Origin of the sequence: Streptomyces sp. NBC_01176 (genome assembly GCF_045039825.1) — a bacterium.
Classification (GTDB): Bacteria; Actinomycetota; Actinomycetes; order Streptomycetales; family Streptomycetaceae; genus Streptomyces.
On sequence record NZ_CP108601.1, the window covers coordinates 57672 to 114958 of the forward strand.

Below are 57287 nucleotides of genomic sequence, written 5' to 3' on the forward strand. Positions count from 1 at the left end.
GACGCAGCCGGCCTGCTGACCAATCCCGCCAGTCACAGTGAGTCCCAACTGCTCTCGTACGAGGAACTGCTCACATCGCTCGCCGATCAGGCCACCCAGACTGCGGCGACCTGGCAGGACCTGGAACGCGCCGTTGTCAGCACCGACGCCTCGAACGGCTCATCCGTGGGCACGGGCGAGGGAGAGAGGGCTTCCGCGGAGACGTCGCTGCTGCCACTGGAGGCGTTGTCCGAGGCGACCAGCGTGCTTTGCGAGCTGGCCACCGCGCAGAAGTACGCCGCTGCCCGCCTCATGGCCCTGAGCGTTCAGACCATCACGCAGCCGGAGGATCAGATGCCGTAGCGCTCTGGTTTGGGAGTGCGGGACATGAGCTGGCTCGCAGCGTCCTGGACTGTGATCTGGCCGTCGATGACTGTGGCGACGACTTCGGTGATGGGCATCTCGACATCGTTACGGCGGGCCAGGTCGAGGATGGCTCTGCAGGACTTGACGCCTTCGGCGGTTTGACGGGTGGCGGACGTGGCCTGGGCGACAGTCATGCCTCTGCCGAGGTGCTCGCCGAACGTGCGGTTGCGGGAGAGCGGCGAGGCACATGTGGCGTGGAGGTCGCCGACGCCGGAGAGGCCGGAAAAGGTGAGCGGGTCGGCGCCGAGGCACTCGCCGAGGCGGGCGGTCTCCGCGAGGCCGCGGGTGATGAGGAGGGATTTGGCGTTGTCGCCCAGGCCCATGCCGGTGGCGAGGCCGACGGCGAGCGCGATGACGTTCTTTACGGCGCCACCGAGTTCGCAGCCCGTGACGTCGGTGGCGGTGTAGGGGCGGAAGTACGGGGTGAGACAGACGGCCTGGAGTGTCTTGGCGGCGGTCTCGTCGGTGCAGGCGATAACGGAGGCTGCGGGCTGGCGGGCGGCGATCTCGCGGGCGAGGTTGGGGCCGGAGATGACTGCGACGCGCTCTGCGGGGATGCCAGTGACCTCCGTGATGACCTCGCTCATCCTCAGGCCGGAATGGGTTTCGATGCCCTTCATCAGGCTGACCACCACGGCGGTCGTGGGGATGCTGGGCGCCCAGGCGGTCAGGTTGGTACGCAGTGTCTGGGCGGGGATCGACGCGACGACGTGGTCAGCGCTGTCGAGGGCTTCGCGCGGGTCGGTGGTGGCGCGCAGCGCTGCGGGCAGCGCGATGCCGGGCAGGTAGCGAGGGTTCCGATGGGCGGTATTGATCGCGTCGGCGATCTCGGGTCGACGGGCGTGCAGTGTGACGTCGTTGCCCGCGTCGGCCATCACCATCGCCATGGTCGTGCCCCACGATCCTGCGGAAAGCACCGCAACCCGGTTCATCCTGTTCCTTCGCTTTCGGTGGTGTTCGGCGACCCTAGCGGCCGGTCGGAGGGGGTGGCGGACAGGGGACGGCGCAGCGTGACGACGACGGCGCGCCGACGGTCGAGGCGGGGCAGCATGCGGTGGGCCTCGGCCAGCATGCGGTCTGTCTGGTCGTTGCCGAGTTCGCGGCGCAGGTCGTCTTCGTGGGCGCTCCAGAGCCGGTACACGCGGCGCCACAGGGCCGGTTCGTCGGGCCGGTTATCGATGTGCTCGACGATGAGTCCGCCCGAGCGTGCCTGTGAGCCGATGGCGTGGCGGACGCCGTCGGGCAGAACGCGGGTGATGACGGCACGGCCGCCGGGGGTGAGGATGCGGTGGAATTCGGTGAGCGCCGCGACGCGATCGCCGGCATTGAAGAGGGCGTCGACGCAGACCAGACCGTGCACGTGTTCGTCGGGCAGTCCGGTGGTTTCCAGGCTGCCCACGGTGAACCGGGCGCGGTCGGCCGGGACGAAGTCGTTCTGGCGCTCGGTGGCGAGTCGGACGGCAGTGGCGGAGACGTCGATGCCGACGAGGTTCACGTTCAGGGCGCGGGCCAGCCACAGGCCGGCGCCGCCGGTGCCGCATCCGATGTCGGCGAGGACCTGTCCGGGGCGAAGCTGCAGGCGGCCTACCAGAGCACCCAGGAGCGTCCAGTCGCACGAGCTGCTGGGGGCGACTTCGGCCGGATAGGCGTCGCCCATCGCCTGCGCGTACAGCCGGGAGACGAGGGGGCTGGCAGCGCGGGCGGCGTGGAACTCGCCATAGTGCGCCGCCTGTTCGCGTTCGCGGTCGGAGAAGGTGGTCATCGCGGGATCGCCCTCCGCGTACGGGAGCCGGCCCCGGGCGCGACGACCTTCACGGCGGCGATCGGCTCGTCCGTGCCCGACAAGGCGACGGCGATCGGCTCATGGCCGGAAACGGTCTGGATGCGCGTGGCGATGTCCTGGGCCTGGTCAGCGAAGGCGCCCTCGGCGCCGGGCCCGTATGCCACGTGGCGCCAGGGATGAAAAGCCTTCGCGGGCTGAGGTGAGGGAGGGCTGGTGTCGAAGACCTCATCGCGGGAGACGAGGTCGTCGCGGGTGCCCGCGATGCAGGTGAGGCGGGACTGCGCGGCCTCGGTGATGGCCCGAGCCAGCGCGATGCCCGGGTCTGCGTGGCAGCCGGAGCCCGCAAACCAGGCCGGATAGGCCTCGGACCACAGGTACGCCAGACACACCGGGATCCCGTACTGACTTTCCAGGAGGGCCAGTTCAAGCAGGACGTGCTGGTCCTGCAGGCGGTCGATGAGGGTGCGGGCGTACGGGTCGTCGACGGTGGCCGGGTCGACGAGGCGGCGCAGGGCTCCATCGCGGTTCTCGTCGGTGAACAGCACATCGCGCTCGATGACCTCGTACATCGCGTGCAGCAGCGCCTCGTCTCGTGTGTTGCCGCAGGCGAGGCCGGTGCTCGTGGCGCGCATGGGGTCGGGAGTCCACATGGTGCGGGGTGCCCGGGAGATAAGGCTCGTGGGGATCAGGGTGGGACGGCCGGTGGTGAGCCCGGTGCCGCTCGTCCACTCCAGCGGGAGGCGCTCCAGGTCGGCGTGCGGTACACGTACCGGCAGTGAGAGCAGCGGGTAGGGCAGACCGATGTCCCGCGCGGTGCCGAGCTGGTCGACGGTCAAGGGCTGTTCGGCGTGCCACAGCTCGATCGCTTCCATGACGGCGGAGATCGCGGCGAGCCGGTCGGTGGCGCCTTTGCCCTGGGAGGCGGCGAGCGTGTGCCCGTTGGGGCGAATCGCGGTCCACACAGGTAAGCCGAGGTGGTCAAGGCCTGTCAGGTCGGCGACGCGGGTGATGCCGTAGCGGGGCAGGTGGGGGGCGAGGGCGGTCCAGGTGCCGTCCGGAGTGCGCGCGCGGACGGTGCCGTTGAGCCGGATCGTGTCAGTGGGCATCGGTGGCCGCCTCCGTCGCGGGCTCGAACTGCTGGGGCTGGTCGTTCAGGAAGCCGGCCATGAAGGCCTTCACGGTATCGGTGGCCTGCGCCGCGCTGCGGAAACCGCGGGCGGCGGCCGCGTACTCCAACTCGACAGGCCGGCACCGCCACAGCTGCTCGAGGGTGTACTGGGCCTCGGTGTCCTTGATGGTTTCGGGCATGAAGCCGGGGATCGTGCGGCTGGCCTTGTCGTTCGCGGCGAGGTAGCGGGCCACGGCCCTACGGTCAGGGGCACTTTCGTTCACCAGCAGCCGCTTCACGGCTGCCTCGTCACCAACGTCGACGGGGATACGGAAGACGGCGTGGACGGGCAGCGGGTCGCGTTCTTCGCTGGTCAGTCGGATCATGCGCTCGGCCAGCGGCATCCCTGTCCCGCCGTCGTCGGGGTGGCGCGAAAGGTGATCGAGGTGGTCGTGCCACACGTGGGGGAAATCGGGGTCGAAGATCTGCTGGTAGCCGACACGCAACGCGGTGGGCAGCTCGATGCCGTCCACGCGCTCGGTCGCGAAGTACGCGCGCCAGCGCCGGAAGTACGGCGTATCCCAGTGCAGGCCGCCCGCCCGAACCTGGAGCGCCGGCTGAATGCCGGATAGCGCGGCGCGAAGGGCCTTGAGGGCGTCGAGGCGCTTGAGGTCGCCGAAGTACGGGTCCACAGTGCGCCGTTCATGGATCCATGTGGTGAGGGCGGTGGCGTAGTGGCGGTGGCAGACGGCTCGGAGCGCGGGCGTCGTGCGCTGCGGGTAGTAGAGGGTGCGGAACTCGTCGAGCAGCATCGTGGCCGTGGCCGCGGAGACCACGCCGTCCTGTGTGGCGAGGTCGAGGATGTAGCGGAGGTTGACGAGCGGCCACGTCAGCGCGTGCTGGTCGTCGTCCGGGTCCTGGCCGACGGCGACCTCGTCGTCGGCGGTGAGTTCGCCGGTCAGGTAGCGGCGAAAGATGGCGCCCACCCCGCGCATGCCGAAGCGGTGCAGTTCGGCGGCGCGCAGGGCGCCGATACTCGCGGCTCCCAGGACGTGTACGCCGCGGGCGAGGGTGGCGAGGATTTCCTTGTGCCGCAGGGCGGCCGTCTGGTGGTAGAGGCCGTCGATGATGACCACCGTGTCGGTGTCGGCGATCGCTTCGTCGAACAGGTCGCCGTGGCGTATCGCGGGCAGAAGGCGTACGGACGGGTCGCTGAGCAGCGGTTCGTCTCGGGGCAGGGTGGGCCCGACGTACACGTGGATCATGTCGCACTCTCTCGTAGTCCTGGGCCTTCAACGGGTGGAGGTGCCCTCGCCGTGCTGCGTGGCCGAGGGCACCTCCGTGGTGCTTGGGTCGCGGTGCGGGAGGCGGTCCTCATTTCCATGCCGCTCCGCGCGCCGGGACCAGGTGCTAGATCACCGATCCCTCGGCCGGGTCAGGGACCCTCGTCCTCCACGTCCTCGATGCGGACGACGCTGGAGGGGGCGATGATTGCGGCGACGCCGGGCGCTTCGGCCCACACGGGCCTGCCCTGGGCGGCGGCCTCAGACTTGGACTTCTCCACGGGGCTTCTCCTTTCTGTGCGGTGAGAACAGCGCGGGCGGGATGCCCATGCCGGTGGCGCGACCCTCGCCGCTCGCTGCGGCGGGGGTGGTACTGCGGGCCCGGTGGCTGGATGCTCACCAGGTCCGCTTCCCGCCCTGGTCAGGACGGGAAGTGCGGAAGCTGTGACCCGGCACCGGGGCGTGCCCACCGGGGGAATGAGCGCCGCCCCGGTGCCGGGCTTCTGGGACCCGCCATCCCCGAGACCTCATGTATCGGGGAAGGGGCGGGAGTTGATGTCAGCCGCCGTATCCGCGCAGCACGATCGCGCGGTGCCGACGGCTGAGGCTGTACATCTCGCAGTGGGCCCATCCGTAGCCGAGGGGCTCGATCTGTTCCTCGGTGAGCCGGCGGTGGAACGGATCCGGAGCGGCGTCCTGCTCGGTGTCCGCGGCCTGGCCCTCGTCGGCGTCCTGGCGGTCGACACGGACGAGCGCGTAGAAGGTGCCCGAGTCTGGGTCGAGCCAGCGCCCCACGTCAGTCAGCAGCCGCGCGTATGCGAGGTAGGGGAGCGCAAAGCGGCAGGTGACCAGGTTGAGACTGCCCGGCAGCAGGTCCCGCAGGATGGCTTCGCCGTCGATGTCCCATCGGGCATACGTCAGCCGGTCGCGCAGGCCCGCGGCGTTGGCCTGCCGCAGCGCCTCGGCGGAGAAGTCGTAGCCGGTCACGGTCAGTCCCCAGGCGGCGAGTTGCCGGGTCCACTGGCCGCTGCCGCAGGCGAGGTCGACAGCGGTCATACCCGGACGTGGGGCGACGCGCCCGTAGAAGCGGTCGCACTCTTTGTGGCTGACCACGCTGGGGTGGCCGGTCCTGTACCAGCGGTCCCAGTCGGCGGGCGACAGCCGAAGTTCGTCGGTCATCATGCGGTGAGCTCCAGGGGGTCGTCGACGACGCGGACGCGACGCAGCCGGGCGATGCGGAAACGGCGGTCGACGACCTCGCCAGCGGGCACGCCGAAAGGGTTCACGGGCTGGGGCTCGACGGGCTGCTCGGGGACAAGCTCGCTCAGCGCCGCATACGGCTCGCGGATCGGCAGCCGCAGCGGACGGCTGTCAGGGAAGGCCTCGATCGTCATTAGTCACTTCCGAACAGGACGACGGGGACGATGAACGCGGCGACGGTCACGACGATCAGGACCTGCAGGGTCCACTGGCGCCAGCCCCAGCGGCGCTCGTCCATCCAGCGGATCTGGCGCCTCATCGGGACTCCGGGATGATGAGACCGAGGAAGGAGAACTGGTCGCCGATCCAACGCAGTTCACGCTCGTACAAGGCGTCGTCGGGGCTGATCACGTCGCGGGAGATGGCGATCACACCGTCTGCGAAGCCCTCGTGCAGCAGGCGGCGGGCCATCAGCCACCCGTTGCGCTGCTGCGGCGGACGCGCGTCGTCGGGGGCCTCGTCGTGGATCTCGTACTTCACCCGCCACGTGCCCTCGGCGTACGAACGGAGCCGGGCATAGTCCGGGCCGGGGTCGCCATTGGGCTGGGGCTGTGCGTAGGCGATCACGCGCAGCGTGCGAGCGCGGCCAGGGTGCTCCACCGCGGCCCGCATGAGGTTCTTGCGTAACTGCAGCAGCCGGAGCCGAGGGTCGGGCTGGGCGCGGTCCTGGGCCTGGTTCAGCCACCGGGTCATTTCGTTGTCCCTGTCCATCCAGTCCAGGGCGTCGCCGGTCGATGTGGCGCCGAGCGGCGGGACGTGGGTCATGCGGGCACCTCCCCCGGCAGCAGGTGGGCCCGGACCGTCTTGCCGCGGCCGTTCTCGGAGAGAATCCAGGTCACATCCGCCCCGAGCCGGCGGACGTCCCACAGGCCGCGCCCCTTCTCGCCGCGGATGGCGGCCGCGCAGTCGGGGAACTCGGGGCTCGGATCGCTGACGTCGATGAGAAGCTCGTCCTTCTCGGTGACGGCCAGACGCACCTGCATCTGCGCGCTCGTCCCGGTGACGGGGGCGGCGTGGACGACGGCGTTTTTCGCAAGCCTTGCCAGGACCTCGACCGCGGCCGCCTGGTTCCCTGTCCAATTCAGCATGGTCAGATACGTGTAGGCGTCCGTGCGCACCTGCCGCAGACTTTCCGGGCGCAGCGTGTACGAGCGGGCCCAATGTCGGTCGACGGGTGCGTTGATGGGAACAGGGACCGCGGCGGCCCGACCGCCGACATCGCTGCGCATGCGCGGGCTGCTGTGCCGCCCGGCCTGGGGATACGCGGCGAATGCCGGTACGCCGAGGAGCCACACCCGCAGCGCGGTCCGGTCTCCGGGGTGCCAGGCGATCTCCTGCTCGGCGGGGGCAACGAGGCCAGCGGCTTCGCCATTGGTGAGGATCTGCTCGACCGTGCGCCAGCCGGTGCGGCGGCGGCGCGGTACGTCGAGCGGCGCCAGGTCGTACAGCTCCTGGACGACCGTCCAGCCCTTCCGGACGGCGAAGTCGCTCAGCACTGTCAGCGTGCTGACCGCGATCGTCGAGTCGCAGCTGCTGGTGTAGAGCACCACGTGAGCCCGGTCAGAGGTAGGGACCGCGCCCACGATTTCCCGCTGCAGGCAGCCCTCGGGCGGTGTGCCGGGAGGCCAGCACGCAACTGGGTTCGCTGCGGGCCGCATCACGCCGCTGGGTGATAAGTCCCGCGCACGGGCTCGCCCGCTGGCAGCCGTCAGTCTCTTCGTGGACATCGCGCCCACTCCCCTTGATCAACTCAATGCCACTAGGTCACTACATCCCGTGATGCAATCCCAATTAGAGTCCCCCATGCAATCCCATGAGACAAGCCCATGCATCGAATTGGCCCCTGACGGGGCACCTTTGAAGAAGGGGTGATGGGGCATGCCTAACGGCCCGTCGCGCAATGAGGCAGACTTGCAGCAGGCAAACCCACGACGACAACGCAGGCGGGGAGGGCGACGGGTGAGCGATCCGAACGGGCCGACGGTCCGCCGTCGGCGCCTTGGCGGTGAGCTGCGCCGACTGCGCGAGCACGCAGGGAACGACCAAGCCGCGGCAGCCGCCCATCTGGAGTGCTCCACATCCAAGATCTCGCGGCTGGAGACAGGGCAGGGCCTCGCAAAGGCCATGGAGATCCGAAGCCTGCTGGACCTCTACGGTGTCACCGACGAGAGCGAGCGGGCCAAGATCCTCAAGCTGCACAAGAACGCGGCCGAGGTCGGCTGGTGGGAACAGGCAGAGTTCGAAGAGATCTTGCCCAGCGGGCTCGGCGTGTACGTAGGACTTGAGTACGACGCTCGAGCCGTCCAGGAGTGGGGGCTCGGGTTCGTGCCCGGCCTGCTCCAGACAGAGGACTACGCGCGAGCGGTCTTCGCCTCGTTGCCACTGCGCCCACAGGATGAGATCGAACGGCTCGTGAAAGTCCGAATGCAGCGGCAGAAGCGGCTCCCTCAGGCCAATGGCCCGCTGGAACTGTGGGCCGTCATCGACGAGCCCGTGCTCCGTCGGCCGATCGGCGGCCCGGCGGTGATGCGTGCGCAGCTCAAAGCGCTGGCGGAATCGGCCGCCCAGCAGAACATCACGGTGCAGGTGTATCCGGCGAACAAGGACGTGCACCCCGGGCTCCGGGGCTCGTTCAGCCTGTTGGAGTTCGGCCCGGCAGACCCCCGTATCGGCTACGTGGACAGCCCGAGCGGGAACGCCTTCCTCGAGAAGGACAAGCAAGTCCGCGCTCTCGTCGCCACGTTCGATCGCCTGCGAGCGGGCGCGCTCGACCCTGAGGAGTCAGCGACGCTCCTGAACACCCTGGCCGCAGAGGAGAACTAGTCATGAACCGCCCCACCCCGCCCCAGTGCAACCCGGACGAACTCGCCTGGCGGAAGGCCTCGGCCAGTAGCGAGAACGGTGCGTGCGTGGAGGTCGCACGGGCTCTCAAAGGCTGGGTGGCCGTGCGGGACTCCAAAGACCCCGGCCTCGGGCCGACCATGGTCACTGGCCCTGCGTGGGCCTCATTCATCGCGACTGTGGCCACTGGCGAACTCTGATCAGTCGCGCTCGAGCCGAGCACAGGAAAAGGGGCTGCCCCAACGGTCAGCCCCTTTTGTATCTGCGGCCTCGATGGACCGAGCGCCGAGCCGGTCCTCTCGGATCTGAGCGTAGTGGCTCTGCACGGATGGTTGACCAGGTACCGGTAGTTCGTTAAATCCGGAGGTAGAGGTCAATGCCGAGTCCGGTGGTGACCGCGTCGACCAGGGCCTGGAGCTCGGAGGGTGGGTCCGTGTCAGTCCAGGCTCGCCACCATCGGGTGAGGGTGATGGCTAGGGTGAGCCAGGACCGGATGGCGCGTAAGGCCTTGGGCCAGCAGGGCGGTTGGTGCTGGTGGGGTATGGCTGGGCCCCCTCTCTGTCCCCTGGTTGGGGCAGGGGTCCGGCGCGGTGGCATCCAGGGGTCCGGGTGGGGCGAACCACTGGTCCCAGCAGAAGGAGAAGGCGCAGTTGACCAGGGTCTGGTGTCGGCGGATGGCGCGGTCGGATCGGACTTGGAAGTCGGCCCAGCCGAGTTCGTCCTTGATCTGTTTGTAGCTCTGCTCGATCCACGGCCGCAGTCCGTAGAGGCGGGCGACCTCGGCGAGGTCGGCCGGCGGGTGCGGGCTGGTGGTGGCGTGGGGTGCGTCGGGGTGGGGCAGGTTGGTGGCCAGGTACCAGGTGGCCTTCGGTGGCAGAGTGGCCGGGTCGGTGGTGGCCACGATCAGGCGGCAGGGTGAGTCGGGGCCGTAGCCGCCCAGGCGGGCATCGGCGGCCCACCAGGTTTCGGTGTGCCCGTCGCGGAAGTGACGCTCCACGGGCGTCCAGTCGCCGGGACGCTTGGCATCCTTCCAGGTCAGGGCATGGGCGGCTTCGATAGGGGTGTGCGGCTGGTGGGCCGGGGCCCAGGTCCCGCGGTGCGGCTTGAGCGCGACCACGTAGGCCAGGCCGGCCTCACGCAGCGCGAGGTACCAGTCGTCACTGACGGAGTAGGCGCAGTCGGCGACCACCGCCCGGCAGCCGAAGCCCGCCTCCTTCCCGCGGGCCGCGAGGGCTGCGGCCAGCTGCGGTTTCGTGCGGAAGGCCGGATCGGACCGGCCGCGGGCGAAGAGATGCGCGGGGGTGTAGGGAGTCGCGTGCAGCGGGTAGTACACGCGGCCGTCGGTCCACACCGTGGTCACCGTGACGATGCCGTTGTCCGTCTTGCCCAGCCGGCCCAGCCACTGCCGGCCGACGTGTGCGGTGGCTGTGCCGTCCTTGCGGTCACCGGAGTCGTCGATCACGATGACGCCGTCGTCGTGCGGAGCCGTTGCCGGCTCCTCACACAGCAGCTCGAGCCGCCGGTCGTTGACCAGCTCGGCCTCCCAGGGCGACTCGGACAGGAAGAACTGCAGCCGCTGCACCCCCGGCACCCCCGCACCTGCCACCGGTTCCGCCCCTGCCAGGCAGGTGATCGTCTTGTTCCGCTCCCGCGGCGCCAGGAGCCCGGTCAGGTACTCGCGAAACCCTCGCCGCTGGGCCAGGCTGAAGAAGAGGTCGTCGAACCGGGCCGCGTACTCCTCCAACGGACCCGGCGCAGGCGGACACGGACGGCGAGCGGTCATCTTCAGTCCCAGCAAGGCAGTTGACTCCTACCACCGGCCTACGACCAACCCGACCTGCCGTCAACCCGTGCCACCACCGGATTTAACGAACTACCGGTACTGACCTCTTCGGGGTGTTGTCGGGTGGTGGGTGAGGCTGAAGCCGGTGCCGGCGAGGCACCCGTCGATGAGTTCGGGATGACGCTGGATGCGACGCAGTCCGCGGCGTAAGACGCGTTCGAGATGCGCGTCGTCCGTGAAGGCGACGTTGGCCAACGGACCGCGTCGCAGCAGTGACCACACGCCTTCCACCGGGTTCAGATCCGGTGCATAGGAGGGAAGTTGCACGATGGTGAGCCAGTCGTGTTCGGCAGCGTACTGCCGCATTCCGGCGGCCCGGTGGGTGTTGAGATTGTCCCAGATCAAGACGATCGGGGCGCCGAGTTGCAGGTGAGCACGCACGACCAGGTCGCGGTAGTCGCTCCAGGCGAAGCTCTTGCGCCCTGAACCGGGATGCTTGCGGTGACGATAGGGCCGGAAGATCAGACGCGATGTCTCGCCGGGCTTATAGCAGCACAGGGCCGCGATCGAGAAGCGGCGCCAAGAGCGTCCTCGCACCCGCACCACCGGCGTGTGCCCCCGCCGGCTCCAGGTGCGGGCGAGGGACGGTGTCATCGAGAACCCTGCCTCGTCCTCGAACACCACGTACGCCCCGAGCGCCGCCGCAGTCGTTCCACGTGCGGCCACACGTCCTTCTTCCACAACCCCACCGCGTCGTCCCCCCGCTCCACAGCCCGCCGGGCAGGCGACTGCCAGGACCAGCCGTGACGGTGCAGCAGCCGCCACACCGCCGCTGACGAGCAGTCCACCCCGAACTTCCACCAGATCAACGCCCGGATCCGTCCCAGCGTCCAGTGCTGGTCCTCCCAGCCATGCACGGCCGGCCCCCGCGCCAACTCCCGCTCCAGTTCGGCGAACTGCTCATCAGATACCTTCGGCACCTTCGCAGGCCCCGACGTCGCCAGAGCCTCCATACCGCCCGCCCGCCAGACGCGCCGCCACCGCTCCACCGACCGCGCACTGACCCGCAGATCCTTCGCGATCACCGCGTTCTTCTCGCCCCGCACGAACCGCTCACCAGCCTCGAAACGGACCCGCTCCCGAGCCTGCTGCCCCTCGGCGGTCAACCCGCCACCCTGCGCATACCGCATATCACCGGCCTACCGCAGGGATCACCACCCGTCACCCCCTCCGACAACACCTCGAAGAGGTCAGTAATCGGTTGAGCCGCGGAGTCTTCGCTGGCTACGCTTCCTGGCATGAATCCCGTGATCGACGTCCTGGCTCCTTCCGAGGTGGACTGCCTGGAGCGCCTGTGGGGGCAGCTCCTGGTCCACCACAGTCGGGAAGCGGCACACTTGGCGGCTCTCGGCGCGGTTCGTTCACCCGAGGACTCGTGGCGTCTGCGGCGGGGACAGTACCTCGAATGGCTGCAGGAGCCGCTCGCCGCGGTACTGGTTGCTCGGGACGGGAATCACCTGCTCGGCTATGCGGTCGTGCGCATCCTGGACGCCCCGGGGTCATGGCAGTGGGGGGACCAAGTCGGCGTGCTGGAAACTCTCGTGGTCGATGACGAGGCTCGCGGCGCCGGAGTCGGGCAGGCCCTTGTCAGGGCCGTGCGCGAACGTCTCGCCGAGTCGGGTGTCCAGGTCATGAAGATCTCCGTCATCGCGGGCAATGATGGCGCCCTGCGCTTCTACCAACGGGAAGGGGCCGTCGACTTCGTGAAGACGCTGGTCATGCCCGTCTCGGGGTGACGGCGCAGACCAGAGCAGTGCCCGCAACGATGATGTCGCTGTATCCGCCGGGGCAGAGCCCCGGCTGACCCCTCATGCGGCCTTGGCTGGGTATTGAGTCCACGTGCGGATGGGTGAGTCGAGGGCGAAGTTGGTCTTGGGTTCGGCGCGTGCGTTGCGCCAGCGGACATAGGCGGCGATGGCTGCGTTCTGCTCGGCGTGGGTGCGGTGGTCGGTGCCGTTGAGGGCGAAGTAGCGCAGGGCGGCGCACTCCGATTCGATCCAGTTCAGCCAGGATCCGTAGGTCGGCAGGAAGACCAGCTCCATGTCGTTGGCGGCGGCCCAGGTGCGGACCTCGGTGTGCTTGTGCGGGGAGAAGTTGTCCAGCACCAGGTACAGCTTCTCTCCGGGCCAGCGGGCGCGCAGGGTTTTGAGCAGGCCGAGGAACTCGCGCCACCGCTTGCGTTTGCGGATCCGGTAGTAGATCTTCCCGGTGGCCAGGTCGAGAGCGGCGAGCATGTGCATCACGCCGCCGTAGCGGTTGTAAGTGGCCCGCAGCCGACGGGGCCTGCCGGCCGGACGCCATGCTTTGCCCTTTCGGGGCATCAGGTTGAGGGGCCCGAACTCGTCGACACAGATCACCCGCCCGTCGGTCGGTGGGGTGTCGTACAGGGCCAGGACCTGGTGCATCTTGGCGATGAAGTCCGGATCGGTGGACGCCTTCCAGGTGGTCGTGGTCTGCCAGGAGACCTTGCCGTCGCGCAGGATGCGGCGCAGGGTCTCCCGGCTGATCGTCGCAACCACGTGCCGTTCGACCAGGTGGGCTGCGAGTTTGGCCAGGCTCCAGGCGGAGAAGGCGGCGATGTTCCAGTCGGCGGGGGACGTCCGGGCGATCAGTCGGATGTGCTCGCGCACCCGCTCACTGATCGTCTGGGGGCGTCCCCCGCTCCATTTTGGGTCCAGCGCGTCGAACCCCCGCTCGTTGAAGGCGTGGATGACGTCGCGGACGTAGTCCTCGCTGACCTGCATCAGCGAGGTGATGTCCTTGGTCGTCTGGCCCTGGGCGGACATCAGCACCACGATCGCCCGCCGCAGCCGGACCGGGTCCTTCGCGGTTCGGCTGATCCGCTGCAGCCGACGCCCCTCGTCCATGCTGACCCGCCGGACGAAAACACTCGGTCGACGTCCCACGACCACCTCCAAGATCGAGTCCTGGAGACAGTCTGCTGACCACCGGGCAGCACGTCGATTACCTGGTCAACGATGCGAGTCGAGCCACTAGTCAACGACCGGACCCGCTAGACCAACCGGCTGCGAGCCCAACTTCTGGAGCCCTTCCCCGCGTTGGAGCGGGAACTGAACTTGAGCAAGAAGGGCCGGTCGTCCTGCTGACCGGCTACCAGACGCCGGCCGCGATCCGCGGCAGCGGGACCAACCGGATCGAAACCTGGCTGAAGAACCGCCGGGTCTTCGAGCCGGGTGGCCGTCTTGGACCGGCCGTGACGGTTTTGGTGCGCGGGCCGGGCAGGCCAGGTTCGGGCGGAGTTGATCTGCAGTACGGAGAGGAGCCTTTCGGAGCAGTGTCCCGTGACACCACCACCCCGAAAGGCCGGCCGTGGGGAGGCGACGCGGGTCAGTGGTGCAGGAGCCAGGTGGCCAATGCCTCGGTGGCGCCGGCGACAACGGCCAGGATGAGGCCGCGCAGGAATCCGATCAGGATGCGCTTGATGCGGGTGCGGGAAGAGGGCGGGGCGGCGGCCATGGCGATCTCCTGGTGAGACGTGCCGGATGCGTGGTGCAGCCGGGCGGTGGCGCCATGGGGCAGGTTCCGGGGGGTTTCCGGCGAAGTAGCCGCCGTGCGGCCGGATGTTAATTAGCCTGGTCGGCTTAGGGCATCGCGGCTATTCCAGAGGGTCTGGTGCCCGGAAGTCACGGGCAACGGGGGAACTGATGGGGGAGCAGATAGACCGGTTCCGGGCCGAGTTGGTCGCGGTGTACGACGCGGCGGGGCGTCCGAAGCTGCATCGATTGGTCCGCCTCGGCCAGGAGCAGCGCCCGCCGCTAAAGGTCGCCGATTCGACCATTAGCGGCTGGCTGACCGGACCCACCGTGCCAGGCAAGGCCCATACCCGCTACTTCCTGGTCCTGGCCTCCTTTCTGCAGCACACGGCGGAGTTATCGGGAAGTGGGTACGCCGCGCGACCGGAGGCGTCGTGGCAGCAACTTCTGCTGCGCGCTCGCCAGGAGAGGAACGCCGCCCGGGGCGGGCGACCCCGCAGGAACGTCCCTTCGGCCGGGCTGCCCCCGGGGCCCGTGACGCTTCCGCCGGCCTCCGCCGGGTTCACCGGCCGCACGCGGGAGCTGGAACAGATAATGCGGTGGCTGGACCCCGAGTGCGAGCAGGCCGTCGACAAAGCGGCGGCAGTGGTGGTGTCGGCGGTGGCCGGTATGGGTGGGGTCGGCAAGACTGCACTGGCCGTTCACGCCGCCCACCAGGCCTGCGTACGAGGGTGGTTTCCCGGCGGGATCCTCTTCGCCGACCTGTACGGCTACAGCAACGATCCCGTCGGGGCGGGTAAGACTGCCGACCGGTTCCTGCGGGCGCTCGGAATGAAGGCCAAGGATCTGCCCGACACAGTTGGGGCGAAGTTCGACGCCTGGCGCCTGATACTCAACCAACTGGCCGCACAGGGTCGGCCGCTCCTAACGGTCCTGGACAACGTCCGCGCCCCCTAGCAGATCACCGCGCTGCTTCCGGGCCCACCGCACCGGGTCCTGGTCACCACACGCCACACCCTTTCTGTCCTTCCCGCCCACCGCATCGACCTTGACCCGCTCACCGCCCGCGACGCCCTCGATCTCCTTGACCAGACACTGCGCGCCGGAGGCACGGGTGACAGGCGCGCCACCGACCAGCCGGCAGACGCGCTGCGGCTGGTGCAACTGTGCGGATACCTGCCGTTGGCGCTGCAGATCATTACCGCGTTGCTGCGGGACGAACGGAACCGGCCGCTGGCCGACCAAGCCGCGGAACTGGAGGACGAACGGGCTCGATTGGACGCGATGGAGTACGAGGGAAGCGACGAACAGGGCCGCCCACTGGCAGTGCGGGCATCGTTCGAGCTGTCCTACCGGCACCTGACCGGCCCACAGCAACGCGCCTTCCGGCTGTTGTCCGCAGCCCCCGGCCTGGACATCTCCACCACCTCGGCCGCTTCCCTGCTGGATCAAACCCCCGTCGAGGTCAGGCGCCTGCTGGCCAGCCTGGCCCGCGCCCACCTGCTGCACTCCACTACCAGAGCGGGCACACTCCCGGCAGGAGAGCACGACCGGTGGGCGATGCACGACCTCATCCGTCTCTTCGCCGACTACTTGGGCCACGCCCATGGCAGCGAGGACAGCCGGGACACCGCAGAGGTGCGCTTGCTCGACCACTACCTTGCTACCGCCCAAGCGGCCGACACGCACCTGATAGCCCGCCCGGAACAGCCCCTCTCCAACGTGTTCACCAGCCGTGACCAGGCTTTGGACTGGCTGGACACGGAGCGCATCAACCTGGTCGCCGCTGCCACTGCGCCGTCTGCGCTCAGCCACCCCGCTGGCACACTCCTCTCCTATGCCCTGGCCAAGTTCCTGAACGACCAGCGGCACTTCGAGGACTGCATCACCCTCACCGCCCAGGCCGCCGCCATCTTCCGGATGACCGGTTTCCAGCACGGCGAAGCCGGAGCGCTGAACCACCTGGGCCTGGCGCTCACCACAGCGCGGCGATTCGACGCGGCGATCGAGGTACTCACCCAGGCCGCCGTCATCCTCCGGGAGACCGGCCAGGGCACCGACGAAGCCGGAGCGCTGAACAACCTGGGGCTCGTGCTGGGTGAGGTGCGGCGGTTCGACGAGGCAGTTGCTACTCACGAGCAGGCTGCCACCATCTACCGGAATACCGAAGACCGTCACGGCGAAGCCGTAGCTCTGACCAACCGCGGTCTGGCTCTCCTCGGGCTGCGGCGGTTCGATGAGGCGATCGATGCGCACAAGAGTGCCGCCACGATCTTCCAGGAAACCGGCGACCGCTACCACGAAGCCGTGGCACTGAATGCCCTCGGATCAACTTTCCTCGAGTTGCGGCGGTTCGGTGAGGCGATCGATGCGCACAAGAGTGCCGCCACGATCTTCCAGGAAACCGGCGACCTTCACAGTGAAGGCAGGGTGCTGAACAACCTCGGGACTGTTCTACGTGAGGTGCGGCGGTTCGACGAGGCAATTGCTACTCACGACCAGGCCGCCACCATCTACCGGAATACCGAAGACCGTCACGGCGAAGCCGTAGCTCTGACCAACCGCGGTCTGGCTCTCTTCGAGTTGCGGCGGTTCGATGAGGCGATCGATGCGCACAAGAGTGCCGCCACGATCTTCCAGGAAACCGGCGACCTTCACAGTGAAGGCATGGTGCTGAACAACCTCGGGGCTGCCCTGTGCAGCACGGGCCGGCTCGACGAGGCGATTGCGTTGCACGACCAGGCCGCTGGCATCTTCCAGGAAACCGGCGACCACCACCGTGAAGGAACTGCGCTGTGCAACCGCGGAGTGGCACTCACCGAGTTGTGTCGGCCCGACGAGGCGATCGCGGCCTACGACAAGGCCATTGATATCTGCCGACAGACCGGCGACCGCCACGCCGAAGGCACCGTATTGATCAACTACGGACTGGCACTCACCACGGTGCTCCGGTTCGACGAGGCCATCGAGGCATACGACCGGGCCGTCGACATCTTCCGGGTGACCGGCGACCGTCGTGGTGAAGGCATGGCGCTGCACGATCAGGGACTTGTCCTGCAGGCAGCACGCCGCTTCGACGAGGCTATCAAGATTCTTCAGCAAGCCATCGACATCTTCCAGGAGACCGGTGAGCGACATATCGAAGGTACGGCGCTGAACACCCTCGGAGTTGTCCTGAGTACAGCACGCCGTTTCGACGAGGCGATCGACTCCCACGTCCGGGCTGCAGCCAACTTCCGCCAGATGAGCGGCTGCCGCTGCGAAGGCACGGCACTCAGCAACGCTGCCGTGGCTCATCGCGAGCGCCTGCGCCAAGCCCGAAACCTGTGACCACCGAGCTCAAGAAGTAGGCGGCAGCGGGCCTCTTGCGGATCAGATGCTGCTCTACTGCTATCCGGCGCCGCCGTATCCGCCTGGATCCGTGATCTCGATCCGTTCCTCGCCGTCGTGGAGGACGTCCACGCTTACGCACCATCCGCGTGATCACCGACCTCCAGGCCGTATCCGCTGACTTTAGGGGCGGCCAGGCAGAAGAAATCTTGCTGCGGTCGGTCACGTTCGGCGGCGTACGGCTCCTTGCGGTGAGTGAGCGGGCGGCAGCGGGTCGCCCTGATCTTCGAGGAGCCACAGATGGGTTCGTCGTATGTCGGGCCGGAGCGCAGCCGCCGGGATGCGGCGCTGGACGTCGTGGTGAATTGGTGCGGGTGGCTGGTCGCGGTGGTGTTCGTGCTGGGGTGCCTGCGCGGCTGGTGGTGGGGCGGTGACCTGCACAACCTGGACCACCTGCCGCTCATAGGGGAATCGGTGGCCAAAGCGGCTGTCGAGCGGCGAGGTTGGCCGATGGTGCCGCTGCTGGCCATGGCCTGCGGCGCGGTCCTTGTACGGCGGGTCTGGATTGTTCTGGCGGACGTGGCGCGCGGGGAAAAGTCGCATGCACGGCGCCGCCGCCCGGCCCGGTTCCCGGCAGCTAGGGGCTGCTGATGCTGGGCTTCTCCTCGCTGATAGACCGGATCGCCACGGCTCCGGGGAGTCTGGTCGGCTGGGCGCATGCGTACACCTGGTGGCTGGCCGCGGCCGCGGCCGGCGGCACCGGGGGGTGGGCGGCCGGCTGGGCATGGTGGCACGGCCGTGCCCGAACGGTCCTGCGCCGGCGGGCGGTTGTCGAGTTGGTTCCCTCGGCCGGATTCGACCCGTCGGAGGAGGCCATCGAGCGCCACGCGGCGCGGCTGGCCAGGGTTCCGGCCGCGGCTGGGTGGGTTCCCGCACGGGCGAGCGGGGTGCGGATCCGTCACCTGTGTGTGGACGGCAAGCTGGCCTGCCGTCTGGAAGGTCCGGCGCACGCGACGGCGTTGTTGAGGCTGCCAGCCTTCCCGGACGTCGACGTGATGGACGCCGTACCTGGTGACCACGGTGACATCCGCATCCGCTTCGAAGGCATTCCGCCGCTCGGCGAGCAGGCCCACGGAGACGACGAACCTGGGGCGGAGCCTGTGCCCGGCCCCGGGCGGGAAGGGGCGTAATGGGGCGGGTACGGCTGGAGAAGTCCGCGCCGTCGTTGGCAGACGACGCCGCAGTCGAGCAGGAGCCGGGGGGACGGTATGTAGCGCGGGCCGAGTTGGTGCTCTCGCGCGCGGACCATCGTCGGCTGCGGGCGGCGAGCCTGGATCCGGATCCGCTGCAGTTGATGGCCGCGGCGTGTGCGCACGTGGACGGTGCGCGGGGCGAGAGCGCCGAGCTGATCGTGGACCTGGTGCCGGTGTCGGGGCGCAGGGTGGCGCGGTGGCGTCGGCGGTTGATGCGGCGTGCGCAGCAGCGTGGCCCGTCCGCGTACGGCGAGCAGATCGGCCCCTCGGGCAGCGGCAGCCGAGGTGGGGCCTGGGGGGCGTCGGTCTGGGAGGCACTCAACGGCCAGAATGGCAGGTCGAGTTCTGGCGGACGCTCTGCGGCGCGAACGGTGCGGCAGACGGACTTGGCGGACGGCGTCGGCAAGTTCCTTCCGGGCTCGGACACGCAGGTGTTCGCGGTGCAGGTCCTGGTGCGGGTGAGTGCGGCGCGTCCGGCCGACGCTCAGGCCCGGCTGCACCAGGTGATGGCGGTGCTGGACGCGTGGAGCGGGGAGAACTGGTGGCGGCCGGTCGGACCGCGGCGCACCGGCTGGCGCCCGTACAGCAATGTCTGGTGGCGGCGCCGCAGCTTCGACCGGCGGTACGCGTCCGGAGAGTTCGCCCCGTCACGCCGACAGTGGGTGACCTCCAGGGAGATCGCTGCTCTGCTCAAGCCCGCCACGGTGCACTGCCCGGCCGCCAACGTGGTCCGTACCGGCGGTGTGGTGCCGCCCGCCCCGACCAAGCTGCCGGAATGGAAGGGACAGCCCGGTGTAGTGCCGCTAGGCCGGGTCGTCGGCGCGGACGGGAAGTCCCGGCTCGCCGCCGTACCGCAGGCCGACGTGTTGTTCGGGGCGAGCTTCGGCAAATCCGGCTTCGGCAAGAGCGAGCTCGCCCTGCTCCAGGCCCTCACCCTCGCGTACAGCGGGTTCGGGATCTGGTTCCTGGATCCGCACGGCGCCGCGGTCGCGCGGGCGCTGCCGTATCTGACGCACCCGGCGGTCGCCGACCGGGTGTGGGTGATCGACCTGAGCGCGAAGGACCCGAACGCGCCGGTCGCGTCGTGGAATCCGCTGAGCATGGAGGGCCGGGACGCCTCCCAGATCCAGGATGTGATCGGCGCCGTGGTGGGCGGGCTCGCCTCCGCGCAGGGCTGGGGTGACCGGGCACCGCGCGCCAGGGCGATCCTCTCGCACGCCGTGCAGGTTCTCACCCATCTCGCCCTGCACGTGTACGAACGGGGCCGTCCCGACCTGCAGCCCACCTTGTTCTCCATTCCACGGCTGCTGACGGACGAGGAGTGGCGGATGGGAGTACTGGAGCTTCTGCCACCGCGGCTGCGGAGGTTTTGGCACACCACCTTCCCCCGGTACGCGGGCGAGGCCGTGCCGGTGGTCACGCAGACCCTGGAGCAGCTGGAGACCTCCGACAGCCTGCGCGCGTTCCTCGGTCAGCCCCGCTCCAGTTACGACGTGCGGCGGGCGATGGACGATTCGAAGATCGTGTTGCTGAGGTGTTCAGGAACCGGCGGCGGCGACCAGGTCATCTCCTCTCTGCTGCTGTTCGATCTGTTCCTGGCCGGCCTGTCCCGCGAGGGCATCGACCCGGCCGAGCTGGCGACCATGTTCGCGTTCGCCGACGAGCTGCGGGCGATCGACGGGGCCTCACGCGGCTACGTCGCGGCGATCCTGGAGCAGCTGCGCAAGTACGAGACGCGGCTTATGGGAATGACCCAGATGGCCATGCGGCTGTCGGAGGAGACCCGGCTCGCGCTGATGCAGAACCAGTCCCTGCTGAGCGCGGCTGCGGCCGACAGCGACGAGGCGAACTACATCGCCCGGCGCATGCCCGGCATCGACGGCCCCACCATCGAAGGCCAGCCGAAGTGGCGGTACGTCATGTCGACGATGCTGCACGGCGAGCGCACCACCCCCTTCCGCGTTCACGGCGTACCGATCCACCAGGTGCTCGCCGACTACCACCACCCCGAGCGGGTGCCCGGCCTCCAGACGACGATCGACGCCACCCTGGGGCGCCGCCCGGTCGGCGAGATCCTCACCGCTCTCGACGGCGCCGACGACGGCAGCACCTGCGGCTTGGACGACGAGCTCCTGGCCTTTGTCCAACAGCACTCCCCCACACCGCCACGCCGTACAGGCCGCCCCGCGCAGTCGGGCGAGACCGGCGGCTGGACCGCAACCGGAAAGAGTGAGGTCGCGTAACACAATGTCCAGCACCCTGGCGATCGCACGCATGCCGCGGGCCGGCCTTCCGCGCGTGGCCCAGCAGGCCCTGCCGCTGCTCTACCAACACAGGCTGATGGCCACGAGCCAGCTCCACCAGCTGCTCACCCCTCACACCCGCCGCCCCGTCTACCTGCTGCGTCAGCTCGGTCTGCTGCGCACGCTCCAGCTCGTCGATGCAACGTCGCACCGCAATGGCCGCATGGGGCGAGGCGAGCAGCTGTGGTACATCACCCCGCGTGGCGCCGAAGTCGTCGAACGGGCCGGTGAAGTGACGGCTCGGGCGTATCGGATGAGTCCTGAGGCGGCGGTCTCCCAGCTCCAAGATCACACCCTCGCTGTGGTCGACACGGGCGTGGCCTTCACGCGGTGGGCTCGCGTGCTCGGCGACGAGTGCGGCCCCCTCGACTGGGAGCCCGAGCTTGCCCACCGCGTCCGCGACGGCGCGGGTGACGACGCCTTCCTCATCTCGGACGCCGTCCTGCGCTATACCCGCACCACCGAGGACGATCGGCGTCAGCTGCTGACGTACTTCGTGGAGGTCGACCGGGCCACCATGCACGTCAGCCGGCTCGGCAAGAAACTCACCGCTTACGCCCGCTACGCCTCCTACGTTCCCCAGTCTCTGCCCGGCCGACCTGCCAGATCCGGGACCGGGCGGGAGGCCTGGCGGGACCGGTACCCTGCGTTCCCCCGCCTGCTCATCGTGTTCGCCGGCGTCGCTCAGCGAGCCCTGCAGGGCCGCGTCAGCGATCTGCGCGCGCTCGCAGACGCCGACTCTCGGCTGCGCCGTACGACCGGGCTCGCCGCAGGGGTGACCACACTCGAACTCCTGCGGGCGCACGGGCCGTGGGCTCCCATCGTCACGCCGATCCTGGGCGAGCCCGTACCCACTGACGTACTCCTTCAGTCCAGCAGGGGATCCGCCAAATGACGGCCTCAGCGCTTCGGCTCTCGACCCTCGTGAGGCTGCAATCCGCGACAGCTGGCGCCGGACCGCCACGGCCTTCTGATGCAATGTCGAGACTGGGAAGTCGCGTGTGCATAGAGATACTTATCGACTTCGGTATTGGCTTGTGACCGGATACGTACCGAGTTGTGAATGGGAACTTCCTTTTATGGCTGGGATGTTGGCAGGCATATGCGTAGCCTCATGACTACAGAAGCGAATCACCGCAGCTCGAACGCGCTGCTCACGGGGGTGGTTGGACCTGGCGCACCTCCGTCAGCGGCTCACTCGAAGCACGCCGCACGGGGAGGAAAAGTGGCAGGCGCCGCACGACCGACTGTTCATTCCGTAGTTCGCTTCCGGAATCGCCACCGGACCGCGGCACTACTGCTGGCGCTGTCAGCGCTCACAGCCACGGCTAGCTGTTCCTCAGGGGGCGACTCGGCCGGCCCAACGAAGTCCTCCAGCCCGTCGCCCACGAAGTCAGCCGATCCCGATGCGGCACAGAAAGCGAAGGTCCTTGAGGCGTACCGCGGCATGGTCGCGGCCGAATCGCGTACGTATAAGAACGCCAAGCTGGACCCAGACGTAGAGAAGTACGCAGGGAACAAGGTCCTGGCCGACATCAAGGCCACGCTTTTCTACTACCAGCAGCAGGGCGTCGTAATGCAGGGTGAGATGACCCATGACCCGAAGATCACGGGAATCGACACCACGGCCAAGCCTATGAAAGCCACGCTCACCGACTGCGTGGATTCCAGCAAGTACGACAAAACGGACGCGAAGACCGGCAAGGTCATCCCGGTCAAGGCTTCAGGTCCGCGTCGCCACGTCAATAACGCGACCGCGATTTACACCGGCGGGCAGTGGGTCATCTGGACCGCGGACATCGACCGGGAGCGGACATGCTGACCGCTCGCGGTCCCGCTGCGGCCGTCGTCCTGGCCGTTGTGCTTGCTGGCACGTCAGCCAACTCTGCGCTGGCCAAGGGCGGCCCGGGCGGCGGAGTGGTGTGCCCACCCCGAGAGCAGGACTGCGATGTCACTGCCCAGGACCCCGGCCAGTCAGGCGACAACAAGCCGGGCGACTCCGGCAAGCCCGGGAGCGGAGGAGGCGGTGGGAAACAGGTCTGCGCAATCGACGGCAAGACCGTCCCGTGCTCCACTCCGGAGCTCGGTACGTTCAACTCGGCCGATGCCTGCTACTGGATGGTGAAGGATCCGCAGCCCGACGCCGAGACGGCGCGGCTGGCGACCGGCGTTCCCGACGACTGGAAGCCCGGTGACAAAGGCAAGTTCTATAATGTCACGTGCCCCGGCGAGCCGTTGAAGGGCGGTCTGACGTACTCGGCGACCGGTCCCAACGCGGCCGCAGTGGACCCTGCGCAGTTGGCGCAGGAGGCCGTCGAGAAGATGACTCTGTTGGGCCCGGAGATCGGCATAACCCCCAAACCGGGTGGCAAAGGCGTTGTCGGCATGCCGGTCTACCTATGGGACACGAAGTCAGCGGAGACGTACGGCCCACAGAGCAAGAGCGCCTCTGCGGGCGCTGTCACCGTCACCGCAACCGCCCACGTCACGAAGATCGTGTGGACGATGGGCGACGGCAACACCGTCACCTGCACCACCGCCGGAACCCCGTACAAGGCGGCATACGGAAAACAGCCCTCCCCGGACTGCGGCCACCGCTACGAACAGCCGTCCTCCACCCAGTCCTCGGGCAAGTACCACGTCACCGCGACTTCCACCTGGACGATCGACTGGCAGGGCGGCGGGCAGACCGGCCAGCTCACCGAGATCCGTAACAACGCCGCGGACATCACGGTGGCCGAGGTCCAGGTCCTCAACAACTGACTGGCCACGCGTCCCTCGAACCCCTGGAAGGCCCCACCGTCATGGAAACCCCCGCCGCGCCGACAGTGCCACGTCCGCAAGGCACGGCAGCCCGCCCCGAGATCCCGATCACCACGACCCCACCGGTCAAGCGGGAGCGCCGTTGGTCGGTAGCCGCCCTGTGCATTGTGCTTGCGGCAGTCGCAGCGCTGGGCGCGGCGGCGGCCGTCAACTCGGCGAGTGACCGTACGAAGGTGCTGGCCGTCGCCCGTGACGTGCCAGCCGGACAGGCCCTGACAGCGGCGGATGTGACCGTGGCCGAGGTCTCCACTGACTCCGCCCTGTCCCCGTTGCAGGCATCCGACAAGGCCTCCGTGCTCGGCAAGCGGACGGCCGTCGACCTGCGCAAGGGCGGACTGCTTCTCGCCTCGCAGCTTGCAGCGGGCACCGGTCTGGGTGACACCAGGCAGCAGGTGGGCGTACTGGTCAAACGCGGCCAGGCCCCGGCCGGAACCCTGGCCCCTGGCGACAAGGTCCTCGCCGTCACCACTCCGGCTCAGGGCGATAACACCAGCACGAAGGACGACGCGGCAACTCCGTCCTCGATCAATGCGGTTGTCGTGTCGCTGTCCCGTCCGGACGCCACCGGGTCCGTCGTCGTGAACCTTGCCGTCGCCACCACCGACGGCCCCGTCCTGGCCACCCGCGCCTCCCAGGGGCGCATCGCGCTGGTCCGCGAACCGCGGAGTAACTGACATGCCCGTCACCTGCATCGTCTCCGCGAAGTCGTGCGGCGTCACCACCGCGGCGCTCGCCCTCACCCTGGCCTCCACCCGCTCGTCCCTGCTCGCCGAGTGCGATCCGGCCGGCGGCACCATCCGCGCCGGGCTCCTACACGGCCAAGTCAGCGCCGGATACGGCCTGTATCACCTGGCGGCCGCCGACCGCGTCGGACCGGTCGAACTAGCCAACGCGTTCGCCTCGCACTTGTGGCCGCTGGACGGCACCACCGGCCACCGCAAGGTGCTGCCCGGGCTGACCGATCCGGCCCAGGCCGCCGCCCTGAGCCGGACCTGGCCCGCCCTCGCCGACGTCCTGCACGTCATGGCCGAATCCGCCGGCCATGACGTGTTCATCGACGCCGGGCGCCTGGCCCTGGAATCCGGTCACCTGCACCCCACCCTCACCCCGGCGCCACTCCTGCACAGAGCCGACCTGGTCCTGCTCGCCGTCCGCGGCACCGAGCAGGGCCTCACGCTGGCGCGCCACCTGATGCGTCCACTGCGCGCCGAACTCGAGGAGCACGGCTCGGGATCCGACGCGCTTGGCCTGCTCCTCATCGAGGACGGCCCGTTCCGCTCGCATCAGGTCGCCGAGGCCCTGGAGGCGCCGGTGCTGGCTTCGCTGCCGTGGGACGTGGAGACCGCCGCTTACCTCACCGCCGGCGGGAAGCCGCCGCGCGGGTTCGCCCGCAGCCCGCTTCTGCGCTACGCCCGCACCGCCACCGAGCAGTTCGAGGCGCTCGCCGCACGCCGTCAGATTCAGCAGCACTACCCCAGCGCACCGGCCCACCCGCAGCTCGCGGGCCTCCTGGACCGGCTGGCCCAGCGAGGAGGTAGCCGTGGCTGACACCCACCTGCGGGCCGGCGTCAACGGACAGATCCCCCCGCCGATGGGCCGCGACGACATCGCCCATCTGCTCACCGGGAAGCTCGGCGAGCGGCAGTCGGCCCCGCCTGCCGCCCCGCCGGCGGTCGCGCCCCCGGTGGTGCCCGGCGGCGCTGTCAGTCCGACGGCCGTTCCCCGGCTGGCCGGACTGCCGACGGAACTCCTGCCGGTCGGCTGGGAGGTCATCGAAGCCCTGCAGGCCGATGTGTCCGCCGAGTTGAGCAAGAAGGACCCCGAGCGCACCATGGCCGAGCCGGACCGGCGTGCCCTGGCTCGCTCGCTCGCCAGCACCGCCGTTGCCGACTGGGCCACCAAGTACGCACAGGGCAACACCCCGCTGACGCAGAACGAGGAAGGCCGTATCGCGACCGCGGTCTACGACGCGATGTTCCGCGGCGGACGCTTGCAGTCCCTCCTCGACGAGGAGGCTGTCGAGGATGTGATGGTCGACGGGCTGACCGCGTACGTGGAGTACTACGACCGGCCGCGTCGCACCATCGACAAGGTCGCCGACTCCCACGACGAGCTCATCACGTGGGTCAACCGGATGGCCCGCCAGTCCGGCCAGGGTGAGCGTGCCCTGACGCAGGCGACGCCGATGGTCGGCTTCCGGATGCCCGACGGCTCCCGCGTCACCGCGAGCCTGCTCACCAGCCGCCCCTCGGTCGTTATCCGCAAGCACCGCATCCGCCAGCACGGCATCGGCGAGCTCGTGCAGTGGCGGTCGATCAACCCGCTGCTGGAGCGGTTCCTCACGGCGTGCGTTCAGGCGCGGATGAACGTCCTCGTGGTCGGCGACATGGGCGCCGGCAAGACGAGCCTGCTGCGCGCCCTGGGCCGGGAAATCCCGCCCGCCGAACGGCTGGTGACCCTCGAATCCGACCGCGAGCTGTACCTGGACGAGCCCGGCCCGAAGCCCGGCCCGGTGACTTTCGCCTTCGAAGCGCGCCAGTCCAATGGTGAACGCAGCACGGGTGACCGGCTCGCCGGGGAGGTCAGCATCGCGGACATGTTCGCGACGGCGCTGCGCTACAACGCCACCCGCGTCATCGTCGGCGAGGTCCGCTCCACCGAGATCGTGCCCATGCTGCAGGCGATGTCCGCCGGCGGTTCCGGGTCGATGTGCACCATGCACGTGCGCCGTCCGCATGCCATCGTCTCCCGCCTGGTGCAGCTGTGCACCGAGGCCGGCATGGCCACCGAGGCCGCCCACCACCTCATCGCCTCCGCGATCGACGTCGTCGTCTACCTCACCTACCTCGACGAAACCGGCGTCGGCGGCCGAAAGCACCGCTTCGTCTCCCACATCTACGAGGTCCACGATGTCGTCGGCGAGGCCGGACGGCCCACCACCACCGAACTGTTCGCCCCGGGCGGTGGCGACCCGCGCGCGATCTACCAGAACATGCCGTCCTTCATCGACGAACTGGAGCGCACCGGCCTGATCGCCCGCTCGTGGCTGGCCGAGAACCCGCACGGTTGGTGGGGAGAGCCCCTGCAGACGGTGGGCCGACGATGACCGACCGCCACCCCGCCCCGTACCGGATCACGCCGCCCCGGAGGGACCAGTGACCACGTCTCAGCTCGCTCTGGTCGCGGCCTGCTGCGCCGTGCTGGCAGTCATCGCCGCGGTCGCCACCGCCCGCGAACTCCGCGGCCGCATCCCCGACCCCGTCAAACCGCCCTCCCGCATCGCCGCCCGGATGCGCCGCGCCAAGGCCGAACTGCCCGAGAGCTGGCAGCGTCGCTGGCGTCACCTGGTCATCACGGCCATCGTCGTCGCCCTGCTGGTGTGGGCGTATACGGGCTGGCCCGTGCATGGCCTGCTCGCCGGCGCTGCCGTCCTGGGCCTGCCTTTCGTGCTGCACCCTGGAGGCGCCGCGCAGGCCCGGATCGAACGCCTCGAAGCGCTCGCCCAGTGGCTCAACCACCTCGCCGGCGTGCACACTGCGGGTATCTCGCTGACCCAGACCGTGCGGGCCTCCGCGAAGAACGCACCCGGCCCGATCGCGGGCAACGTGCAACGGCTCGCTGACCGGTTGCGCACCGGCATGGACGCCCATCTGGCGTTCGCGATGGTCGCGGACGAGCTCGCCGACGGCGTCTCCGACCACGTGGTCCTCCTCTTCCAGAGCCACGCCGTCTACAAGGGTCCCGGCCTGGCCGACGCGCTCGAAGCGCTCGCGGTGACCATCCACCAGCAGGCCGCCGACGCCCGTGACGTCGAAGCCGACCGCGCCTCCGTCCGCAAGTCCTCCCGCCAGGTCTCGCTCGTCATCTGCATCGTGGTCATGGGCTGCATGCTGAACAACGCCTGGTCCGGCTGGTATGCCAGCCCGGTCGGGCAGGTCGCGCTGATTGTTCTGGGCGGCCTGTTCGCGTGGACGCTGTCGTGGCTGCGCCGCATCGCCCGCACGAAGCCCGACCCGCGCCTGCTCGACCCGCTGCCATCCCACCTGGCTGTCTTGGAAGGGGAGACCCGATGATCCCCATGAACGCGGTGCTGCCCGCGGCCGCGGCCGGCGTGATGATCGGCCTCGCCGTACGCGCCGCCCTGCCCACCAAGCCGGACCTGGCCAGCGTCCTGGACCGCCTCGACGCCGCCCACTTCACCAACGCGATGCCCGTCGCCGTGCCGCCCGGCGCGCGCGGCGTGCCGGAGCGGGTCGGCGCCCGGCTGCTCGACGAGTTCGGCGTCCGTGTCCGCCTGCCGATCAGCGACCTCAGACTGCTGCGGATCTCCCCGGCCGAACACCTGGGCAAGCGCGTCCTGTTCGCCCTGTACGGGCTGCTCGCCCCCCAGCTGCTGCAGGCGATGCTCGCCTTCGCCGGTACTCCGTTCCCGTTCGCCATTCCGGCCGGCGTCTCGCTCCTGCTCGGTGCGCTGTTCTGGTTCAGCCCCGGGCAGGACGTCAAGCGCGACGCGGCTGCCGCCCGCGTCATCGTGCGGCATGCCGCCGCCTCCTATCTCGAGCGTGTTGCGCTTGCCCGGGTCGCCAACAGCGGCGCCGGGCAGGCACTGACCCAGACCGCCGAAGTCGGCGACGGCTGGATCTTCCAGCGGATGCGCCAGGTCTTCGACCACGCCGAGCTCGCCGGCGTCACCCCGTGGGACGCCCTCAAGCAGCTCGGCGAGGAACTCGACATCCCCGAACTGACCCGGCCCGCCGACACCCTGGCCCTGGCCGGAGACGGCGCCGCCGTCTACACCACTCTGCAGTCCCAGGCCCGCCAGCTGCGCATCGCGCTGCTGTCCGACGCCAAAGCACAGGCCAACGAGGCGTCCGCGGCGATGGTCCTCCCGGTCACCCTCGCCGTGATCCTCATGCTGGCCTTCGTCATGATCCCGATCGTCAACACGATCCTCGCCAGCTGAGCTGAGCTGGCGACCGAAAGGAAACGGCCCCCATGGATATCCAGCTCCTCACCGTGTGGATCCGCGCTCGTGCCGAGCAGCTGCGCTCCGCCCGTGACAGAGGTGCCACCAGCACCGAACTCGCCGTCCTCGCCGGCGCGCTGCTCGTCGGCGCGGGCCTGCTCGTCGCGGCCATTCGCGCGAAACTCCTGGAGAAGATCGGCATCATCGACGGCGGCTGAGGACGGCCGCACGCAGATACGACACCGACGACGATCGAGGGGGAAACGGTGGGACGCCGATCACGGCACCTCGAGGCCATCCGCGCACGCATCCGCCGGGGGGACGACGGCGTGCTGGGCCTCGAACTGGCCGCCCTGGCCCTGGTGGTGCTGATGCTGGCCTTCACCACCATCCAGGTCGGCCTGTACTACCACGCCCGCAAGGTCGCCCAGTCCGCCGCACGGCAAGGCGTGGACGCCGGACGGGCGTTCGGCGCCGGCGAAGGCGACGGTCTCGCGCAGGCCCAGGAATACCTCGCCCGCCTCGGCGGCTCCGTCAAAGACGCCCAGGTCTCGGCAGACGGCAGCACCGCCCAGCAGATCCGCATCACCGTCACCGGCGACGTCGCCACCCTCGTCCCCGGCCTCACGCTGCACGTCACCCAGCACGCCGACGGACCGATCGAACGCTGGACCAACCCGTGACGCGCCCCCGCCTGCTCCGACTGCTGTGCCAGGACCGGGGCAGCTACGCGCTGGAGACCGCGGTTCTCGCCCCCGTCCTGATCCTCATCCTCGGCCTCATGATCGCCTTCGGCCGGGTCACCGACGCGAAGGGCGCGGTCGACGCCGCTGCCCACGCGGCCGCCCGCGCCGCCTCCCTCGAGCGCGACGCCGGCACCGCGCAGGCAGCAGCCCAGGAAGCGGTCACCCGCAGCCTCGACGGCGACGGCGTCACCTGCCAGACCTCGAGCGTGGCCATCGACACCTCCGGCTACGCCACCGACGTCGGCGAAGCCGCCACGGTCACCGCGACGATCTCGTGCACCGCGAATCTGTCCGACATCGGCGTGCCCGGCCTGCCCGGAGCCAAGACGATCACCGCGTCCTGGACCAGCCCGATCGACACCTACAGGGCCCGCTAATGATCTTGATCGCTGTGCTGAGGAGCCGTCTCGCCGCGCTGCGTGCACGCCGCGACGACGGCTCGATGTCCCTGTTCTTCGCCGTGACCACCGTGGGACTGCTGATGGTCATGGGCCTGCTCGTCGACGGCGGCGGGGCACTCAACGCCTCCAACCGCGCGGAATCCCTCGCCCAGGAGGCCGCCCGCACCGCCGGACAGCAACTCGACCCCGCCCAGGCGATCGAGGGCACCGCCATCACCATCGACCCGGACGCAGCCCAGGCCGCCGCCCAGGACTACCTCGCCGCCGCCGGCGTACAAGGCGACGTCCAGATCACCGACGACGGACAGACCATGACGGTCACCGTCCACGACACCTACAACACCTACTTCGCGCAGCTGATCGGCAAGGGAACCATCAACGTGACCGGCACCGCGACCGCACACCTGCAGACCCAGGCTGGAGGCTGAGCCCACCATGGCCTACCGAACCCCCGGACCCCTGCGCACCGTCGGCATCCTGGTGCGCGCGCTGCTCGGCCTCGCCCTCCTCGCCGCCCTGCTCGTCGGCACCCCATACGTGCTGCTGCTCGTCGGCACGCAGCCCACCGACCTGTCCGGCGGCATCGACGTCCTGCTCCGCCCGGACGACGGCACCCTCTTCTTCACCGCCATCACCTGCATCGGCTGGGTGGCCTGGGCCGCGTTCGCCCTGTCGGTCGTCCTGGAGATCGTCGCTGTGACGCGGCGCCGCTCCGCGCCGCGTCTGCGCGGCCTGAGCGGCCTGCAGTCCATGGCCTCGTTCCTCGTCGGCGGGATCGTGCTCCTTGCGCCGACCGCCGCCTCCGCGGCGACCTCGGCGCCCGCCCACGCGGTGACCGCCACCCAGACGGCCAGCACCAGCACCCCCAGCGCCACGTCCTCCACGTCCACGGCGACCGAGAACACCAACGGCCCGACCTACACCGTCAGCTCTTCCACCGAGCTGCCGTGGGACCTGGCGGAGAAGTACCTCGGCAGCGGGCAACGGTGGCAGGACATCGCCGCCCTCAACCCCGACATCCCGGGCCTCGCCGCAGGCGACCAGTACCTGCCCAAGGGCGCAGTCATCAAGCTGCCCGCCGACGCCCGCCCGGCCCAAGCCACATACACCACCAACGCCAACGCGGCGGCGTCGAAGACGACCGCATCGTCCGAGAGCAGCGGCCAAAACAACGGCCCCAAATACGTCGTCCAACCCGGTGACTACCTCTCGAAGATTGCTCAGAGGCAACTCGGTGACGCCGCCGAGTGGCCCGAGCTGTTCGAGGCAAACAAAGGCGAACAGCAGCCGCACGGGCACACCTTCAGCAATCCCGACCTGATCTTCCCCGGGCAAGAACTCACGCTGCCCGCCGACGCCAACGCGCCGTCCGACACGAATTCCTCCGCCGCGCACGACACCGCTCATCCCGGAGACAAACAGGACTCGACTCCGCACACGCCGGCGACCGAAGCGCCCCACGAGGGGGCACAGCAGGGCGGGAAGGCCCGAGAGGATCACGCCACCGCAACGCCGGGGCAAAGCTCCGAGGGCCGGGGGGAAACGTCACAGGCTCCGTCACACGGCGTCGAGACCGTCCCCAAGCCGTCGGCCTCGCACTCTCCCGATCACGCGACCACACCGTCGCAGCGGCCCGAGACACAGTCCCCCGAGACCGCCCAGCCGACCCCGTCCACATCCAGCTCTCCGTCCTCCACGACCACGAACTCCCCGGCCCCGACATCTACAGGAGAGGCCCAGCAGGGCGACAACAACGGAAGCCTGATCGCCGCGGTGGGCCTCGCGGCCTCTGGAGTGTTCGCGGCCGCCGTCCTGCTCACCTTGGGCACCCGGCGTCTCCTGCAGCGCCGGGGGCTGCGCCGCGGCAACCGGATCCCCATGCCGACCGGGCGGGCCGCCGCCACTGAGCTCGCGCTGCGCAGCGTCGACGCGAGCGTCGAACTGCAGCTGCTGGATGCCATGCTGCGCACCGCCGCCCTGAACCTGGCCGAGCAGGGTGGCGTCCTGCCGGAGGTGGTGGCGGTGCGGCTTGGCGAGCAGGGCATGCTGCTGTACCTGGCCGAGGAGACGGAGCCGGTGGTGCCGTTCACCACCGTCGACGGGATGGCGGCGGGCACTGTGTGGTGGTGCCCGTCCACCACCGATCAGCTCCTGGACGGCGAGGAGTTGCGGGAGATCGACCCGCCCTACCCTGGGCTGCTCGCCCTCGGCGCAGGCGACGACAACTCCATCGTCCTCGTCGACCTGGAACAGCTCGGGGCGATCCATCTGACCGGCGAGCGGCGCCAGCAGGTGCTGCGGATGGCCGCCATCGCGCTCGCTCTGTCGCCGCTGGGCGGGCAGATCGAACTCGCCGTGGCCGGCGAGGACACCGCGCCCGGCCTGACGATGCTCGACCAGCATCGCGTCACCCCGCACCCGGACCTCGCCCGGGCGCTGGACGCGTTCGCTGCGCACCAGGCGGAACAGCAGCGCACGCTGATCGAGTTCGGCCCGGACGGTCTGGCCGTGGCCCGTCTGGAGGAGGAAGTCGAGGAGCTGTGGCCGATGGTTCTGCTCGCCGACGTGGACGCCTGCCCGGACCCCGACGTCATCGGCCGCGGCTGGGAGCTGCTCGACGGTCAGCCGTACGCCGCGATGGCGATGCTCACCAGCAGCACCGACGTGCCCGGTGCGCCCGAGGACGTATGGGTGGTGGACACCGACGCCGCCTACGTGACGGTGCCCGGCACGGATGTGCAGTGCACGCTTTCGGGTTGCTCCGACGACGAGTACGCCGACGTCCTGGAGTTGGTGCTCACCGCTGATCTGCCCGTCCAGCCCGACGTGCCGTCCCCACCCGCCCCGGCGGCACCGGGCGCAGCGTCGGATGACGAGACCGGGTATGCGGCTGGGGTCGGCGGTGACGAGGGCGTGCTGCTGGTGAAATCGACGAGCGGCAGCGCCTCCCCGACCGCTCTCTCCTCCGGCCCAGTCGGACCGCTGGCCGCGGTCGCCGACCTGGAAGACGACGCGGAGGACGATGACGGCGCCGAGGAGACCGGCCCCGGTCCTGCAGTGTCCGCCGTCGCCTGGCTCACGGACGAGAACGCCACAGCCGGCCCACGGTCGGCGGGGAGCGCCAACGGCCTTGAGTCAGCAGGGGAGGCAGCAGCGACGGACGCCCCGGCCGACCATGGTCTACTCACTCCCCAGCCCTCCGAGTCGTCCGGGACAGTGGCCCCTGCCTCCCTGCCCCTCCCCCGGGTCAGCGTGCGCCTGCCTCAGTCAACCGACGACTCCGCGGTCCCGGCGGCTGCCCCATCCGCAGCCTCCGGTGGCCCGGTCGTGCGAGTTCTCGGCGCAGTCGGCCTCGACGGCGCGCACGGCGACATCCTCAGCAACCGGAAGACCACGGCGCTGGAACTCGCTGCGTGGTTGGTCCTGCATCCCGGGGCCAACGCCCACCAGCTCGACGAGGTCCTTGCGCCCCACGGTCGTATTTCCCGCGACACCCGTAACTCGCGGATCAGGGAGCTGCGCAAGTGGCTCGGCAACGACGCCGACGGCGTCCTGCACCTTCCGCACATCGCCACCCAGCCCGACAAGCTGTTCCGGCTCGCCGGCGTCGACTGTGACTGGCTCACCTTCCAGCAGCTGGTCGATGACCGCTCCGGCGACGACACAGTCCGCGAACTGCGCCTCAAGTCCGCCCTGGACCTAGTCGGCGGCCGGCCTTTCTCCGGGATCCCAGCCCGCCGCTACGTGTGGGCCGAGGACATCACCCAGGACATCATCAAAAAGATCGTGCATGCCGCCGACGAACTCGCCGAGCGACGCCTGCAGCACGGCGACGGACGCAGTGCCCTGTGGGCCGCCAACCGCGGCCTGCACGTCGCCCGCGAAGCCGAGCAGCTGTGGCGGCACCGGTTCCGCGCACACGCCCTGCTCGGCCAGGATGAGGAACTCGAGGACGCCATCCGCGCCCTGGAAGCCCTGCTGCTCGAACTCGGCTGCTCGATGGACGATGAGACCGACGAGGTCCTCCGCCTGCTGCAAGCCGCCCGACGCTGACCCCACTCCGGCGCCCGGGTGCCCAGCGCTGACCCGCCGCCCCAGGTTCACGGTCTCGCGTCCACCGGTTGGAGGGCCGGGATCGGTCATAGCCGATTGGTGTGAATCGGTCATGACCGATGACGGATAGGCCGGCCATCGGTCATGGACGTCAGCGCGCGGCCCGGATGTTCCTGCTCCCGCTGGATGGGCTTCGTGATTCCAACTGCCTGTCGGCTGAGCCTGATCACGACCGTCGGCCGGCTGCGCGCTGCCCTGGAAATTCCAACGGCAGGCATGCGCATGTCGCGGACGCTGGGCATCGGCTACCGGGAATTCCGACGGCGCCGACACTCGTGTCTCGATGGACTCGGCGTCATTCCAACTCGGCCAGGCCGCGATTCCAACTCGCCCTGCGTCCCTGCTCACGGAGAGCTGCAGCGCGGTCGTGCGCACGGCGTGGCGCTCGCTGTGCGAGCTCGACGGAGGCCTCGTCTCGCTTCACCGTGGGCGGTTCACTACGGTGCGAGTCGCTGACCCAATCGCTGACCCAGTTGGAAAAATGCAGGTCAGAAGGTTTTTCAAGACTGGAATGAAGGTCAGCATGCGGCCTTGCCTCACGGGTTGTGCTGCTGCGTTCCCGAGTTCGTTGAGTCTCAACGGCAGTGCTTCCGCAGACTGGATGGGGCAATCCGCGTGCAGGATCGGCGTCGCTGGACCGGGATGGTGACGGCCGTTCCAACCGGGCCGCTCAACCATTCCAACGGCACTGGGACCGTTGAATGGTTGAGACTCACGCGTCGGCGGACTCCGCAGTGAGAGCCTTCCGGACTTCGCCGATGTACTTGCGGACGGTGTTCTGCTTGTACCCCGTCAGCTCGACGAGTTTGGGGGCGAGCTCGTTCGCCGACATCTGCTGCAGTTCGCGGGGCAGACGCATGTAGTAGAACTCAACCAGCTCAAGTCCCTTGAGATCGCTCGGGGCGGTTGAGGGCAGCGTCTCTTGCCGCTGGGTCTCGTCGGGCTGCTGCTCGTCGTCGGCGCCGTCTTCGAACGGCGGCTCGGATGTGCGGGACGCAGGTAGGTCCTCCGGTGCATGGGGCTCAGCCGGGATTCTCATCTGCACGACGACCCGGCTCCCGCCGGTGCGATCGGCTGACGCACCAGCCAGCTCACCAGCGCGGTCGGCCTGGAACTCGGGGGCGGAATTTTCCAGTTCCACATCCGGTGCAGTGTTCGGGTGCAGGTTCTCGTTCCAAGGCTTGTTGGAATCCTGGTCCGCGTCGCCCGTCTCAGCTTGGGGGGTCCGGGAAGAGGCAGAAGCCTCCCTGTTCATCTGCTCCAGGCGTTGCAGCAGCGGAAGCAGTTGCTCCTCCGACAGAGGTGCACCCGTCCCCGTGCTGATCTTGTACTCGTGCAGCAGGAAGTAGCTGAACTGGCTGGCCGTGGGAAACACGCGGAACTCCTGCAGCCAAGAACGGTAGGCGTCCAGGAAGCGGACATCCTCGCCATCAGCCGCGTGTGCGGTAGCGGCGGCCCCGGGGCCTTGCGCGTTTCGATGCCTGTCCTGCAGATCCGGTTCGTACGAGAGGTCGTAGCCACCCTCATAAAGGATCCCTTGAGGGAGCCAGGCGAGGTGCGCGTGCTCATCCTGCGGGGGCGCCTTCACGTATTCGCGGGACTCCAGCGCCTGGGGCGCGGCCTCGTGAGAAGTCTGGATCGGCTCGGAGGCCGGGGACAGCAGCACTGACTCGATGCCCGCCGCTACGAGGCCCGCAGGGGCCGTTTCCGCGAGGGGGACGCCGTACCGGGCCAGCCGCAGGGGCATCAGGGACTCGACCGGGGCCTTGCGGCGCCAGGCGCGGCCGAAGCGGGAGTGCAGGCGGGCCTGGTAGACGAGGCGGTCCTGCTCCAGCTTGATGACCTGCTCGTAGGAGCGCAGTTCCCACAGCTTCATCCGGCGCCACAGGAGGAAGGTGGGGATCGGGGAGAGCATCCAGCGGGTGAGGCGGACGCCCTCCATGTGCTTGTCGGCGGTGATGTCCGCGATCCGGCCGATCGCGTGCCGGGCCGCCTCGACGGAGACCACGAACAGGACCGGGATCACGGCGTGCATGCCGACGCCCAGCGGGTCCGGCCAGGCCGCCGCGCCGTTGAACGCGATCGTCGCGACCGTCAGCAGCCACGCCGTCTGGCGCAGCAGCGGGAAGGGGATCCTGATCCAGGTGAGGAGGAGGTCCAGTGCCAGCAGGACGCAGATGCCCGCGTCGATGCCGATCGGGAAGACGTACGCGAAGTTCCCGAAGCCCTTCTTGAGGGCCAGCTCGCGCACCGCCGCGTACGAACCCGCGAAGCCGATACCCGCGATGACGAGCGCACCGGCGACGACCACACCGATGAGAATCCGGTGCATTCGTGTGAGCTGGATTGGCGTCTTACCCGTCCCCGCGGTCACGTGCTGCTGCCTCTCTTGTGTCTCGCCTCTGATCGGCCCTCACACTCTCACGTGTCGTCTCACGAGGCATCGGAACCGTGCGAAGTTCGGTCTGATCGTCAACGAATAGTGATCATCTGTCCGTTTAGGGGTGTATCTCTGTGGCTGACTTTACGTGGTTGTTCTTGGGGAGTGGGGGCTGTGTCAACGACTGTTGTGGGTACGGCCCTTGGTGTCGCTGGGCTGTCGGTTCGACTCCCCAATTGGGGAGTCGAACCGACAGCCCAGCGATACCAAGGATTCCGGTGTGCCAGGATGCCGTGTGCCGCGCGCAAGACGGCGCGGAGGAAACGGAACAGGAGGCCGCTTCGTGCTCAGCGACGCCGTGGAGTGGATCGAGCCACCCCAGAAGTCAACCGTGATCGGCACAGGGAAGGGCGGGGTCGGGAAGAGCACGATCGCCGCTCATTTCGCGGGTCATTGCGCAGCCGAGGGCCAGCGCACGCTGTTGGTGTGCGTAACGAGCCAGGATGACGACGATCTGGGGATCAAGACCTTTGGCAGGGGCATCCAGCCAGACGGCCCAAGCGTGTTGGACGGTCTGGGGCTCCACCGGGCGATCGCGGAGCGCGCGCCGCTGGTTCCGGTTCGCGAGGTGCGTCCGAACCTGGACGTGGTTCCGGGCGGCGAGGCCGTCGGTGAGCTCATCCCGCTGCTGATGCACCGCATGATGACCGAGGGCGCCACTGTGGTGCTGTCCCTGGCCCGCGCCCTGGCTCCGCTGGCTCCGTGGTACGACCAGATCGTCTTCGACAGTGCCCCCGAGAACGACTCGCTTGAGCAACTCGCCCTCGGCGCGGGCCGGAAGCTCATCGTGCCCACCCGCTCGGACGACTCGTCGATCAAGGGGATCCGGCGCATCTCGAGGAACTATAAATCCGTGCGCAAGCAGGTGAACCCCCATCTGCGTGTAGCAGGCGCGTTCCTCTATGCGTCCAACCCGTCTGCCACCTCGATGCATGCCGAGGTGAACGACGACATCCGTACGGAGCTCGGTCAGTCGACCCCGATACTGAAGACCATCGTGGGCTACCGGGAGAAGCCGGCCCGCAACGCCCGGAAGATGGGCTTGCTGTTCTCTGAGTACGAGGCGCTGTTGCCAACGAGCGCGAAGAGCTACGACGTCGCTGCGGGGCGCGCGAAGGTTGCCGACGTGGTCCCCGACTCCATCGTCAGCCTCTCCGCGGACATGCGCGCGCTGAACAGTGAAATCCTTGAATACTGCGAAAGGGCGGCCTGATGGCAGGGTTTGACGACGACGACGAGGACGAGGGCGCCGGCGGTGCTCGAGCCGTTGGGACAGGGCTCCTCGGCGGGGGCCTGCCCGCAGTCGTGCAGGCGGCATCGGTCGTAGTCCAAGCACCCGTAGGCACCACGCTGGGGTCCATTCCCAACCCCCGCCCGCCCGCAGGCGACGGAGAGCTCACCCCAGAGGAGCAGGAAGCCCTCACAGCCTGCAAGGCTGGGATGAACAACCTGCAGACGGCCTTCTGGGTGGCGGGCAAGAGCCTTGAGACGATGAAGACCGGCAACCTGCACCGCAACGAGGGCGTCCCGAATTTCGGCGACTACGTCATGGACACCTGGGAAGTCTCCGAGTCCCAGGCACACCGGCTCATGGACGCATGGAGGATCGGCGAGGCTCTCGCGGCCATGGGCTGGATGCCGCGCGAGGCCCAGATTCGCGAACTCACCGATGTCAGGAACGAGTCCGGCGACCAGGCTGCCGTCGCGGTCTACGACACCGTGGCCCGCAGCGTCAGGCGCGTCACGGCCAAGCTGCTCAGCGAGGTCGTGCGGGAACTTCCTCCACTCCCCCGGCAGGCCTCGCCGGCGGACGTCCGGAAGCTGGTGCAAGAAATCCTCGCGGCACGGGCTGCCCCGACGGCAGCCTCACAGACTCCCCCGACCGGTGTTCCGGCGTCGAACGGAGGGGTCCCGAACATCACCTCGATCGGCAAGGAACCCGCCAGTGAGAACTCCCCAATTGGGGAGTCGGGCTCGGAGCCCAGTATTCCCAAGGGGTCTGGTGATAACGGAGGGAACGATATCCGGCGCCTCGCAGCGGCACTGGACGACCTTCGCGGGGTGGAGCGGCGGCTCAGCAAGCCGGCCGTGAAGCGTGCACTGGCCTACGACTCAGAACGCACAGAGGCGTTGATGACGCAGATGGACGAAGCGCTGAACCGCATCGGCCGCACCATCGCTGTACGCCGAGCCGACGCCTAGTCCATTTCAGCGTTCGTATGGACTTTGGGGAGCCCTCGCCGAGGGCTCCCCTTCGTGCTTGTCGCGGCAGGTTGCCGATCTACCGAGTGGTGGCGCGTCGGGGCGCAGCGGGGAGCGCGGGCAGAAAGGCGCCGCGGACGGCGTCGAGGAAGTCGCTGCGGTTGTCGAAGCCGTGCGCTGCGGCGTAGCCGTCGTACACCGCGAGTTCCTGCCTGGAGGGACGGAAACTCTGCTGGGTGCTGTCCTTCACGGCACCCCGGTCAACACGTCGGGCGGGCACGTCCCCGAACAAGCCTTCGGGACCGTAGTCCTCCTCGCTCACGGGCTGCTGACGGTGACGGGTCCATTCGCGCAGCTCGCCCCAGAGATCATTCTTCTTGGCGTGCAGGAACGCCCGGCGTACGACGACCGCATTGGTGGGCTCCCATCCGGTCTGCGCTCTCAGGCACTGCACGGGACTGCGGCAGTTGGTCAGCCCTCCCCGTCTGATGCGGCTGACGGTCCAATGAGTACCGACCAAGAAGGAGTGTGACTGCCGTGCGCGCCGACAGCCTCGCCGGCCGGGTCATCGCTGCGCTCTCGCGCCGCGCGCCAGCGTTGCAGCCCGGCATTTCTCAAAGCAGGCATGCCGAACAGCCCCTGACGCACCTGTCCACTGAGGCCGTCGCCGGATCCGGGGCGCGGCTGGTTAACGTCGGGCTGGAGAACGCCAGTCTGCGCGGCGTCGGGCTGGGCGGCGCCCGTCTGCGGGGCGCTGATCTACGGGACGCCGATCTGCAGGGAGCCGATCTGCAGGTGGCCAATCTGACGTCCGCAAGTCTTGAGGGTGCGGACCTGCACCGGGCGAATCTGCGGGATGCCCATCTGGACAGCTCTGACCTGAGGAAAGCCGATCTGAGGGAGTCCGATCTGCGCAATGCCTCGTTGTCCAAGGCCACGCTGACCGGCGCCAACTTAGCGGGCGCCGACCTGCGGGACGCGCGGATGCCCGGCAGTATCCTGCACGCCGCCGATTTAGGAGACGCTGACCTGCGCGGCACCGAGTTGCACCATGCGGTCTTGCAGGGAGCCGACCTGCGGCAAGCACGGCTGCCCACGTCACTCGGCACAGTAAGCCTGAAGGACACGGACCTGCGGGGTACCGACCTGCGCAGACGGGAGCTCCAGGACAGCCGTATGCGCGGCGCCGACCTGCGCGGCGCGTTCCTCACCGGAGCGGATCTTCGGGACGCGGACCTGACCGGTGCTCAGGTGTGGGACGCCGACTTCACACGTGCCAATCTCAGCGGCGCCGACCTCAACGACATCGACGTAGGCCCTCAAGGACTGCACGGCCGCACACGACTCCGTCTCGCCGGAGCCCAGTGGACGACAGCAACCCGGTGGCCGCCCGCACTGCAGGCCACCATCCAAGCCCAGTCCGTCAAGACCGCCGACAACGCATGGGTTGTAGCCGCCCTCACCGCACAGAGAGGGGTCTCGCGGCACGTGACCTCACTCTGAAAGATGAACCCCACCCGCAGACCACGCCTCGCACCACCCTACGCCACACAGTGCAGCACGAGCCCGATCGACACTCACGCCCGCCCTCGGCCAGCCACGACTGGAGGTGCCTCACCTCACACCGACCGCAGCGTCAACACCGGAACAAGCAGGGGAAGTTCACCGTTCATCTACATGTGGCTGCGGAGGGGACAGTGTCCCCGGGCCTCACCTACAGCCCATGGGGACGATCGTCCGGCTGAAGCCCCATGGAGCCTTCCGCCGAGAGGCGACCGCCCTCCGCACGCCACCACCCACGGCCCCGGCTGGTCTCCCCCGTCCAGCCGGGGCTTTCCCCTGTGCACAACCGTCGAAGGACCATCAGGGGTGACCAGACGGTAGCGGTCGTGCACGCGTTGCCCGTCGCGTAGGGTCCGGAGCTTGAGCCCGCCCAGCAGGGTGAGGTAGGAGCCGTCGGCCAGGACTTCCAGGACGACGGGCTTGCGGTGCGGGCCGAGGCGGACCAACAGCTGAGCACCGCCGGCGACATAGACCACCGGCGGCAACTACGCCGTACTACACCGCCATCGTGTCCTTCATGGCCAACGTCCCGCTCCCCGCCGATCAGGTCCGCGTCGCCTCAGGAGCGTGGACCAAGGACGGCTTCCGCACCTGGGATCAGCCAGATGCCTGGTGGCTGAGTTCGCTGGCCCGATCCGGTCTGCTGCTGAGGAGTGCGCGGCTGCGTGGCCTGCGGAGCGGGGGCTGCTGCCGCTTGCTCGCGGGCAAGTTGGCGCAGATAGGCCATGCCAGGACGGGTGCGATACCAACGGTTCCCGTCAAGGTGAAGCCATCCCTCGTCGGCGAGGCGCTGTACGGCGCCGGCCATCCACTGCTGGGGCCAGGGCGTGCGGGGATTCTCCGTGCAGTGGGCGGCGATCAGTGCGTGCAGGCGCGGGCCATGGCGGTGTCGAGCGACATAGCCATCGACCCAGGCGGCGACCTCGTACTCGCGGCCGCGAAGTTTGATCGGGTTGGGCCGCGGCCCTGGCTGTGCGGGTGGAGTGGTTCGGGGCGGTGGGGAGCCTGGCGCGAGGTGCCGGATGGGGTGGGCCAAGGTGACGTTGACGGCGTGGCCGCTCGTCGGGCCGGGTGTCACGTGCGCGAGCCATTGTGCTCGGGCCAGCGTCTCCATCACTTCCAAGGCGAGGTCCCGGGAGGTGAATCGGCACAGTGTGGCCATCTGGCGGAGGACGATCTGGGCGCGTCCCTCCCGGTTGCACCGCGCGGTGACGAAGAACGCGCCGAGACGGTCTGCCGCCGGTTTTCCGCGCAGGAGCGGATGGTCGATCATCCGCTGCGTCCAGCCGTTCAGCTTGCCGCGGGCGGTCCCCATAGGAATCCCCATGAGCCTCGAGTTGGCGGCGAGATCGGGCACACGGAGCTGCGCTGCGGGCGCTCCGCGCACGGCGCCCTGGACCTCGTCGAGCGAGGCGTCCACCCATTCTGCGTCGATGAGTTCCTCCAGCGCCCAGTCCGGCAGGTCCATGCGGCCCGGGCCCAGGTCGTTGCTGACCATCTTGACGATCCCGCCGGGACGGACGCGCAGCGCGATGAGCAGTGCGAGGAGGCGGGCCTCGGGGCTGTGGCCGACCTCTGCCTGGTGCAAGTACTGCAGGGCGGCGAGTGCGTAGTCGCCGTATGTGCCTGGTACTGCCCAGCTTGTCGGCTCCGATTGGGTAGCCGCGAAGCTGTCGTCCTCGTGCACCGGCGGCTTGGGGGCCGCCTCGGCCTGGCACACCTCGCAGTTGAGGGCGCGTTCCCGGTCGGAAGGTCGCGGGACCGCCGGGGTTCGGTCATCACTGCGCTGTTCACCGAGCGGAGCGGGCGGCATGTTGGCGTGCGCCGCCGCCTTGGCTGGTCCGGAGGGCTCGGACGGGGGCCGGCTGCTGCGGATGACCTTCGCTCGTGGTGTGGCCGTCGCGCAGGCCTCGCACGTCTCCGCCAGGATCCAGAGACGGCCCACCCGGTCGGGGATGAGGACCAGGGTCATCGGACCGGCGCAGGTCACGCTCTTCGGGGCGTGCCAGGTGCATTCCTCGTGGCGGCACCGGCAGCGGGCCGCTTCCCAGAGCGGCCCCACGGCGGCGATGTGCTCGCGGACGTGTTGCAGTGCCTTGGTACGAGCCAGCAACGGGTCGCGGAATCTGCTCGGATCCGGCACGCAGACCCCGCCCCGGCACTTGATCACCGATACACCGGCGGCGGGCGTCCCGTACGGATCGAGCCGTACGAGCCAGCGCCGCCCCGGGGGAGTTGTAGCCGCCCTCACTCCGTCTCCTGCCTTCCGCCTGGCCTGATGATCACCGCAGGGCATGCTGGCGTTCGGCAGACGGGTGCGTGGAGGGCCACGCCGTCACCAGTGTGGATCTCCCTCGATGGAGGGAACCGCTCGCGAGCTCCGGCCCGCTCTCGGGGAACCGATGGAATGCGGCTCCGGAGGTGACGGAATGCGCCGAGCGGGGGCAGCGGGCCGGGTGGCCGCCGCGTTTGTGGCGCGCTAGCTGGCCACTTTGAGCGTCGCAGTTGGCTGTCCCAACGAACCTGTTGCTGCTCAGCAGTTGATGGGGGGGTTACCGGAAGCGACTCGGCAGAAGTCCGACCCGAGTCCGCCGTCGACGGTGCCGGCGTTCGGGCCGACGAAGATGGCGTCGCCGTCGGCGCCGCCGAGGATCCTGCCGGTCGCCGTGGTACCGGCGTTGGCCGTGATGGAGTCACCGCCGGCGCCGCCGTCGACGGTGCCGGCAACGATGCCGTTGATGACGATGTAGTCGCCCCCGCCCTTGCCGTCGACGCTATCGCCCACGGCAAGGGCGCCGCAGCTGATGTAGTCGGGGCCGGCAGTACCAGTGACGGTCGTACCGGACACGGGACGGCCGTTGACCGTACATGAAGTCAGGGCTTGTGCAGGCGTCGCGGTCAGGGCGAGGGGAGCGGCTACGAGGGTGGCGGCGCAGAGCGTACGCATCGCGTGTCTGATCATGCAATGAGTGGTTCATGGTGACTTCATGATCGCAATTCTGCACCATCGGTGACTCTACCGTCCGGGGTAGTTTGCCGCCCGGACGGGCCACCTAGGCCGACGGTCGGATGATCGGGTTTGCGGCTGGTGTCCGAGGCAGGAGTCCCGGTCCCCGTCCTCGGGCTGTGCAGGCTGTGTGCCGAAGGGACCACGCTTCACTCGCTGCGCCAGGCCGCTGTACCCATCGACCCGCGGCAGCGCGCCGTCTTGGAGACCGTGGCCGCCGCCATGGCGTAGCTCGTAAGCGCCACCCTCGGAGACCCGCAGTTCAGGCGCGCCCCAGACGTCACCCGCTCAGGGCGACGCACCTCTATGCGTGACCTAGAAGGAGCAGTTCGGGACGGTGATCGTGGCTGAGCCTGGCTATAGTGCAGGCAGTACCTCTTCCTCAGGCACAGGGGCCCCGCCGATGCATCGGCGGGGCCCCTGTATTTGTGTTGTCAGGCAACCTGCAGGTTGGGGCGTCCTTCCGCGGGAGGCACTGAGGCATAGGAGGGCAGCTTGAGGTTGGGCAGGTCGCCGGCCTTGATGTTCGCGATGGTCTGCCGGAATGAGGCCTCCATGGCCTCGGGGCTCTCGTACTTGGCTGCGAGGGGGTGCAGCCGGTAGGAGTTGCCCTTGCCGCCGTCCTCGTTCTTCGGGCGCAGCACGATGTTGAGGTCGCACAGGGGGGCGATGAGGTTGCTGATGGCCTGGGGGGTGACGCGGTACTCCCTGGCCATGTCCTTCTGCTTTATGGGCAGGTGGCCGCCGAAGTCGGATCGGTAGAGCAGATAGTTGAGGAACTTCACCGAGGATCCGGAGATTGGGAGCGCCCAGATGCGCTCGGAGACGACCGGAGACAGCACCTCAGCCATCGGTATCCCTTTCTCGTCGTGTGCAGCGGGTTGGTTGGTGGACGTGTATCACCCGGTGAGTTTTCCTCTGTTGTAGTTCGTCTGCTGAGTGAAACCGAGGTCCAGCTCCTCCTGGTGCACGTCGGGTCCGATGACGTTGGGGAAGGCCTCCGGGTCGCGGTCGTGCTGGGCGGCGATCTGTTCGAGGACGGCGTGCTGGGCGGTGCTGTTCCCGTGGAACCACAGTTTCACGTTCAGCTGGATGACGCCGTTGCCGAGCTGCTCGACCCACTTGTAGCCGACCAGGGCCCGCACGGCGCGGTTCACCGTGGAGCGGGTAATGCGCTTGCCGTCCTTCTTTTTCTCGGCGAGCTTGTTGAGACCGTCGGTGATCTCCTGCTGGGTGTACTGGGCGACTCCAGTGCCACGTTCCTGGCCGCCGGCAACGTACAGGAACACGCAGAGCTGGGACTTGGTGATGGAGTTGGCGACGGCCAGCTGCGCCAGGAGCTGCGTGAACCAGTTGCTCGCCAGGCTGTAGCCGGCATCGCCCGCCATGTCGTGCACGGCTCGGTGGTCAGGCTCGTACTCGAAGGTGACGTTCTTGAGCTTGCGACGGCCGCGTGGATCGGCGCTCGGGCTGCTCTGGCCAAGCTGCTCGCCCAGAACCTGCAACAGGTCGTCGAAGCCGAGGTCCTCAGATGCTCCGCTGGGGACAACTCGGGGTCGTGGGCTCCGGGGTGCTGGTGGATCAGATGTCACAGGACCTCCCTTATTACTCAGGCGATCCAGAGACTAGCCCAAAAATCAACTAGGGCTTGTCTTTTGCTGCGTCGGCGCGCCGACGGGCCCTCTGCTGGCACCACCCGCGCCGGGGGCGGCCCAAATATCAACTGGACATGGATTTCCAGGGCGCCCAGGATCTGTAACTCAAGCGGTACTTGATTTCTAGTGTCGCAATGGCAGCACATTTCATGCGCCTGAGACCTTCCGACACCCTCCTCGGATCCATCCGGTACATCGCCCTGACCTGCGGCGTTCCTCTCCGTCGCCAGGGGGCTCGGAAGTCAAGCAATAGTTGATTTTTAAGCCCCAACGTGCGCGCCAGGTTGACATTCCGGAGTCGGAAATGTGCCCTCCAGAGCACCGCTTGGAGTCCAAAGTCGCAGGTCAGAGGCCTAGTTTCCCTGGCGCTTCTTATTAAAGAGCCCACAAGTACTGCATCCCTGCCCGGTTCCTGGGCCCAGCCCCGCAACACAGCCTTGAGCCCGTAAATACCCCATAACTGCATCGAGCAGCCGGTACATCCCCGTTCTGGACAGCGACCAACGAAAGCCAGCCACGACGGCGGCTCACATACGCACTCAGGAACGGAGGCCACCTGCACCACCCACTCATCTCAACCACGCCATCTGCGTTTCAGGCCGTCACCACGCAGTCGCCGCAGCCGTTCTCACGCGTCGGTACCCTGAACCGCCCCGGGTCGAATGGAGACTCGATTTCATGAAAGGATCGAGTCATGGCACGACCTTCCCGTTACCCGCTTGAGCTCCGCCGTCGCGCGGTGCGCATGGTCGCCGAGGTAGGCGACGACTACCCGAACGAGACGGCCGCCCTGCAGGCGGTGGCCGAGAAGCTCGGCATCGGCTCCCGCGAGACGCTGCGGAACTGGGTGAAGCAGCACGAGATCGATGCGGGGACACGTCCGGGGACGACGACGGAGGAGTCCGCCCAGCTCAAGGCGTTGAAGAAGGAGAACGCCGAACTGAAGCGGGCCAACGAGATCCTGAAGGCCGCGGCGAGTTTCTTCGCGGCCGAGCTCGACCGGCCACACACACGCTCGTAGCGTTCATCGACGAGCACCGGGACCGCTTCGGCGGCGTCGAGCCGATCTGCAGGACGCTCACCGAGCACGACTGCAGGATCGCCCCTTCCACCTACTACGCCCACCACAAACGTCGCAGCACGCCGTCGGCCAGGACCGTGCGGGATGCCGAACTGAAGAAACAGATCAGCGAGGTCTTCGAGGCCAGCTACCACGTCTACGGGGCGAGGAAGATCTGGCGTGAGCTGAACCGGCAGGGCCGCCGCGTGGCCCGCTGCACCGTCGAACGCCTGATGCGCGAACTCGGCATCGCTGGGGCGGTCCGTGGTAAACGCGTGATCACCACGCTGCCCGGCGGGCAGGCCGAACGGGCGCCGGACCTGCTGGACCGCGACTTCGTCGCTGCCGCCCCGAACCGCTGCTGGGTCGCGGACTTCACCCACGTGAAGACCTGGGCCGGTGTCGTCTACGTCGCCTTCGTCGTGGACACGTTCTCCCGCCGGATCGTCGGCTGGTCCGCGGCCACCGTGAAGGAAACGGTCTTCGTCCTGGACGCCCTTGAGATGGCCGTGTGGCAACGTGACCGCGACCAACACCCAGTTCAGCCAGGCGAGTTGATCCACCACTCGGATGCCGGGTCGCAATATACGAGTTTCCGGCTCGCCGAGCATCTGGACGCCGCCGGCATCGCCGCCTCGATCGGATCGGTCGGCGACGCCTACGACTGTCAGTCTTTTCGCACCGGATCCCGCAAGGATTGGGTAGCCCCGGCTGAGGTGGTCTGACTCTTGCTTATGACTGACCCCGTGAGTGTCCTGGCGTTGATCTGTCGACCGCCCGGCCGGGCACGCAGCAAGCGCTGCCGCCGGACGGACGTGACCTGATAAGAGCCTGGAGCCGACTCGCCAAAGCGTCCCCGTGACAGTCCTGTCCGTCCGACCGGCGACAGCGTGAACCCCACGCTACCGACCGGAAGGAACTCCGTGCAGACCAGCGAGCAGCCCAGGTCCGGGCATGTCGTGATCGGCGTCGACACGCACAAGCACGTGCACGTCGCGGCGGTGATGGACACGATCGGAGGGATCCTGGCCACGCTGACGATTCCCACCGACACCGGTGGCTTCCAGCAACTGGCGGACTGGGCCGCGTCGTTCGGCACCGTGCTGGCGTTTGGGATTGAGGGCACTGGCTCCTACGGCGCTACGCTGACCTCGTTTCTGCGCAGGGCCGGTCACAAGGTGGTCGAGGCCGGGCGCCCGGACCGGCGGCTGCGGCGCATGAACGGAAAGTCCGACACCCTGGACGCGGAGAACGCCGCCCGCGCCGTGCTGGCCGGGTTCGCGACGGCCACGCCGAAGACCGCCGACGGCGAGGCTGAGATGATCCGCCAGCTCAAGATTGCCCATGACCAGGCCGTTGAGCAGCGTGCGGCTGCGATGGTCACGATGAAGGCGATGCTCGTCCACGCTTCGGACGCCCTGCGTCGGGAGACTGCCGGCAAGACACAGATCAGCCTGGCGCGGCAGCTGGCAGCTCTGCGTCCTCGCCGTCTGGAAGGACCCGAGGACGCCCTTCGGCACACCTTGCGAACACTTGCCAAGCGGTGGCAGTACCTGGACGCCGAGGCCAAGGAACTGACGAAGATGATCGGCGACCTGGTCCAGCGAGTTGCCCCGCAACTGCTCGAGCCCTTCGGTATCGGCGTGGACACGGCCGCGGAGATCCTCGTCGTGGCCGGCGACAATCCCGAGCGGATCAAGTCCGAAGCCGCTCTCGCCAAGCTCGCGGGCATCGCTCCCGTGCCCACCGGCTCCAGCATGACCAGCGGCAGACACCGCATCAACCACGGAGGCCATCGCCAGCTCAACGCCGCGATCTACCGAACCGTCATCGTCCGCATGCGATTCCACCAGCCCACCATCGACTACGTCGCCCGCCGCACCACTGAGGGCAAGACGAAACGCGAGATCATCCGATGCCTCAAGCGCTACGTCATCCGCGAGGTCTACCACCTACTTCGGCCCGCCCCACGGACAGCCTCGGCAGCGAGTTGACAACTATAGGAGCGTCAACGCCCTGATGGAGAGCACGATCGGCCTGTACAAGACCGAGCTGATCAAGCCCCAACGGCCCTGGAAGTCGCTCTCCCAGGTCGAGGTGGCCACCGCAGAGTGGGTCGACTGGTACAACCACCGCCGACTCCACGGTGAGATAGGGCACGTTCCGCCCGTCGAGTACGAAGCCAACCACTACATGGAATCCACGAAACCCCAGGTCACAACCATAATCTGAGATCTCTATCGAACCCGGGGCGATTCATCCCGTCCGCATCTTGACCTCCGCCGAGTACGACACCTACACGGAGGAGCGGGCCCGGCAGTTCACGGTCGCCTGAGCAGTGCGCGGGGTGCCGCCGGAGCCCATACAGCGTCCGCACATGCGAAGAAGACAGAGGGCCCGCGCCGAGTACGGGACGAGGGCGCCAGCTGACCACCGCTGAGGTGTCTGCAGGTTCTTCAGGGTTTCGCTGACCTGTTCGTTGAGGACCTCCGTGGCGAGGTGCTGGACTGCCTTGTCGTCGAGTCCGTCAGAGGCTGGCGGCCGGCCATCTGGAGTGGCCTTGTCACCGGCAGCCGCACTCTTCTTGAACACGGAGGTCAGTGCAGCTTTGCAAGCTGTTGGGTCGGCTGTGGGCTTGTCACTGCTGCTACATGCGGTGAGGGCTGCAGCGAGTACGAGCAGCGTGCTGCAGGCGGCTGTGCGGGTTTTCATGGTCCCCCCAGAGGTTCCGATTACTGTGGGGCATCATGGCGTTACCGAAGGATGTCGTAGCGGCTCTGTGGCAATCCTGTGACTCGGATCGGCGCTTGGGCCGCTGGTGCCCGCCCGTCCAGTGAACAGCCCCCGCTGTACGCGACTTCGGTGATCGGCGGGCCGTGCTGACCGAGGGCTGGGAACGGGAAAATCCGCCGGGTGGAGTGTTCTGGCGACCGGTCACTCCTGCCGGTGAACGGCGCTGGACGTCGTCACTACTGGCCAGCCACGGCGTTCCGCCTGGGCCACGAGGTCCGCCGTCACACTCCCGCCGCTCCCGGGCGACTCCGTCACCGCGAGTGCTATGACCTCCTCGCCCTCGGTCGCCTCGCGCCGCGCCGTCTCGATGATCATCTCGTTGACCATCAGATGTGCCGCCCGGCGGTCGGGTCCCGGTGATGCAACGCTCTCGACCGACACGCCCGTGTCCGCCAGTATCTCCCGGTATCGTTCTATCCATTCCTCGCCGAGATCGGCCACGGACACCCGCTCGAACTCGGCGACCCCGCCGAGCAGGATCACCCGCGCCGGGATGTCCCGCTCCCGTGCGAGCGCGAGCACCAGCAGGTCCGCGCCAGCAGCCGCCGAGCCCACCAGAAGCCGCGGCCGGACCTCGTCCAGCAGAGTACGGACACGCTCCCGCACCCCCTGGGCGTCCGTCGCCTGTCGCCGGCCCGCATAGATCAGGATCACTCCCGAAGCGTATCCGGCCGGTCTCTCACGGTCCTATGTGGAAGAAGCCGACAACGAGTGGGAGCTCCCGCTCGTCGCACAAACGCAGGGCCCGGTTGAGCGCCTGGGCCGGGTGCACTCCGGTGGCGAGCTCACGGTAGAAGCGCTCTGCGAGTCGAGCGGCGTGAACATCCGTGACGATGTCGGCGACGCCGATTGCGTCGCGGAAGCCAGCGATGTGCAAGGCGACAGCAGGTGACCACGCCTCGTCGCGACTCGCAAATCCCGAGGAGCCGCTGAAGCAAGCCGACAGGAATGCCAGGCCCGCGGGCCGCCGTCGCAGCTGCGCCAGTTCGGATACGGTAAGCAGCCCGTCGGCCAGGGCGAGCCCGCCGTCGGCGGGCCGGGACGGATCGGCCAAACCGTGCCCAGAGAAGTGCAACCCGCGGTGCTCGGCCAGGAGGGCGAGCACCGTGCCGCGCGTCGCCTCACGCCCGGTCAGCAGTGTGCCGTCCCCCGTGCTCTGCCGGACCATGGCGGCTTCCTCCCGGGCGGCGGGCAGTGGCGCCAATGGGACGGGACCGGGCTGCGGATCGGCGACGACCAGCGTCCGCTCGTGAGAGGAGGGTCCCATACCCCCGCCAGCCGCTCGCGCCCGCGCTTCGACCAGGACGCGCAGGCTCGGGGTGTAGGACGAGCAGATCAGGTCGAGGGCGTCGCCGTCCGCGCCGCGCGCGGCGTGCAGCGGCAGTCCCGCGAGGATCCTGGTGGGACACCACCACAGTCGGGTGGGGACCTTGGGTCTCCGGACGTGGTTCAGGACGGGACCGACGATCGAATGCCAGAGGTGGGCTAGGAGGTCGTTGGTGGAGGACAAGAGGAGACGATGGGGGTTGTCATCAGCCAGGTCCCGGGCCCTGGCGTACTTGGCGGCCAGCGCTCCGGTCGTCGCAGGGTCGGCGGCTGGCAGCGGCACCACCTGCACGCGCTGGTGCTCGATGATCAGGGCGTCGCTACGGACCCTGCTGACATTGACGATCACGACTGGACCGCCCGCCGACGCCGCGGTCAGATCGGCGAAGGACCACGGCGCCTGGAATGAGGAGAATCCGGGAATCGCCCGGGCGGCCGCGATCGTCCGCTCCCACTCGCGGGACAGTTCGTGCCCGGTGTCGGAGGGCCAGTCGTCGTCCTGACCGGTCGGGGAGTCCAACCGCGCCCTGATCAGGACGAGCCGCTCCGCCAGTTCGGGGGCGGCCTGTTGCAGCCGCGACAGATCGGTCCTGAGGTCCAGGAGCCGCGACCACTGCGAGGACCGCGCCTGTTCGAGGAGTTCGACCGCCCGCTCCGCCAGACCGAGCATGAGTGCGCAGGCAGCCCCGTCGTAGGCCACCTCCGCGTAGCGTTCAAGGTGATCTGGGCCGATGGACAGGTGGCCGCGGGCGGGCAGGTCAACCGCCAGCAGCGCGAGGCACCGTGCCGCGAAGTCCAGTGCCTCTTCCCATCTGGCGCGGTGGACCGCGAGACCGCAAGCGGCCTCGGCGGCGTCGAGACGTGAGATCAGGGGGGCTGCCGTGTCGTCCACGATGTGGCCCCACAGCGCCAGCGCTCGGTCGAAGTCCCCAGTCCTGCCAGATGACTCGTGGCGGACGGCGTACGTCGTCGCCGCCACCGCCAGCACTTCGGCCTCGCGCCGGGACGCCGCGACCGCCCGGTCGGCAAGGTCCCCGGCCGCGTCCAGGTCGGCGGGGTCGGCCGCGAGCCGGTAGCGGGCGATAAGCGCCGCCGCCAGGTTCGCCGCCGTCCTCGCAAGAGCCGGATTCCCCGGCGTGAGCAGGGCGACGGTCCCGAAGCCCAGATCCACCGCCTCGTCGAGGTCGTCCGGGGCGGCGGTGACCTGGTGCCGCTGGAGGAGAGCGGCAGCGAGCGCGGAGAGCACCTGTGACCGCCGGGCCGGTTCGGGGAGTCCGCCCACGGCATGGCGCAGCCGGTGGATCGCCTCGTCCAGGCCGCCGCGATCGCCGGTCGTCTCGAAGAGGGACTGGAGGGCGCCCGCGAGCCGGATGGTGACAACGGTGTGTTCGTCCGATCCCGTCGGCGAGCGCTGGAGTGCGTCACGAGCGATCGTGACCGCTTCCCTCAAATCGGAAAGCGCCCCGGACACCAGATGGCGCAGGCGCAGGGCCTCGGCCAGTCCGCCGACGAGCAGGCCGGACATGGGCCCGGTGCCGGCCAGCGCGGCGGCTCGCCGGTGCAGGGGCACCGCCCGGTCGAGGTCGTCTCTTCGGCCCAGGAGACGAAAGCGGGTGCACAGCGCCTGGCCCAGGCCGGACAACACGCTGGCCAGCCACGGCCCTTCGTCCCCGCTGATCGAGATGGCGGTCTCCAGAAGTCGGATCGTATCGTCGAGGTCCTGATGGCTGCCCGACAGGCGGGCCCGGGTTTCCACCAGGGCCGCCAGATTGGCGATCACGCGGGCGGAGTCTGGATGATGAGTGGGCATCAGGTCGATCGCGCGGCCCAGCGCCGAGATCGCCTCGTCCAGGACGGCGGGATCACCAGCGACCTCGTACCGCGCGTCGAGGGCAACCGCAAGGTTGGTTAGGTGCGCGCTCAGCTCGGGGGAATCCGGCGCCAGCAGCGACAGTGCCTGACGTGCGAGGCCGATCGCGTCGTCCAGGACACCCTGGTCGCCGACGTGGTGGAACCTGCGGACGAGCGCGCCGACGAGCAGCAACCGCAGGGTGGAAGCGTCTGCCGGGTCGGTCGCAAGGACATTCCTCAGCAGAAGGATCGCCTCATCCAGAGAGGAGATGTCACCGCTCAACTCGTACCTGTGCAGGAGCGCGTCGGCCAGTTCCGCGGCGGAACCGCCCTGGAGGCTTGTCACCAGGTCGTCGAGGTCGCCCTGGTCCCCGGACCGCAGCCGGGGGTCGATGTAGGGGAAGTTGCCGGTCGCCGGGTGCGGCCGTGCTCCGGGGACCGGTTCGTCCGCCGCGCCCTGCTCGGGAGCGTACAGATCGCCTCGGCTCGTGCGGATCCTGACTGGCCCGGAGCCCACCTCGACGCTGACGATCTCACCGTTGTACAGCCGCACCTGCTGCCGCCGGTCCACGCCGTACTCGACCTCGACGACCCTCGGCTCGGTGTCGGGCACGCGGATCGCCATCACTCCGGGGCCGTGCGGCGCGCCGAGGTACAGCTGACCGCCCTGCCAGAGCACCTGTACTTCGGCGTCGCGGGTGAGTGCCACGCTGATCGCCTCGGCGTCGGCAACGGTGATGTCGGACGCCGAGTTTGGCACCGGCCGCAGGGGCACATGCTGGGCGGCCACACTGGCCAGCTGCCAGGCAGCAGTCGTCGCCAGTACCTCGGGCGGCAGCCGTCTCCAGGCTCCGACGGCCCACTCGGCGATCCCCGTGCGCTCCTCAACGACCAGGGCGCGCAGTGCTTTGCCCAGTTCCCGGCCGAGTTCGGCGCGGTCGCCCTCGCCGCTGACCGCGAGCCAGGTCAGCCGCTCCTCCAGGAACAGGGTCGGTGACATGTCGACGTGCGCAGCCGACACGATGTCCCAGATGGGCAGGGGCCGTCCCTGGGACCGTGCAGTGCCGAGCAGGTCTCGCAGGGCGGCACGGAGCCTGGGCAGGATCTCCGGGCGCAGGACGAGATAGCCCGGTCCTCGGTGGGCGACCCAGTCGCTCGCCCAGAGGTCGGCCTCGGCCCCGACGTCCATGCGCGGGAACAGCCGTAGTCGGGCGGCCCTCAGCAGTCCGGGCTCGATCCGGGTCGCAACACTCAAAACGGTCGCCAGGCGGACCGCGTCCGGCGAAGGGTCAACGAGCAGCTCGGCGTCCCTCATGGGCGCCTGCGTGCGTCGGCGACAGTGGTGACACGATCCCAGGTGAGGATGCGGATCGGGGCAGACCGCGACCACGCGGGGCGGCGGTCTGGTGGGAACGGCAGGAAGGCCACCAGTTCGCCCTGTGCCTGTGTCACCTTCGCGGCCAGATGGGTCCAGTGCTCCGACCGGTCCCGGCGTTCGCCGGGCCGAATGCCCAGGCCCAGATCGGACAGCAGCACCACGGTGGCACCACGTTCGGGGCCGGAGTAAGGCCGCCAGCTCCACCGGCCGTCGGGCCCGACCCCGCGTGCGGGGGTCGAGGCGAAGTAGCGGAACCGTACCGATTCCCGGCCGATCACCTCGGTCATCCGCCGCATGAGAGCCTCCTGGTCACGGCGGAAGGCCACCATGCCGGGCCCGAGGTCCACCAGGATCTCGACGCCGTGCCGCAGGGTGAGGGCGGACCGTCGGGGTATCCGTGCGACGGGCTCGCCGTACGACAGCGCCCGGATCAGCGGTGCGACGTCGATCTCGCCGATATGTTCGCGGCGGCTCATCGCCCCCTGGAGGATCGCCGCCTCCGATCTGGGGGCGAACAGAGGGGGCAGTGGCACGGCAGCCCGGGTGTGCGCGGGTTCGACGCGGGGCAGGCTCTCTCCTTCCAGGGTCGCACGCCGACTGTGCACTGCGCCCACGGGTCGCAGTAGGGGGACCTCGGTGGAAGGCAGCACCGCTGGTGGTGTGCTGCGGTCGCGGAGCGGTCCTGTGGGGCGGCGGTGGGCCGGTCCCGTCACCGCGAGGTCGCCGGGGCCGTCGTCACGGGCTGCCGGCCTAGGTTCGTCTGGCGCCGCGGGGGCGCCATCCCGACTCAGCCGGAGGCCGAGCAGCCGGGCGATGGCGGCGGGGTCTGTGTCCGCGTCGGCCGCGCGCAGCGCCCGGAGCATGTCGCCGATCCAGATGTCACCCCTCATGGACGTCGTTCTCGAGTCGCTGGGGTTTCACCAGGGCGAGCCTGCGCACCAATTTCCACCGGTCGTCCTCGCCGGGAACGATCCTGAGTTCGAGGCACGCGCGATATGCGTCGAGGAACTCGGCGGTGCTGGGCGCCCGCCCGGCGCCGAGGGCGGCCTCCTCTCGGGCTGCAATCAGTTCGTCGGCAAGGAGCCTGGCCAGACGTTCCTCCACGGCTCCGAACGGGCGCTCGGCATGCGTCAGATGAGCGCGGACGATGGCCAGGAGATCTTCGTCGGAGGGATCGGGTAGATGGGCCACCACGCAACGCCGCAGGAACGCCTGGGGCAGTTCCCGTTCCTCGTTGGTGGTGATCACGATCAGTCGTCGCGGGCTCGGGGTGCTTGTGCTTCCCTCTGCCTTGACGAGGGTGCCGGTCTCGGTGACGGTGAACTCACTAGATCCGAGCGGAATCAGAAGGCCGTTAGGAACGTCCGGATCGGCTTTGTCGATCTCGTCGATGAGGACCACGCTGTGGTCGGCGGAGCGGGAGCGGTTGATCTTCTCCAGCGGCACCTCCGCCGAACGGAACTCTTCAGGCAACGGCACTTCGCGGCCTCTGCGGGCCGCTGACTCCGGGGCGAACGCCCACCACAGGACGCCGGGCACGACATAGCGATGGTCGTCGAGTCCGGCTCCCTTACCGAGCATTTGCGCATCCGCCAGACGGCGGACGGCATCGAACGACCACAGCAGGTCGGTGGTCTGGGTCCGCGAGGTGACGACGTGCTCGTAGTAGCGCCAGTTCCGGATCCGCGCGAGGTACGGTGCCAGCGACGACTTGCCCGATCCGGGGTGGCCGCGCAGCAGCAGGGGGCGCCCGGTGGCCAGTGCGACGTCGACAGCGAGGTCGAGTTCGGGTGAGGTCACGTAGACCTCACCGTCGCGTGGATCGGCTGCGGCCGGAGCGGCGAAGGAGGGGGCCTCGGGCATAGGGGCTTCTCTCATCCGGTTGCTCTCTTCACGATCTTGGCGAGGTGTTGGCGGTTACGGTAGGCCTCGAATTCGACATCCTCGGCCAGCGCCGGCAGGGCGTGCAGGTCGTCTCTGCTCGGAGGAACCACGTCTGGCAAGCGCGGCCCGGTCAGGACGACGACGATGAGATCGGGGAGGAGGTCGTGCGCGGTCTCGAGACAGCGCAGTGCGGTGGTGAGCGTCAGCTGGTGGACGTCGAAGATCAGGTAGTAGAGCAGGCCGTCGGGCCTGATCCGGGACAGCGAGGTCGACGGTGGGCAGCCGTAGAGCTCGAGTAGCTTCTCCGTCATAGCCTCGGGGAGGGCGGAGGCCGACTCGTCTAGGGGGATGGCTCCGAGGCGTTCATCCATGGCTCCGTACGTCGGACGGCAGGTCGCCCGGTGGATGTAGTCCTCGGCGGTCTCCGGCCACTCGGCGTTCAGCAGCAATGTCCGGCGGGTAGTCCCGGACCTGGGCAGCAGCTCCCGGGCTGTCGCGACCTCGACCCAGGCCGGCCGCACGTCCTTGACCAGCCGCTCAAGGCGATCCCTGGATAGGGCGTCCGAGAGGACGCCGACCGCTGGGCACAGGCGCCCAGACAGCTCGGAGTCCAGCAGATGGCTGGCCATGAAGGCTCCGCCACCGGCTGGCAGCGCCGCCTGCGCGGCGTCCTCCTCGCGCATGCCGAGGGCCGTGGCCGCATTCCGCATCACCTCGGCGGACCGGATCTCGACGAGATGCCAGCTGATCCGTCCCAGCCATGCGGTCATCGGGTCTTCACGGCGGTCGCTCGACGACACGTCGGGGAACCGTTCTATGACTTGGTCGGCCATCTGCCGCGCGCTCGTCCTGGTGGATCCCCTGACCATTTCGAGAGTCTTCAGGTCCGTCAGTCCCGCCGCGTCGGTCGCAGCCGTCTTCAAACCTTCCGTGAGGACGGGCACCACTTCGAGATGGCATCCCAGTCCCCTGCGCCACATCAGGATGTCAATCTCCCGCTGCACCCAGCGCGAGGCCAGCGCCTTCGCCGAGAGCACCAGAACGGCAGCGTCGCAGGTGGCGAGCCATCTGTAGAGCTCCGTACGCCACTCGGCTCCAGGCTTGAGTCCGTCCCGGTCGATCAGGACCTCGTGGCCGCATTCCCGCAGCTGGGCCGAGAGCAGGCTGCACAGTCTCGTGGCCTTGCGGTCGCCCTTGGAGCTATGGCTGATGAAAACCTTCAAGAGGCGGCCGTTTCCTGCGGGGCATCGTCGGCCGTCCATTTGGCGACCCAGGTCGAGTTCTGCGTGGCGATGACCTGCTCGCAGCGGCCGATCAGATCGGGGAGGTCGGCTCCGGGGTCGTTGGCCCGAGCGCTCAGGCGTGCGAGCTCGCTGGCGACGCGGGAGTACTCCAGGTGCAGGAACTCAAGGCGGGTGGAGGCCAGATGAGCGGTCACAGCCGCAGCCACCGTGGTGAGAACGCCGACCCATACCGTCGCGGCCGCCACGCCGGAGGCACCGACTCCCGCGAGGACCGCCGCGCCTAGGCCCAGGAGCAGCTCCGCCCGGCGCGTCCGGTCGAGGCGCCGGGACGCCTTGACGGCTCCAGGCCTGTAGTACTCGCGGACCTGCCGGTCCACCCGCTCGGTGAAGTAGGACTCCGGGCCGGTGACCGCGGGCAGGGGCCGGGTGCGCGGCGGGAAGGCCAGCGTGCGGTCCGACAAGTCCCGCGCCGCCTCGAGAAGTTCGTCCGCGCGGTCCCGTAGCAGGGCCGCGCGGTCGGGTCCGGTGAACGGGCCCGCACTAGCCAGGAACAGGTACACATCCGCCTTGAGCGCCTCGGACACCGCGCGTATCCGCACCCACGCCATGACGGCGTCCGCGGCCGAGCCCCGTCGGGCCAGCGGGGTAACCGCTACCGCCACTGCGGCCGTCACGGCCAGCCAGCGGGCCGGACCCGGGTGGCCGGACTGGGCCTGCGCCGAGGACGCGCCCAGTACGGCGGCGAGGACGACCAGTCCGAGGACCAGGGTGAACGAGCGGTTCACCGCCTTCTTCGCCTGGCCGGCCGATTGCGACCAAACCGACTGCCGCTGCCAGACATCCTCGACCGCCTCGGAACTCATCTGCCGATTGTCAGATATCCGATGTTGCTTTCGGGGTCGTTTACAGAGATTCGGGCGGACCGGCAGGGC

55 protein-coding genes and 2 pseudogenes (1 of these 57 only partly in view) are annotated in these 57287 nt (G+C 68.8%); 30 read left to right on the forward strand and 27 right to left on the reverse strand.

Annotated features, from left to right (window positions below; translation table 11 throughout):
- On the forward strand, positions 1-342 hold the end of the coding sequence (locus OG199_RS43815) for a hypothetical protein (protein ID WP_331727756.1). Its footprint begins 651 nt before the window's first position; only the last 342 of its 993 coding nucleotides appear in the window; the start codon falls outside the window, past its left edge; the stop codon is at positions 340-342.
- On the opposite strand, the gene OG199_RS43820 is transcribed toward OG199_RS43815, so the two are convergent.
- The 10 genes from OG199_RS43820 to OG199_RS43865 all read right to left on the reverse strand — a co-directional run bounded on the left by OG199_RS43820 (position 330) and on the right by OG199_RS43865 (position 7389).
- On the reverse strand, positions 330-1337 hold the full coding sequence (locus tag OG199_RS43820; RefSeq protein ID WP_331727758.1) for an NAD(P)H-dependent glycerol-3-phosphate dehydrogenase: 1008 nt from the start codon (positions 1335-1337) through the stop codon (positions 330-332). The two genes, OG199_RS43815 and OG199_RS43820, sit on opposite strands and share 13 nt — an antisense overlap.
- Positions 1334-2167, reverse strand: a complete 834-nt coding sequence (locus OG199_RS43825; protein WP_331727760.1) for a class I SAM-dependent methyltransferase — start codon at positions 2165-2167, stop codon at positions 1334-1336. Before OG199_RS43825 ends, OG199_RS43820 begins: the two co-directional genes overlap by 4 nt.
- A complete protein-coding gene (locus tag OG199_RS43830; protein ID WP_331727763.1) occupies positions 2164-3294 on the reverse strand; it encodes a YcaO-like family protein in 1131 nt (376 codons plus the stop codon). The genes OG199_RS43825 and OG199_RS43830 overlap by 4 nt, the downstream gene beginning before the upstream one ends.
- Positions 3284-4561: a TfuA-like protein gene (locus OG199_RS43835; RefSeq protein ID WP_331727766.1), complete on the reverse strand. Its 1278-nt coding sequence runs from the start codon at positions 4559-4561 to the stop codon at positions 3284-3286. Before OG199_RS43835 ends, OG199_RS43830 begins: the two co-directional genes overlap by 11 nt.
- Before the next feature lie 170 nt (positions 4562-4731).
- On the reverse strand, positions 4732-4860 hold the full coding sequence (locus tag OG199_RS43840; RefSeq protein WP_331727769.1) for a hypothetical protein: 129 nt from the start codon (positions 4858-4860) through the stop codon (positions 4732-4734).
- 277 nt (positions 4861-5137) lie between these two features.
- On the reverse strand, positions 5138-5761 hold the full coding sequence (locus OG199_RS43845) for a class I SAM-dependent methyltransferase (protein WP_405834901.1): 624 nt from the start codon (positions 5759-5761) through the stop codon (positions 5138-5140).
- On the reverse strand, positions 5758-5973 hold the full coding sequence (locus tag OG199_RS43850; RefSeq protein WP_331727774.1) for a hypothetical protein: 216 nt from the start codon (positions 5971-5973) through the stop codon (positions 5758-5760). The genes OG199_RS43845 and OG199_RS43850 overlap by 4 nt, the downstream gene beginning before the upstream one ends.
- Positions 5973-6098 carry a hypothetical protein gene (locus OG199_RS43855; RefSeq protein WP_266943946.1) on the reverse strand — a complete coding sequence of 42 codons (126 nt, stop codon included), beginning with the start codon at positions 6096-6098 and terminating at the stop codon, positions 5973-5975. The genes OG199_RS43850 and OG199_RS43855 overlap by 1 nt, the downstream gene beginning before the upstream one ends.
- A complete protein-coding gene (locus OG199_RS43860) occupies positions 6095-6604 on the reverse strand; it encodes a hypothetical protein (protein ID WP_331727777.1) in 510 nt (169 codons plus the stop codon). Before OG199_RS43860 ends, OG199_RS43855 begins: the two co-directional genes overlap by 4 nt.
- Positions 6601-7389, reverse strand: coding sequence for an ATP-binding protein (locus tag OG199_RS43865; RefSeq protein ID WP_331727779.1), 789 nt, complete (start codon positions 7387-7389; stop codon positions 6601-6603). Before OG199_RS43865 ends, OG199_RS43860 begins: the two co-directional genes overlap by 4 nt.
- A 409-nt stretch (positions 7390-7798) precedes the next feature.
- Here OG199_RS43865 and OG199_RS43870 point away from each other — a divergent pair, with 409 nt between their 5' ends.
- Together OG199_RS43870 and OG199_RS43875 are read left to right on the forward strand one after the other, a co-directional pair.
- On the forward strand, positions 7799-8662 hold the full coding sequence (locus OG199_RS43870; protein WP_331727781.1) for a DUF5753 domain-containing protein: 864 nt from the start codon (positions 7799-7801) through the stop codon (positions 8660-8662).
- Between the two features lie 2 nt (positions 8663-8664).
- Entirely contained in the window at positions 8665-8880 is a 216-nt protein-coding gene (locus tag OG199_RS43875; protein ID WP_331727783.1) for a DUF397 domain-containing protein, read from the forward strand.
- Positions 8881-9116: 236 nt separating this feature from the next.
- Here OG199_RS43875 and OG199_RS43880 read toward each other — a convergent pair whose 3' ends face one another.
- The 3 genes from OG199_RS43880 to OG199_RS43890 all read right to left on the reverse strand — a co-directional run bounded on the left by OG199_RS43880 (position 9117) and on the right by OG199_RS43890 (position 11653).
- On the reverse strand, positions 9117-10478 hold the full coding sequence (locus OG199_RS43880) for an IS701 family transposase (RefSeq protein WP_331727785.1): 1362 nt from the start codon (positions 10476-10478) through the stop codon (positions 9117-9119).
- A 75-nt stretch (positions 10479-10553) separates the two neighbouring features.
- The gene (locus OG199_RS43885; RefSeq protein ID WP_331728561.1) at positions 10554-11117 is read right to left on the reverse strand and encodes a transposase; all 564 of its coding nucleotides are present in this window, start codon (positions 11115-11117) and stop codon (positions 10554-10556) included.
- Positions 11114-11653: a winged helix-turn-helix domain-containing protein gene (locus tag OG199_RS43890; RefSeq protein ID WP_331727788.1), complete on the reverse strand. Its 540-nt coding sequence runs from the start codon at positions 11651-11653 to the stop codon at positions 11114-11116. Before OG199_RS43890 ends, OG199_RS43885 begins: the two co-directional genes overlap by 4 nt.
- 108 nt (positions 11654-11761) lie before the next feature.
- Here OG199_RS43890 and OG199_RS43895 point away from each other — a divergent pair, with 108 nt between their 5' ends.
- Positions 11762-12259 carry a GNAT family N-acetyltransferase gene (locus tag OG199_RS43895; protein WP_331727791.1) on the forward strand — a complete coding sequence of 166 codons (498 nt, stop codon included), beginning with the start codon at positions 11762-11764 and terminating at the stop codon, positions 12257-12259.
- 72 nt (positions 12260-12331) lie between these two features.
- Here OG199_RS43895 and OG199_RS43900 read toward each other — a convergent pair whose 3' ends face one another.
- Positions 12332-13390 (reverse strand): IS630 family transposase, encoded by a 1059-nt coding sequence (locus OG199_RS43900; RefSeq protein WP_331728564.1) that lies wholly within the window; start codon positions 13388-13390, stop codon positions 12332-12334.
- Between the two features lie 108 nt (positions 13391-13498).
- Here OG199_RS43900 and OG199_RS43905 point away from each other — a divergent pair.
- Positions 13499-13707: pseudogene (locus OG199_RS43905) on the forward strand (IS110 family transposase); the annotation flags it as partial.
- Between the two features lie 164 nt (positions 13708-13871).
- Here the strand turns inward: OG199_RS43905 and OG199_RS43910 are convergent.
- The gene (locus OG199_RS43910; RefSeq protein WP_331728674.1) at positions 13872-14000 is read right to left on the reverse strand and encodes a hypothetical protein; all 129 of its coding nucleotides are present in this window, start codon (positions 13998-14000) and stop codon (positions 13872-13874) included.
- Positions 14001-14188: 188 nt separating this feature from the next.
- On the opposite strand from OG199_RS43910, the gene OG199_RS43915 reads away from it, so the two are divergent.
- The 18 genes from OG199_RS43915 (at position 14189) to OG199_RS44000 (ending at position 33892) form a co-directional block, all read left to right on the forward strand.
- On the forward strand, positions 14189-14974 hold the full coding sequence (locus tag OG199_RS43915) for a hypothetical protein (RefSeq protein WP_331727794.1): 786 nt from the start codon (positions 14189-14191) through the stop codon (positions 14972-14974).
- A gap of 225 nt (positions 14975-15199) precedes the next feature.
- Positions 15200-17347: a tetratricopeptide repeat protein gene (locus OG199_RS43920; protein ID WP_405834906.1), complete on the forward strand. Its 2148-nt coding sequence runs from the start codon at positions 15200-15202 to the stop codon at positions 17345-17347.
- Between the two features lie 300 nt (positions 17348-17647).
- Positions 17648-17998 carry a hypothetical protein gene (locus tag OG199_RS43925; protein ID WP_331727800.1) on the forward strand — a complete coding sequence of 117 codons (351 nt, stop codon included), beginning with the start codon at positions 17648-17650 and terminating at the stop codon, positions 17996-17998.
- Positions 17998-18537 carry a hypothetical protein gene (locus tag OG199_RS43930; protein WP_331727803.1) on the forward strand — a complete coding sequence of 180 codons (540 nt, stop codon included), beginning with the start codon at positions 17998-18000 and terminating at the stop codon, positions 18535-18537. The genes OG199_RS43925 and OG199_RS43930 overlap by 1 nt, the downstream gene beginning before the upstream one ends.
- 35 nt (positions 18538-18572) lie before the next feature.
- On the forward strand, positions 18573-20843 hold the full coding sequence (locus OG199_RS43935) for a hypothetical protein (protein WP_405834908.1): 2271 nt from the start codon (positions 18573-18575) through the stop codon (positions 20841-20843).
- A gap of 4 nt (positions 20844-20847) precedes the next feature.
- Positions 20848-21798 (forward strand): replication-relaxation family protein, encoded by a 951-nt coding sequence (locus OG199_RS43940; protein ID WP_331727809.1) that lies wholly within the window; start codon positions 20848-20850, stop codon positions 21796-21798.
- Positions 21799-22350: 552 nt separating this feature from the next.
- On the forward strand, positions 22351-22725 hold the full coding sequence (locus OG199_RS43945) for a hypothetical protein (RefSeq protein WP_331727812.1): 375 nt from the start codon (positions 22351-22353) through the stop codon (positions 22723-22725).
- Positions 22719-23666 (forward strand): ATP/GTP-binding protein, encoded by a 948-nt coding sequence (locus OG199_RS43950; RefSeq protein ID WP_331727815.1) that lies wholly within the window; start codon positions 22719-22721, stop codon positions 23664-23666. The genes OG199_RS43945 and OG199_RS43950 overlap by 7 nt, the downstream gene beginning before the upstream one ends.
- 167 nt (positions 23667-23833) lie before the next feature.
- A complete protein-coding gene (locus OG199_RS43955) occupies positions 23834-24400 on the forward strand; it encodes an SAF domain-containing protein (RefSeq protein ID WP_405834910.1) in 567 nt (188 codons plus the stop codon).
- A 1-nt stretch (position 24401) separates the two neighbouring features.
- Positions 24402-25274, forward strand: coding sequence for a hypothetical protein (locus OG199_RS43960; RefSeq protein ID WP_331727821.1), 873 nt, complete (start codon positions 24402-24404; stop codon positions 25272-25274).
- Entirely contained in the window at positions 25267-26832 is a 1566-nt protein-coding gene (locus OG199_RS43965; protein WP_331727824.1) for a CpaF/VirB11 family protein, read from the forward strand. Before OG199_RS43960 ends, OG199_RS43965 begins: the two co-directional genes overlap by 8 nt.
- Before the next feature lie 49 nt (positions 26833-26881).
- On the forward strand, positions 26882-27799 hold the full coding sequence (locus OG199_RS43970; protein WP_331727827.1) for a type II secretion system F family protein: 918 nt from the start codon (positions 26882-26884) through the stop codon (positions 27797-27799).
- Positions 27796-28689, forward strand: a complete 894-nt coding sequence (locus OG199_RS43975; protein WP_331727830.1) for a type II secretion system F family protein — start codon at positions 27796-27798, stop codon at positions 28687-28689. The genes OG199_RS43970 and OG199_RS43975 overlap by 4 nt, the downstream gene beginning before the upstream one ends.
- A gap of 32 nt (positions 28690-28721) precedes the next feature.
- On the forward strand, positions 28722-28910 hold the full coding sequence (locus OG199_RS43980; RefSeq protein ID WP_331727833.1) for a hypothetical protein: 189 nt from the start codon (positions 28722-28724) through the stop codon (positions 28908-28910).
- 48 nt (positions 28911-28958) lie between these two features.
- The gene (locus tag OG199_RS43985; RefSeq protein WP_331727836.1) at positions 28959-29375 is read left to right on the forward strand and encodes a TadE/TadG family type IV pilus assembly protein; all 417 of its coding nucleotides are present in this window, start codon (positions 28959-28961) and stop codon (positions 29373-29375) included.
- Positions 29372-29815, forward strand: a complete 444-nt coding sequence (locus tag OG199_RS43990) for a TadE/TadG family type IV pilus assembly protein (RefSeq protein ID WP_331727838.1) — start codon at positions 29372-29374, stop codon at positions 29813-29815. The genes OG199_RS43985 and OG199_RS43990 overlap by 4 nt, the downstream gene beginning before the upstream one ends.
- A complete protein-coding gene (locus tag OG199_RS43995) occupies positions 29815-30267 on the forward strand; it encodes a pilus assembly protein TadG-related protein (RefSeq protein WP_331727840.1) in 453 nt (150 codons plus the stop codon). The genes OG199_RS43990 and OG199_RS43995 overlap by 1 nt, the downstream gene beginning before the upstream one ends.
- 7 nt (positions 30268-30274) lie before the next feature.
- Positions 30275-33892 carry a LysM peptidoglycan-binding domain-containing protein gene (locus OG199_RS44000; RefSeq protein WP_331727842.1) on the forward strand — a complete coding sequence of 1206 codons (3618 nt, stop codon included), beginning with the start codon at positions 30275-30277 and terminating at the stop codon, positions 33890-33892.
- A 772-nt stretch (positions 33893-34664) separates the two neighbouring features.
- Here the strand turns inward: OG199_RS44000 and OG199_RS44005 are convergent.
- Positions 34665-36284, reverse strand: coding sequence for a DUF2637 domain-containing protein (locus OG199_RS44005; RefSeq protein ID WP_331728567.1), 1620 nt, complete (start codon positions 36282-36284; stop codon positions 34665-34667).
- A 391-nt stretch (positions 36285-36675) separates the two neighbouring features.
- On the opposite strand from OG199_RS44005, the gene OG199_RS44010 reads away from it, so the two are divergent.
- Positions 36676-37605 carry a ParA family protein gene (locus OG199_RS44010; protein WP_331727845.1) on the forward strand — a complete coding sequence of 310 codons (930 nt, stop codon included), beginning with the start codon at positions 36676-36678 and terminating at the stop codon, positions 37603-37605.
- A gap of 227 nt (positions 37606-37832) precedes the next feature.
- Positions 37833-38594, forward strand: coding sequence for a hypothetical protein (locus OG199_RS44015; protein ID WP_405834914.1), 762 nt, complete (start codon positions 37833-37835; stop codon positions 38592-38594).
- Positions 38595-38673: 79 nt separating this feature from the next.
- Here the strand turns inward: OG199_RS44015 and OG199_RS44020 are convergent, their stop codons facing one another.
- The gene (locus OG199_RS44020) at positions 38674-39048 is read right to left on the reverse strand and encodes a hypothetical protein (RefSeq protein WP_331727848.1); all 375 of its coding nucleotides are present in this window, start codon (positions 39046-39048) and stop codon (positions 38674-38676) included.
- Positions 39049-39131: 83 nt separating this feature from the next.
- Between OG199_RS44020 and OG199_RS44025 the strand changes: the two genes are divergently transcribed.
- The gene (locus tag OG199_RS44025) at positions 39132-40097 is read left to right on the forward strand and encodes a pentapeptide repeat-containing protein (RefSeq protein ID WP_331727851.1); all 966 of its coding nucleotides are present in this window, start codon (positions 39132-39134) and stop codon (positions 40095-40097) included.
- A 619-nt stretch (positions 40098-40716) separates the two neighbouring features.
- Here OG199_RS44025 and OG199_RS44030 read toward each other — a convergent pair.
- From OG199_RS44030 to OG199_RS44045, 4 genes are all read right to left on the reverse strand, one after another.
- Positions 40717-42408, reverse strand: a complete 1692-nt coding sequence (locus tag OG199_RS44030; protein WP_405834917.1) for a hypothetical protein — start codon at positions 42406-42408, stop codon at positions 40717-40719.
- A gap of 282 nt (positions 42409-42690) precedes the next feature.
- Positions 42691-43119: a hypothetical protein gene (locus OG199_RS44035; RefSeq protein WP_331727857.1), complete on the reverse strand. Its 429-nt coding sequence runs from the start codon at positions 43117-43119 to the stop codon at positions 42691-42693.
- Between the two features lie 479 nt (positions 43120-43598).
- On the reverse strand, positions 43599-44015 hold the full coding sequence (locus OG199_RS44040; protein ID WP_331727859.1) for a hypothetical protein: 417 nt from the start codon (positions 44013-44015) through the stop codon (positions 43599-43601).
- Between the two features lie 48 nt (positions 44016-44063).
- A complete protein-coding gene (locus OG199_RS44045; RefSeq protein ID WP_405834918.1) occupies positions 44064-44669 on the reverse strand; it encodes a hypothetical protein in 606 nt (201 codons plus the stop codon).
- An 844-nt stretch (positions 44670-45513) separates the two neighbouring features.
- Here OG199_RS44045 and OG199_RS44050 point away from each other — a divergent pair.
- From OG199_RS44050 to OG199_RS44065, 4 genes and pseudogenes are all read left to right on the forward strand, one after another.
- Entirely contained in the window at positions 45514-45840 is a 327-nt protein-coding gene (locus OG199_RS44050; protein ID WP_319754950.1) for a transposase, read from the forward strand.
- 5 nt (positions 45841-45845) lie between these two features.
- On the forward strand, positions 45846-46604 hold the full coding sequence (locus OG199_RS44055) for an IS3 family transposase (protein ID WP_331728570.1): 759 nt from the start codon (positions 45846-45848) through the stop codon (positions 46602-46604).
- Positions 46605-46802: 198 nt separating this feature from the next.
- Positions 46803-47873, forward strand: coding sequence for an IS110 family transposase (locus OG199_RS44060; protein WP_331727870.1), 1071 nt, complete (start codon positions 46803-46805; stop codon positions 47871-47873).
- A 16-nt stretch (positions 47874-47889) separates the two neighbouring features.
- Positions 47890-48111 (forward strand): annotated as a pseudogene (locus OG199_RS44065) (integrase core domain-containing protein); the annotation flags it as partial.
- Between the two features lie 702 nt (positions 48112-48813).
- On the opposite strand, the gene OG199_RS44070 reads toward OG199_RS44065, so the two are convergent.
- From OG199_RS44070 to OG199_RS44095, 6 genes are all read right to left on the reverse strand, one after another.
- Positions 48814-49326 carry a hypothetical protein gene (locus OG199_RS44070; protein ID WP_331727875.1) on the reverse strand — a complete coding sequence of 171 codons (513 nt, stop codon included), beginning with the start codon at positions 49324-49326 and terminating at the stop codon, positions 48814-48816.
- A gap of 25 nt (positions 49327-49351) precedes the next feature.
- Complete coding sequence (locus OG199_RS44075; protein WP_331727877.1) at positions 49352-53164, reverse strand: CHAT domain-containing tetratricopeptide repeat protein; 3813 nt, start codon at positions 53162-53164, stop codon at positions 49352-49354.
- Positions 53161-53760 (reverse strand): hypothetical protein, encoded by a 600-nt coding sequence (locus OG199_RS44080; RefSeq protein WP_405834921.1) that lies wholly within the window; start codon positions 53758-53760, stop codon positions 53161-53163. The genes OG199_RS44075 and OG199_RS44080 overlap by 4 nt, the downstream gene beginning before the upstream one ends.
- A 346-nt stretch (positions 53761-54106) precedes the next feature.
- Entirely contained in the window at positions 54107-55090 is a 984-nt protein-coding gene (locus tag OG199_RS44085; RefSeq protein ID WP_331727883.1) for a MoxR family ATPase, read from the reverse strand.
- Positions 55091-55101: 11 nt separating this feature from the next.
- Positions 55102-56334: a toll/interleukin-1 receptor domain-containing protein gene (locus OG199_RS44090; RefSeq protein ID WP_331727886.1), complete on the reverse strand. Its 1233-nt coding sequence runs from the start codon at positions 56332-56334 to the stop codon at positions 55102-55104.
- Complete coding sequence (locus OG199_RS44095; RefSeq protein WP_331727890.1) at positions 56331-57218, reverse strand: DUF4231 domain-containing protein; 888 nt, start codon at positions 57216-57218, stop codon at positions 56331-56333. The genes OG199_RS44090 and OG199_RS44095 overlap by 4 nt, the downstream gene beginning before the upstream one ends.
- Between the last annotated feature and the right edge of the window lie 69 nt (positions 57219-57287).

Excerpts from the sequence above, each read along its gene's own strand:
- OG199_RS43900 (WP_331728564.1), bottom strand. The coding sequence starts at position 13,390 with ATGGACGAGGGGCGTCGGCTGCAGCGGATCAGCCGAACCGCGAAGGAC.
- OG199_RS43850 (WP_331727774.1), bottom strand. The coding sequence starts at position 5,973 with ATGACGATCGAGGCCTTCCCTGACAGCCGTCCGCTGCGGCTGCCGATC.
- OG199_RS44015 (WP_405834914.1), top strand. The coding sequence starts at position 37,833 with ATGAACAACCTGCAGACGGCCTTCTGGGTGGCGGGCAAGAGCCTTGAG.
- OG199_RS43940 (WP_331727809.1), top strand. The coding sequence starts at position 20,848 with ATGTCCAGCACCCTGGCGATCGCACGCATGCCGCGGGCCGGCCTTCCG.
- OG199_RS43855 (WP_266943946.1), bottom strand. The coding sequence starts at position 6,098 with ATGAGGCGCCAGATCCGCTGGATGGACGAGCGCCGCTGGGGCTGGCGC.
- OG199_RS44005 (WP_331728567.1), bottom strand. The coding sequence starts at position 36,284 with ATGCACCGGATTCTCATCGGTGTGGTCGTCGCCGGTGCGCTCGTCATC.
- OG199_RS43875 (WP_331727783.1), top strand. The coding sequence starts at position 8,665 with ATGAACCGCCCCACCCCGCCCCAGTGCAACCCGGACGAACTCGCCTGG.
- OG199_RS43975 (WP_331727830.1), top strand. The coding sequence starts at position 27,796 with ATGATCCCCATGAACGCGGTGCTGCCCGCGGCCGCGGCCGGCGTGATG.
- OG199_RS43930 (WP_331727803.1), top strand. The coding sequence starts at position 17,998 with ATGCTGGGCTTCTCCTCGCTGATAGACCGGATCGCCACGGCTCCGGGG.
- OG199_RS43885 (WP_331728561.1), bottom strand. The coding sequence starts at position 11,117 with ATGACACCGTCCCTCGCCCGCACCTGGAGCCGGCGGGGGCACACGCCG.
- OG199_RS43960 (WP_331727821.1), top strand. The coding sequence starts at position 24,402 with ATGCCCGTCACCTGCATCGTCTCCGCGAAGTCGTGCGGCGTCACCACC.
- OG199_RS43825 (WP_331727760.1), bottom strand. The coding sequence starts at position 2,167 with ATGACCACCTTCTCCGACCGCGAACGCGAACAGGCGGCGCACTATGGC.
- OG199_RS43915 (WP_331727794.1), top strand. The coding sequence starts at position 14,189 with ATGGGGGAGCAGATAGACCGGTTCCGGGCCGAGTTGGTCGCGGTGTAC.
- OG199_RS44040 (WP_331727859.1), bottom strand. The coding sequence starts at position 44,015 with ATGGCTGAGGTGCTGTCTCCGGTCGTCTCCGAGCGCATCTGGGCGCTC.
- OG199_RS44050 (WP_319754950.1), top strand. The coding sequence starts at position 45,514 with ATGGCACGACCTTCCCGTTACCCGCTTGAGCTCCGCCGTCGCGCGGTG.
- OG199_RS44075 (WP_331727877.1), bottom strand. The coding sequence starts at position 53,164 with ATGAGGGACGCCGAGCTGCTCGTTGACCCTTCGCCGGACGCGGTCCGC.
- OG199_RS43980 (WP_331727833.1), top strand. The coding sequence starts at position 28,722 with ATGGATATCCAGCTCCTCACCGTGTGGATCCGCGCTCGTGCCGAGCAG.
- OG199_RS44000 (WP_331727842.1), top strand. The coding sequence starts at position 30,275 with ATGGCCTACCGAACCCCCGGACCCCTGCGCACCGTCGGCATCCTGGTG.
- OG199_RS44035 (WP_331727857.1), bottom strand. The coding sequence starts at position 43,119 with ATGATCAGACACGCGATGCGTACGCTCTGCGCCGCCACCCTCGTAGCC.
- OG199_RS43995 (WP_331727840.1), top strand. The coding sequence starts at position 29,815 with ATGATCTTGATCGCTGTGCTGAGGAGCCGTCTCGCCGCGCTGCGTGCA.
- OG199_RS44085 (WP_331727883.1), bottom strand. The coding sequence starts at position 55,090 with ATGCCCGAGGCCCCCTCCTTCGCCGCTCCGGCCGCAGCCGATCCACGC.
- OG199_RS43860 (WP_331727777.1), bottom strand. The coding sequence starts at position 6,604 with ATGACCCACGTCCCGCCGCTCGGCGCCACATCGACCGGCGACGCCCTG.
- OG199_RS43950 (WP_331727815.1), top strand. The coding sequence starts at position 22,719 with ATGCTGACCGCTCGCGGTCCCGCTGCGGCCGTCGTCCTGGCCGTTGTG.
- OG199_RS44095 (WP_331727890.1), bottom strand. The coding sequence starts at position 57,218 with ATGAGTTCCGAGGCGGTCGAGGATGTCTGGCAGCGGCAGTCGGTTTGG.
- OG199_RS43945 (WP_331727812.1), top strand. The coding sequence starts at position 22,351 with ATGGTCGCGGCCGAATCGCGTACGTATAAGAACGCCAAGCTGGACCCA.
- OG199_RS43910 (WP_331728674.1), bottom strand. The coding sequence starts at position 14,000 with ATGGCCGCCGCCCCGCCCTCTTCCCGCACCCGCATCAAGCGCATCCTG.
- OG199_RS43820 (WP_331727758.1), bottom strand. The coding sequence starts at position 1,337 with ATGAACCGGGTTGCGGTGCTTTCCGCAGGATCGTGGGGCACGACCATG.
- OG199_RS43845 (WP_405834901.1), bottom strand. The coding sequence starts at position 5,761 with ATGATGACCGACGAACTTCGGCTGTCGCCCGCCGACTGGGACCGCTGG.
- OG199_RS43830 (WP_331727763.1), bottom strand. The coding sequence starts at position 3,294 with ATGCCCACTGACACGATCCGGCTCAACGGCACCGTCCGCGCGCGCACT.
- OG199_RS43925 (WP_331727800.1), top strand. The coding sequence starts at position 17,648 with ATGGGTTCGTCGTATGTCGGGCCGGAGCGCAGCCGCCGGGATGCGGCG.
- OG199_RS43895 (WP_331727791.1), top strand. The coding sequence starts at position 11,762 with ATGAATCCCGTGATCGACGTCCTGGCTCCTTCCGAGGTGGACTGCCTG.
- OG199_RS43835 (WP_331727766.1), bottom strand. The coding sequence starts at position 4,561 with ATGATCCACGTGTACGTCGGGCCCACCCTGCCCCGAGACGAACCGCTG.
- OG199_RS43890 (WP_331727788.1), bottom strand. The coding sequence starts at position 11,653 with ATGCGGTATGCGCAGGGTGGCGGGTTGACCGCCGAGGGGCAGCAGGCT.